The organism is Pseudovibrio sp. W64 (assembly GCF_001623145.1).
Classification (GTDB): domain Bacteria; phylum Pseudomonadota; class Alphaproteobacteria; order Rhizobiales; family Stappiaceae; genus Pseudovibrio.
Genome location: NZ_LMCI01000038.1, coordinates 314783 through 371036 on the forward strand (window position 1 = coordinate 314783; position 56254 = coordinate 371036).

Consider the following 56254-nt stretch of genomic DNA (forward strand, 5'->3'; position numbering starts at 1 on the left):
ACTCAATTTACCGCGGGGTGGAGCAGCCCGGTAGCTCGTCAGGCTCATAACCTGAAGGTCGTAGGTTCAAATCCTACCCCCGCAACCAAAGATACAAACCCGTTATCATCATGATGACGGGTTTTTTGTTGTCTAAATTTTGAAATAACGACAACTCCGGTTACCGCACCCTAGCCTTCATCTTTAAATGACTTGTCGCCGTAGATGAAGCGGGGGCCGCGGCCGTAGCTGGAGGCGGCGTCGCCGGCGTTGTACAGCTCGCATTTGTCTAGAGACAGGCAGCCGCACCCCATACAGCCTTCCAGCTGCGCTCTCAGGTTCTCCATGCGTGCAATGCGCTCATTCAGATGAATTTTGAACTGCTGGCTCAAGCGTTGCCACTCAGCTTTGTTTGGCGCGCGGCCTGGGGGAAGTGTCCCTAGTTGATCTGAGATCTCTTTGATGGTGAAGCCAAACTCCTGCGCGACTAACGCAAATGACAGACGGCGGATGTCTGCACGCATAAAGCGGCGCTGACCACCAGAGTTGCGGCTGGCAGTGACAATTCCCTTGGTCTCGTAGAAACGAATGGCGGAAGTGGTGAGGCCGGTACGGTCGGCTAATTCACCGATTGTCATGACATCTGAGTGCTGCATAAAATTCTCAAAAATAGTGCTTGACTTAAACTTAACTTGAACTCCTAAACAGGGTGTCATCAGAAGTCAAAAGAAAGGCTATTGCGATGACAAAGAGTTTTTTAGAGCACGTCAACATCACCGTTTCTGACCCAATTGCGACTGCGGGCCGTCTTTCAGATTGGTTTGGCTGGAGTGTGCGTTGGCAGGGTGCTGCCCGGGCAGGTGGAACAACCGTTCATGTTGGATCGGATGACAGCTATATCGCTGTTTATTCCCTTGGAAACACCAATGCCACTCAAGAAGACAACTACGTCACTCATGGCAGCTTGAACCACGTTGGCATGGTGGTTGATGATCTGGATGCGGTTGAGAAGAAAGTTCTGGCGGGCGGATACAAGACCCGAAACCATGCCGACTATGAGCCAGGTCGACGCTTCTACTTTGATGATGATGATGGCATCGAGTTTGAGGTCGTCAGCTACGCATAACTCAATGAGTTACGGTGCTAGAGCGTTTCCCCATTATGAGGAAACGCTTTTTTTGTTTTACCAGAGGTCCAGTCCCAGAAGCTTCTTGCCGAGATCGGTCAGTTCTGCCGTTTTAGCATTTTTCTTTTCCCAATCTCGCGGGTCGCCGGGAAAAGATGCTCTTTGTGGTGGCTCCCTGTTGCGCCATTGATGGATGCGGTCTTGTCTGAGACCTTCATTGGCTTGCTCAGATGGGAACATGGAGATGTATTGGGCGATGCGCACTTTGTCTTTTGAGTTGTTGGGGCGGATGCCATGGGCGAGGAGGGCGTTGAAAATCATCAGGTCGCCCGGCTCCATCTCAATATTCTCGATCTCAAAACCAGAGTAGTCTGGGTGTTTGGGGTCGCGGTCTTCTGGTTGGGTCTTGACCCATTCATCGAATTCTTCAAAGAGCTTCGGGATACATTGAAAGCCGCCGGTTTCTTCATCCTGTTTGACCAATGATAGAACGCCCTGAACGCTGATTGGTTGAGGGCGCAGGGATGTGTCTACGTCCCAATGGATGAACCCGGGTTTGCCGTCGCGGTTTTTCTTGGGCGGATTGAGGTTTGCGCGGTCGATGCTGACCCAGAGGTCCTCCCGGTCCCAGATGTCTACGAAAGCATCGTAGACGCGTTGTTGCATGCGGTTGTCCCACAGGTGCTGGTGATTATAGATTTCCAGCATACCCGCGTTGTTCAGCTCTTGCATTTTGTGAGCGCGGCGTTGTGGTGTGTACCAAGTTGACGGATCAGTGGGATCTTTCTCATCGAACTCCCAGAGTAGATCAACCAGTCTCTTTACATTTTCCTGCGGAACGGCCTGACGCACAATGACGTAGCCGCGGGTGATCCAGTGCTGCCAGTCTTCTTCTGATAAGACGCGCAGCGGTAGCGTCTTTTTGATGTCCTTCAACTGGGTGTCGGTTGCGGTTGAGCCCCAGTGATTGTCTGCAAGCAGTTCAGCGTCCATTTGGTCCTCCCAGATCCTTCAATGAACTTGTAAGTTTATTCACTCTGGTATGTGAGAGTTGTTCTAAACTAGCGGATACTGGTACTATTCTGGCGTCTTATTGGTTCAGAGGGTGAAATGCGGTCATATCTGGAGAAAGTGCCGGAGTCTGAAGACGGGTCATTCAAGGTGATGAACCGGCGTCTTCATGACGGCATTCCGTTCTCCTGGCATCACCATCCTGAATATGAGCTGACCCTGACGTTGAACTCTGAAGGGCAACGTTATGTGGGCGATCATGTGGGGGACTATGGGCACTCAGACCTTGTGCTGCTCGGACCTAACCTTCCGCATACGTGGGCGTCTAACAATCGGCCTGACGAGAGTGAACCGCATCAGGCATTGGTTATCTGGTTTGAGCCGGAGTGGATTGAGCGGATTACCAGCGAGATGTCAGAACTGGCTGGTGTTAAGAAGCTGTTTCAGCGGGCACTGGCGGGACTAAGCTTCAGTGATGCTGCGCGGCGGCGTGTGGTGCCCAAGATCAAGAGTTTCTTTGAGGAAGACCCGCTGGAGCGCTTGTTTATCGTTCTCAGGGTTTTGTCGGAACTCTCAGAGGATGAATATGCGATGCAGCTGGCGCATGATCCGGTGGTGCTTTCCAGTGCGGATGGTGGCAATGAGCGCATCGACAGGGTGTTGACGCTCATTCACTCCGAGTATGCGCGTGTGTTGACGTTGGAAGAACTAGCCGAGACTGCGGCGCTGAGTGTCTCCGGAGTGCACCGGTTGTTTCAGCGGCATACGGGACAGACGATCTCAGAGTACCTGAAGCGCATTCGGATTGGGGATGCGTGTGCGCAGCTTTCCGGCGGGGATGCGCCGGTCTCAATGATTGCTCATAATGTGGGGTATTCGGCGCTGGCCAACTTCAACAGGCAGTTTCGCGCGGTGAAAGGTATGACCCCGCGCGAATACCGTACCAGATTCAGAGGGTAGCAATACCGCTACATCACCGCGCCGATCTGCCATGGGACGAACTCGTAGTCGCCCAGTCCTTGCGCTTCTGATTTGCTGTGTTCGCCTGAGGCGACCTTGATCATCAGCTCGAAAAGCTCCGTGCCAACTTCTTCGACGGATCTGCCATCGGAGATGATGGAGCCTGCGTTGAAGTCCATGTCTTCTGGCATATGCTCAAAGAGTGGTGTGTTGCTGGCGACCTTAATTGTGGGAGATGGCTTGCTTCCGAATGCGGAGCCGCGGCCTGTTGTGAAGATGATTAGGTTACAGCCGCTGGCGATTTGGCCAGTGACGGAGGCAGGATCGTAGCCGGGACTGTCCATGAAGACGAAGCCTTTGGTTTCAATCGGCTCGCCGTATTTGTACACGCCTTCCAGAGCAGTGGTGCCGCCTTTGGCGACAGCTCCGAGGGACTTTTCTAGGATAGTTGTCAGGCCGCCGCGTTTGTTGCCCGGTGAGGGGTTGTTGTCCATAGTGCCATTGTTGCGGGCGGTGTAATCTTCCCACCAGCGGACCCGTTCCACGAGTTTCTCAGCGATCTTCTGGTTGGCGGCGCGGCTGGTGAGCAGGTGTTCTGCGCCGTAGATCTCAGAGGTCTCAGAAAGGACTGAGGTGCCGCCGTATTTGATGAGCAGGTCTGTCGCGTAGCCAAGAGCTGGGTTGGCTGTGACGCCAGACCAGCCATCAGAGCCGCCGCATTGCAGGCCGACCATGAGTCTGGAGAGTGGCGCTGGCTGGCGAGAGGCTTTGTTGACTTCCGGCAGCATGGCTTTGACTTTTTCTATGCCAGCTTCGATGGTTTTACGCAGGCCGCCCATGCCCTGAATGTTCATGAACTGGAAGGTTGGTGACTGCTTCAAGCCGTAGGCATCCAGCAGGAAGTCTATCTGGTTGACCTCACAGCCTAAGCCGACCAGCAGAACGCCGCCGACATTTGGATTTTTGGCATAGCCCCAGAGGACGCGTTGGAGGTTGGCAAAGCCTTCGTTGTCGCCTGCCATGCCGCAGCCTGTGCCGTGAGCGAAGGAGGCGACACCGTCTACATTTTCAAACTGCAACAGGTCTTCATCACTGAAAGCATCTGCGATGCGGTGAGCTGCGGTGGCGGAGCAATTTACGCTGGTGAGGACTGCTATGTAGTTGCGGGTGCCGACACTGCCATCTTCGCGGTGATAGCCAAGGAAGGTACGCTCTTCTGGGTGCTCGGCGTATTGCGTTGGTTTGTAGTCCTTGCAGAAGCTGTGGTGCACGCCGGGGTCGGAGAACTCCATGTTGTGCGAGTGCACATGAGCGCCTGCCTGAATGTCCGTTGTTGCGAAGCCGATGGTCTGGCCGAATTTGATCAGCGCTTGTCCCTGCTTGATGTTGTGTTCGGCGATTTTGTGGCCTGCGGAGATATTGTCGAGGACCTGAAGATTGCCTGCCTTATCACCCGGCTGCAAAGCTCTTGTGGCGATGATGACGTTGTCCGCTGGCTGAAGTTTGACGCTGGCTGGAATGGGTGCCGACATTTCAGAGAGTTTCCATTGTTTTGGTGAGATAGAACTTTGCAGCGGTGCCACCAAAGATGACCTCCCAGTCTGCCTGTGGCAGGTCAGCAGTGAGCTGCTCCACCATATCCACCCAGTTTTGATAGGTATTTGCGAGGAGAAGGACTGGCCAATCGCTGCCGAACATGACGCGCTCCGGACCAAAGCATTTCAAAATGTGAAAGGCGTAGGGCGCGATGTCTTCGATCTCTGCGTTCTCGGAGGCCTCAGTCAGGAGACCTGAGAGTTTGCAGCAGACCTTGGAGGTGCGTGCGATGTCGCTGACGTGTTGGGACCACGTCTCGATGGCCTTGTTGCGGATATCCGGTTTTGCGCCATGGTCGATGACTGCGCGCAGATCCGGATAGCGGCTGAGGAAGGTTTTAAGGTGCGGCAAGTGCCGGGGCTGGACCAGCAGGTCGAGTGTCAGGTTGTTGTCGATGAGGGCTTGAATGGCGGGGTGCAGATTGTCCTGCAGCATCCACTCGTCGTCTTCAATGTCCTGTATCATCGGACGAATGCCGACGAGCTTTGGGTTTTGGGAGAGTTCACTGATGACTTCTGGCGCGTTCGCTGCTTCCATGTCTACCCAGCCAACAACGCCGAGGATCCAGTCGTGTTCTGCGGCCAGCTCCAGCATGAAGAGGGTTTCTTCGACTGTGTCTGCAGCCTGAACGAGAATGGTTCCGTCCATCTTTGCCTGTGTGAGCAGGGGTTGGATGTCACTGGTGAGGAAGTCGCGGTACAGGACGTTCAGCTCTGGCGTGAGCCAGCTGTAATCGCCGCGGGAAAGCTTCCAGAAATGGTGGTGGGCATCGATCCTAAGCATGCTTCACCTCTTGTTCGAAGAAGAGATTGCCAGACGGGACTGGGGCTTCAGCGGGAAGAAGGTCTCGTTCTTTTAGTCTTGCCCAGAAGGCGTCGGGAATGTCGGCAGCGATCCATTTGAGGATATCTTCCAGCTCGCTGCGATTGCGCATGCCGGGAATAACGCTGGCGATTGTTGGGTGCGCGAGTGGGAAGTGCAGGGCAGCTGCTGCCAGATCAACAGAGAACTCCTGACAGCATTCTTTCAGCGCCGTCACATGGGCCAAAATTTCAGGCGGTGCGCTTCCGTAGTTCCAGGTGTTGCCGCCAACGAGGATGCCTGAGTTAAACGGGCCGCCGAGAATGATGGAGGTTTGAGCCTTTGTGCAGGCAGGCAGCAAATCCTTGAGAGGGGCTTGCTCCAGCAAGGTGTAACGGCCAGCAAGGAGGAAGGCGTCCCAGTGGGCTTGCTGCATCAGCTCCATGCAAATGGCGGTCTCGTTCACGCCAAGGCCCATTGCTGAAATAGCACCTGAGGACTTGAGCTCCTGAAGAGCCCTGATACCGCCTTGCAGGTCTTTCATATGGCGGCGGTTTTCTTCCAGGCCATGGGTCGCAGTGCCGATATCATGCACCAATAGGATATCAAGTCGGTCGAGACCGGTGCGGTGTAGACTGGCCTCGTAGGAGCGCATGATGCCGTCATACGAATAATCATAGGCCGGATGGAAGGGCAGAGGGTCTGGCCAGCCGAACTGGGCCGGATTGTCTGCCATGCCCGGTTTCAACAAGCGGCCAACCTTGGTGGAGAGGATGTAGTCGTGCTTGCGCACGGCATCTCCAATGACACGTTCGGAGCGGCCAAAGCCATAGTAAGGGGCGGTGTCAATGTAGGTGAGACCAACCTCTTTGGCGCGATCCAATGTGCTCATAGACTCTTTGCGAGGAGCTGTTGCAAACAGCCCACCAAATGCTGCGCCGCCGATTCCCAATGTCGGCAGTTGCAGATCTGTTCCCCCCAATTGTCGATGAGCCAGCTTCCCTCCCAAGCCCATAGTGATTTCCTTATGTTGGCACTGTGCCGTAAATGCTGGTGATGTCCTTCGCTACCTGAGCGTAGGCTTGTTGAACGTCTTCAATTCCCGGTGCTTTGAAATCGTCGATGCGCTCCATGAATGGACAGCTGAGTGCAGCGACTGCGTTTCCATCTGGTCCCAGAATTGGGAAGGCCAGATTTGTAACGCCGACTGTGCTGGCAGATGGCATGCGTACGAAACCTTGTTCCTGTACTTCATCCAGAATGTCACGGAATGCATCGAGGCTCATCTCCGGTTCTCCGAGTGCACGCTCATGCTGGTTGTACATGAGCTCTCGGATCTCCGGCTTCTGGAAGGCAGCGATTGCCCGTCCGGTGCCTGTGTTCCAGAGGCCGATGACCGAGCCGGTTTTGAGGACGAAGCTCCAGTTGCCCGGCGCTTCCACGCTGGCGACAACAACGATCTCTCCCTGATGCTCCATGCCGATGTGGCTGGACTGGTGAACGTCCTTGGCCGTTTTGCGCATCATGGGCACCGCCGCTTCCAACAACCGCGTGACGGGTGGGTGGCGATGCGACATGGAATACATTTTCAGGCTGAGCTGAAAGCGGTCGCCTTCTATGGAGCGCGATACATACTCGCGGCGCACCAGTGTGGTGAGCATGCGGTAGATCTCATTGGGGGACCGGTCGAGTGCTTTTGCGATCTCTGCCTGAGACAGGCCGGATGCGTACTGGGACAGCAGTTCCAGAATATCCAGTCCCTTCTCCAAAGCAGGAGCGCGGTATTTTTCAGCTTTGTCTTGCGATGTCTGTGTGTCTGCCATGATCAGCTCTGTTTGATGTGAGCATATTTTTTGACGCAAAATTCGACCTTGTCAATTTCTAATTTACATTTGAAAGAAGTTTTTATATTTAAGTTATGCCATTATGTGATTTGGCGAACTGACGGATTTTTGCGGTCTTTGGGAGAGGGCCAACGGGCCACTTGCCTTTTGTTTTGACGATAAGCGGTGCTTCCTCTCTAATAATCCGAGTTTCAGGTCCGTTTGGCCGAGCCTAAATTTTGAGAGATTCAGTCCGGGGGAGGACACATGGGACGATTGACTGGCAAGACAGCCCTTATCACCGCTGCAGGGCAGGGAATTGGCCGTTCTACGGTGGAAGCCTATGCTGCTGAAGGCGCAAAGGTTTTTGCAACAGACATTAACGAAGCTGCGCTTACAGAGTTGAATGCGATTGAGGGTGTGACCGGCCTGAGGCTGGATGTGACCAATGCAGATGATGTGCGTGACACTCTGGAAGTTACAGGGCCGTTGGACATTCTGTTCAACTGTGCGGGTTTCGTGCACAACGGTACGATTCTCGACTGTGATGAAGATGCGTGGGACTTCTCTTTCAATCTGAATGTGAAGGCCATGTACCGCCTTTGCCGTGCTGCGATTCCTGGCATGCTGGAAAAAGGTGGTGGTTCCATCATCAACATGTCGTCTGTGGCGTCGTCGTTGAAGGGTGTGCCAAACCGGTTTGTTTATTGCTCCTCCAAAGCAGCAGTGATTGGCCTGACCAAGGCAGTTGCAGCGGATTTTGTGACCAAAGGTGTTCGCTGTAATGCGATTTGTCCGGGAACTGTCGACAGTCCGTCTCTGCATGACCGGTTGAAGGCCACAGGCAATTACGAGCAGGCAATGAAAGATTTTATTGCGCGTCAACCTATGGGACGCATTGGCAAGCCAGAAGAGATTGCTGCGCTGGCTGTATACCTTGGTAGTGATGATAGCGCGTTTACAACAGGTCAGACGCACGCCATTGATGGCGGTTGGTCAGTATAAGAAAATGGGTAGGATATGAAGCTTCTTAGATATGGTGAGCTGAACGCTGAAAAACCGGGTGTTCTGGATGCGGATGGCAACATTCGTGATCTTTCTGGTGTGGTTGGTGACATTGCTGGAGATACGCTCAGCGCGGAAGGTCTTGCAAAAATTGCGGCGCTGGACCTGACCAGCCTGCCAGTGGTGGAAGGTAATCCGCGCATTGGTGCCTGTGTCGGCAATGTGGGCAAGTTCATCTGTATTGGCCTTAACTATTCCGACCATGCTGCTGAAGCGGGCATGGAAGTGCCAAAAGAGCCTGTGACCTTCTTCAAGGCGACCTCAGCTATTTGTGGCCCGAATGATGACATCGAAATTCCGCGTGGGTCTGTGAAAACAGACTGGGAAGTGGAGCTGGGTGTGGTGATTGGTAAACACACCAAGTATGTGAGCGAAAAGGGCGCGCTGGATCATGTGGCCGGATATTGCGTGGTCAACGATCTGTCTGAGCGTGATTTCCAGCTGCACCGCAGTGGCCAGTGGGTGAAGGGTAAGTCTGCTGACACCTTTGGTCCGATTGGCCCGTGGCTTGTGACCCGTGATGAGGTGGAAGACCCGCAGAACCTTTCCATGTATCTGGAAGTGAACGGCCATCGCTATCAGAACGGTTCTACCAAAACCATGGTGTTTGATGTGGCGAAGGTGATTTCGCATCTGTCTCAGTTCATGAGCTTGCAGCCTGGTGATGTGATCTCCACTGGCACGCCTCCGGGTGTTGGCATGGGGCAGAAGCCAGAGACCTACCTGAAGCCGGGCGACAAGATGGAGCTGGGCATTGAAGGTCTTGGTGTTCAAAAACAGGTTACTTACGCTGCTGATTGAGGAGCGTGAGCTTGCTAAGCTCTGACGCCTTCACTAAGCTTTAAAGAGCTCTCCGCTGCTGATCGTGGTGGAGAGTTTTTTTATGCGTTTTCAGGGGGAGAAAACTTTCATGACCAGCGTTTCAGAGCCAATCACATATTGCAGTTATGAAAGCCCGGTTGGGTCTTTGCTGATTGGTGGAGAAGCTGGTGGGCTGGAGTTTCTTCATTTTCCTGAAAGTGCACGCAGGCGGTTTGTTGAAGACGGCTGGGTGGAAGATGCCACGCCTTATGCGGACTTGATTGCGCAGCTTGAGGCTTACTTTGCAGGGGAGCTAAAAGAGTTCTCTTTGAACTGGAAGCTGATTGGCACTGACTTTCAAAAGAGCGTTTGGGAGCAACTTGCGGCAATCCCGTTTGGGGAAACTCGCAGTTACGGCGATGTTGCGAAAGCGCTAGGCAATCCGGGTGCGAGCCGTGCTGTGGGGCTGGCGAACAATGCAAACCCATTGCCGATTGTTATTCCATGCCATCGGGTGATTGGGGCGAATGGTGCTCTAGTTGGATTTGGTGGCGGGCTGGATACAAAAGTCTGGTTGCTGGATCACGAGGGTATTCCGCACGGAGCCGGTGCGAGCAAAGACCAGATGGCATTCCAGTTCTAAAACGGAACCCGCTTTAGAACCGGAGCGCAATGCAGATCAATCAAATGTAAGCTGGAACTTGTTGTTCAGGATAAATGGCGCGCGGAAATCTTCGTTGATGAAGTAGTAGATGCCCTGCTCTTTATCATGGGTGATGTTGAAGCAGCCATATTCTTCTTTGCTCCAAAGACCGGTCCAGCTGGAGCAATACTGATTGTTCTCGATCTTGTAGCGCGCTTCGGATGGTTTTGCGTCGCCTTCTTTGATCCAGAGGGTGAGACCAGACTCGGAGAAGTACTGGCGTGTTTCAGCGGCAAAGTGGATGCCTTTGATGGTTGAGCCGGTCAATAACTCAGTAATTTGAGTGTTGTTCAAAGTCACTTCACCAGCCAGTGCAGGCGTTGCGCATGCGGCAATAGCAAGGCCTAAAATCACTTTCTTCATATTGCTTCTTTCCAGAGATAAATTGAGATGATGGTCAGCTGTTTATCTGCCATTCAGGACTGAATTTGCGTTTCAGTACAGGTACCGATTTGGTTAGGCAGGTTTAGATATGCTTCCTGATCGCTGGTTTTTATCAGCGCAGGTTTTTTTCTCAAATCACCTTTTTTTGCTTAAAATTTGCAGGTTTTAAATGGAAAAGGGCGCCCGATTGAGCGCCCTCTTTTTTGCTGATCCTGTTGTATTCAGGATGGTGTTGTTTCGGTTTCATCAAACTGGATGCGCACGATCCTGTCTGTTCCGGATTCTCCGCCCCATGCTTCGCCTTTACGTCCTGCCATCTGGCGAACGTCGGCATCTGCTTTGTTGCTTGGGAAGCTGGTGAACTCTTCTGTATCCGGATCAAAATGGACGATGGCGTCGGCATCGAAATCTGTGAGCCAGACCTTATCGTTCTCATCGACATAGACCGAGTAGGGCAGTGGATCATTGCCGGGGAGACGCCATGCGCGCCATGTGTCTGCCTTCGGGTCGTATTCGCTGACCTGACCGGAGAGCCACTCACTGACCCAGAGCTTGCCTTCTGAGTTAGACCAGACGCGGCGGGCGCCTTGCTCTTTTGTTGGAGGCGTCACGATGCGCGCGCGTCCGTTGGTTCTGTCAATGTTGGCGATGTGGCTGCCGGCGAGGGAGGCGTACCAGACATCACCTTGCGGCGTGACGGTGATGCCATAAGGGCCGGGGCCTTGAGGGCTTGGCCAGACTTCGATTTCCTGTGTGACGGGGTCAACGCGGCCATAGACGCCGTTTTGTCCGGTAAACCAGTAGATGCCGTCGTGGTCGAAGATGCCTGTGTTGAGGTTTGCGTCTGCGAACTCGGCAGGTAGCGGAATGAGGGTGACGGCGTCTGTTGCCGGATCAACACGTGCGATGGCGTTTTGTCCGCCTTCGGTGACCCACATTGCGTTATCGGGGCCAAGCACAACGCCGTGTGGGGCTGCATTTTCGCCCAGTGAAACCGGGTGGAGTTCTCCGTTGTCAGGATCAAGACGTGTGAGTGTGCCATCTGCCTGTCCGCAGTACCAAACCATGCCATCGGAATCGAAGCCAATGTCTCTGGAGCGGGCGCCTGGACGGGCGTCAAAATACGTGACTTTTGCGTTTTTGACAGAGTTTGTTTTTTCGCCTTCAGCGAAAACAGGTCCAGCAACGATACCCATATAATAGGCGCTGGAAATTGTTAGGGCAGATGCTCCGAGAAACTCTCGTCTGTTCATCCTACCTCTCCCTTATGCCGTCTCCTTGGTGGAGACAATCGACTTGCCTTAATGCAAGGGAAAGGCGTGTCTATGGCAAACTACCTATACACCCTCAAGCATTTTAAGTGAGGTTAAGGAACGGTCAGCGAAGCGGAGAAAATTGTTCGGATCATCGTGTTCGAGAATGTAGATTTTGGTTCGGGTTTTTTCCTGCAAGGCCGTCAGAATGTGGCCCCATGGGACGGTGCCGAAGCCGACATCTGCCCAGCCATCTTCATCTGTGCCTTCGCCATCTGGAGCGATGTCTTTGATATGGACTGCGGTGATGCGGGTGCCGTGGGCTTCGATCCAGTCCAGCGGGTCCAGACCTGCTTTGATGATCCATGCGGCATCGACCTCCCATTCCACGGTGGGAGCTTCTGAGATGATCAATTCCATAGGAATGGTGCCGTCCGGGAGTGGCTTGAACTCGAAGTCGTGGTTGTGCCAGCCGAAGTGGAAGCCTTTATGCTTGAGCGTGTTGGCCATGTGCTCCAAACGGTGGGCGAAGATCGTCCATTCTCTCTTGGTTGTTGGTCGTTGTTCTGGTGTGAGGTAAGGAGCGAAGATAGTGTGCATGCCGAGAAGGACTGCGATCTTGATACACTGATCAAGGTTCTCTTCCAGATCCTTGAGATCGAAGTGGCCGGAGGGCATGTCGAGATCATATTGATCGAGGAGATCCCGCACTGTCTGAGCAGCTTCGAATGTGGGATAGAGTTCCTCGAAGCCTTCTACCTGTGTGTAGCCGAGGAGGGCTGTTTCCTGAAACACCTCTTTCCAGGGTTGGAAGTTTCGTGCGCTGTAAAGCTGTAGGCAAAAGTCCATGATACAGTTCCCCTCCCAGAGCGACCAAAGCTAGCTGGCCCGGTTTTATTGCTCTGCACGACAATAGAGTTGCATCTACCTGTAGAGCAAGAGGGCTTGCGAAAGAGGGCAAGGAGAGGGGAGCCTCTCCGAAAGCGGTTGTCAGAATCGATGTTTGAGCAAGGTGGTTTCATGAATTGACCACACCCGGTGGAGAACATCTGAATAGGGAATTTAGGTTCGAATTATTTCGCCGCGAAAATATTAGCTAGCTTAATAAATTAGAGTTTGCGTCAACAGCGCAGTCTTTTCAACGTGTTATTGGTTCAGGCTGTCAGATGCAAGAATGACAGATCTTCAACATTTTCTGCCGCACTGGGTGCGTTCTCATCCTAATGGATAACAGCTGAGAGTTTCGTTTTGTCAATTTTCGAATTGACGCTTAAGTGGTTTCGCTTATATTTCGAAATTACGCGAATATGCGCGTAATCGACTGTAAACGAAAATTGACGTGTTGGTTAGGACGTAGTTTAATTTTGATCTCTAATGGCACTTTGTAGGGACGGAGCTGCGTAAGAAAGCAGAACTTGAAGGTGTTCGAGGAGGCTCGTGAAAAATTGACAGATGCGTAGCGTTGCTAAAACGGCGCAGTTCTTTAAAAGGCTGGGACCTTTACTAAGAGATTCAGCTCGACCACCGAGTTGTTTTTTGGAATTACAGTCAGGAATATGAAGGTACCGCAGTGCAAGCAGCGCGTATCGCAGGAAGCAGTCGGGTCGCTTTCTGTTCCGGGAGGGCAACATGCTTGAATTAAGGGGCGTCAGCAAGACTGTTGACGGTATGGACCATATTCGCGACGTGTCTTTGCGTCTTGAAAGTGGTTCATTGAACGTATTGTTGGGACCAACACTGTCAGGCAAGACAACGCTTATGCGTTTGATGGCAGGGCTGGACACGCCAACTGCAGGGCAAGTGCTCGTAAATGGACAGGATGTGACCGGTGTTTCCGTGCGCAAGCGCGACGTCGCGATGGTCTATCAGCAGTTCATCAACTACCCGGCTCTCACGGTTTATGAAAACATCGCCAGCCCGCTGCGCGTTGCGGGAGTAAAAGGGGCTGATGTTGACAAGCAAGTGCGCAAAGCTGCGGACTTGATGAAGCTCACACCTTATCTGGACAGAACACCGCTGAACCTTTCTGGTGGTCAGCAGCAGCGTACTGCGATTGCGCGTGCGCTGGTCAAAGGGGCGCATCTGGTGCTGATGGATGAGCCATTGGCGAACCTGGATTACAAACTGCGCGAAGAATTGCGCGACGAGCTGCCGAAGATCTTCTCTGAAAGCGGTGCTGTGTTTGTTTATGCGACAACAGAACCGACAGAAGCTTTGTTGCTGGGCGGGCGTACAGCCACCTTGCATGAGGGGCAGGTTTCGCAGTTTGGTGATACCATTGACGTTTACCGCAATCCTCAGGACATCGTTACCGCGCAGACTTTCTCTGATCCGCCGCTGAACCTGCTGGGCCTGACGAAGAGCGGGGGTGAGTTCCGCACGTCAAATGGCACGGTTATTCCGGCATCAGAAGAAGAGAAGCGTCTTCCTGATGGACATTACAAAGCAGGTTTCCGGCCACATCACCTTTACCTGCAGCGCCCAAGTGAAGATGCTGTTTGTCTTCCTGCGGTTGTTGATGTTTCCGAGATTACCGGTTCTGAGAGCTACATTCATCTGACATGCCTGAACCACCGCTGGGTGGCGCTGGAACATGGCATTCATAACGTAGACGTGGATGCCAAGATCGACGTGTTTGTGGATGCCAAGAACTTCATGATTTTTGATGATGAGGGCCGCTCTGTTGCGTCTCTCATGCATGAACCGGCTTAAGGAGGCGAGCATGGCACGTATTGATCTCGACCACATTCGCCACTCTTATTTGCCGAACCCAACAAGCCCGAGCGATTACGCTTTGAAGGAAGTTAATCTGACCTTTGAAGATGGCGGTGCTTATGCGCTTCTTGGGTCTTCCGGCTGTGGCAAGACAACACTTTTGAACATCATCTCCGGTTTGCTGACACCGTCTGAGGGTGAGCTGCTGTTTGATGGCAAGCCTGTGACGGAGCTTTCTACCGAAGCGCGTAACATTGCGCAGGTGTTCCAGTTTCCGGTCGTTTACGACACCATGTCTGTTTACGACAATCTGGCGTTTCCGCTTCGCAACCGCGGTGTTCCGGCAGCTGAAGTTGATCAGAAGGTCAACGAGATTCTACGGATCATTGATCTGGAGAGCAAGGCAAAGCGCAAGGCGCAGGGCCTGACGGCGGATGAGAAGCAGAAGATCTCGCTGGGCCGCGGTCTGGTGCGCTCTGATACCAACGCGATCCTGTTTGACGAACCGCTTACCGTAATTGATCCGCACATGAAGTGGGTTCTGCGCTCGCAGTTGAAGCATCTGCACAAGCAGTTTGGTTTCACCATGGTTTATGTGACCCACGACCAGACCGAGGCTTTGACCTTCGCGGATAAGGTTGTGGTGATGTATGGCGGCGAAGTTGTGCAGATTGGAACGCCGGATGAGCTGTTCCGCAAACCTCAGCACACCTTTGTTGGCTACTTCATCGGGTCTCCGGGCATGAACATTCTGCCGTGTGAGGTGGATGGAACCATGGCGCGAGTAGGCGGGCACAGTGTGCCGCTGCCATGTGGTCTCGACCCGAAGAAAGTCGCTCAGAAAACCGAGGTTGGTATCCGTCCTGAGTTTGTGAAACTCGGCGGTGCCGGAGAAGGTTTGCCGTTGAAAGTCAACGCTGTTGAAGACATCGGCCGCTACCGCATTCTGCGTGGTGAGATGGAAGGTGTTGCGCTGAACGCCATTGTTGGCGAAGGCATGAGCATTCCGGAAAGTCCGACAGCTCTCTTCGATCCAACACAGACGAACCTTTATGCCGACAGCTGGCTCGTAAGCGAGGGGGCCTGATCCATGGAAAAGACCGTAAACAACAAAGCCTGGTTCATGGTTTTACCGGTTCTTTTGCTGGTGGCCTTTACCGCTGTTATTCCATTGATGACTGTGGTGAACTATGCGTTTCAGGACAGCTTTGGAAACAATCAGTTTTTCTGGGTTGGGATTGAATGGTTTCAGGAACTGCTCAGCTCCGAGCGCTTTCATGACGCCTTGGTCCGCAACCTGATTTTCTCCTTCTCCATTCTTGCTATCGAGATCCCGCTGGGTATCGGCATTGCGCTTTGTATGCCTAAAAAAGGCTGGGGTGTTCCGGTTTGTCTGGTGTTGATGGCGCTGCCATTGCTCGTGCCGTGGAACGTGGTTGGTACCATCTGGCAGGTGTTTGGCCGTGCGGACATTGGTCTGCTGGGTTACTTCCTGAACTCTCTTGGCATCAACTACAACTACACGCAGGACCCTGTTGCTGCATGGGCCACCGTGATTGTTATGGATGTGTGGCACTGGACCAGCCTTGTTGTGCTGCTGTGCTATGCGGGGCTTGTTTCTATTCCAGAGGCTTACTATCAGGCCGCGCGTATTGATGGGGCGTCCCGCTGGGCTGTGTTCCGTTACATCCAGCTGCCAAAGATGCACAGTGTGTTGCTGATTGCGGTTCTGCTGCGCTTCATGGACAGCTTCATGATTTACACCGAGCCGTTTGTTGTTACAGGTGGCGGACCGGGTAACTCCACAACCTTCCTGAGTATTGATCTTGTGAAGATGGCGATTGGTCAGTTTGACCTTGGACCAGCTGCTGCAATGTCACTCGTCTACTTCCTCATCATCCTGCTGTTCTCATGGGTGTTCTACACCGCGATGAACAACATTGGGACTGAGAAGAAACACTACGCAGGCGAGGAGTAAGCACCATGTCGACAACAACTGGAACTGCAGTCATTGATGGTGGTGTTGCTGCTGGTGGACAGGCTCCACGCAGCCGGACCCGCGCAAAGGCACAGAGAACCGGAAGCCGCTATGCTTTCCTCGTTCCAACTTTGTACATCACGTTTTTGATGCTGCCGATCTACTGGCTCTTCAACATGAGCCTGAAGACCAACCAGGAAATTCTGAGCAAGTTCACCTTGTGGCCGGATGAGCCGACGCTCGCCAACTACATGGTGATCTTCACGGACCCAAGCTGGTACAACGGTTACATCAACTCCATCACCTATGTGGCGCTCAATACGGTTATCTCCGTAGCGGTTGCGTTGCCAGCGGCCTATGCGTTTTCGCGCTATAAGTTTCTGGGTGACAAACATCTGTTCTTCTGGCTGCTGACAAACCGTATGGCTCCGCCAGCGGTGTTTGCGCTGCCTTTCTTCCAGCTCTATTCCGCCTTCGGTCTGATCGACACGCACCTTGCAGTGGCTCTGGCGCACTGTCTGTTCAACGTGCCGCTGGCTGTGTGGATTTTGGAAGGCTTTATGTCTGGTGTCCCGAAAGAGATTGACGAGACTGCTTACATCGATGGCTATTCCTTCCCGAAATTCTTCGGCAAGATCTTCATGCCTTTGATTGCAAGCGGTATCGGTGTGGCAGCGTTCTTCTGCTTCATGTTCTCTTGGGTGGAACTGCTGATTGCCCGCACGCTGACGACCACTGCGGCTAAACCGATTGCGGCCACGATGACCCGTACGGTTTCAGCTTCCGGCATGGATTGGGGTGTACTTGCGGCGGCGGGGATTCTGACAATTATTCCGGGTGCGCTGGTGATCTACTTCGTACGTAACTACATCGCTAAGGGCTTTGCCCTGGGTCGCGTTTAACAGGGAGGCGATTATGGATTTTTCTTGGATGGCCTGGACGTCGCCGACTGCGATTTTCTTCATCACCATTGGCCTGCTGATCTCCAGCATGGCGGTTTGGGAGTGGTTTGTGCCGGGGGGAACACCACGGCATGGGATTTTGAAATTTGAGACGACACGCGGCGACCGCTTGTTTGTTTCGCTGCTGGGCAGTGCGTTTATCTGCCTGTTTTGGCTTGGGTTTGTTAGTGCAAACCTTTGGTGGGCTCTGTTGGTCTGTGTGGCATACGCGTTTTGCGTGTTCCGCTGGGTTTAGGATTGAGCTTTTTTCTCTGCACTGATGTTTAGGGGAACTTTCAGTGCAATCAATTATAATCGGGAGGAATATATATGAGACGTCAGCTTTTAGCGTCCGTTGGCTTTGCAGCCATGATTTGCGCATCCAGCTCTGCTTTTGCAGACATGGAAGCCGCGAAGAAGTGGGTGAGCGACGAATTCCAGCCTTCTACTCTTTCTCAGGAAGAGCAGATGAAGGAAATGGACTGGTTCATCAAAGCAGCTGAGCCTTTCAAAGGTATGGAAATCAAAGTGGTTTCCGAAACCATTGCGACCCACGAATACGAAGCGAAGGTTCTTGCAAAAGCATTTACCGAAATCACCGGCATTAAAGTTACTCACGACCTGATCGGTGAAGGTGATGTTGTTGAGAAGCTTCAGACCCAGATGCAGTCTGGCGAGAACATCTATGATGCTTACGTCAACGATTCCGACCTGATCGGTACGCACGCTCGCTACAAGCAGGTTCGTAACCTGACTGACTGGATGGCTGGCACTGGTAAAGCGGTTACGCTGCCAACTCTGGATGTTGAAGACTTCATCGGTCGCTCATTCACAACTGGCCCTGATGGCAAGCTGTACCAGCTGCCAACACAGCAGTTCGCGAACCTTTACTGGTTCCGCTATGACTGGTTCACAAACCCAGACATCAAAGCTCAGTTTAAAGCGAAATACGGCTATGAGCTGGGTGTTCCGGTTAACTGGTCTGCTTATGAGGACATCGCTGAGTTCTTCACCAACGACGTGAAAGAAATCAACGGCGAAAAAGTCTATGGTCACATGGACTACGGTAAGAAAGATCCATCCCTGGGTTGGCGCTTTACCGATGCATGGCTCTCCATGGCAGGTGCTGGCGACAAGGGTATTCCAAACGGTTTGCCAGTTGACGAGTGGGGCATTCGCGTAAACGGTTGTTCCCCTGCTGGTTCTTCCGTTGAGCGCGGTGGTGCAACCGATGGTCCTGCAGCGGTTTACTCCATCACCAAATACATCGAGTGGCTGAAGAAGTACGCTCCGGCTGAAGCACCAGGCATGGTGTTCTCTGAAGCTGGTCCGGTTCCGGCACAGGGTTCTGTTGCTCAACAGATCTTCTGGTACACCGCGTTCACCGCAGACATGGTGAAAGAGGGTATTCCAGTTGTGAATGCAGACGGCACTCCTAAGTGGCGTATGGCTCCTTCTCCGAAGGGTGCTTACTGGGAAGAAGGCATGAAGCTGGGTTATCAGGACGCTGGTTCCTGGACTCTGATGAAGTCTACCCCGGAAGATCGTGCAAAAGCTGCATGGCTCTACGCTCAGTTCACCGTTGCAAAGACAACTTCTTTGAAGAAGTCTCACGTTGGTCTGACCTTCGTACGTGACAGTGACGTTCGTGATGCGTCCTTCACCGAGCGTGCACCTAATCTGGGTGGTCTGGTAGAATTCTACCGTTCCCCAGCTCGTGTACAGTGGACTCCAACCGGTACCAACGTTCCTGACTATCCAAAGCTGGCTCAGCTGTGGTGGCAGAACATTGGTGATGCATCCTCAGGCGCGAAAACTCCTCAGGAAGCTATGACCGCTCTTGCAGCTGCTCAGGACAAAGTTCTGAAGCGTCTTGAGCGTGCTGGTGTTCAGGGCGAGTGTGGTCCTAAGCTCAACGAAGTTAAGGATCGCGATTTCTGGCTGAACCAGCCAGGCGCACCAAAAGCCAAACTGGCTAACGAAAAACCAACTCCGGTTACCGTTGACTACGACGAGCTGATCAAGAGCTGGGCAGATGCTTCCAAGTAAGCGTCGCTTCTAAAGTGTCCATCATCGCGAACAGAGTTCGTTTTCGATGATGCGCTTCCAAGACTAAACGAGAAACCCGGTGTCGTAAGGCGCCGGGTTTTTTGTTTGATGAGGGGGAGTATTAGATAACTAGCCTACCGTTTGCCTTTTGCCATCAGCACATTGCAATTTATGTCCCACGTTTTTCGTTAGAGGTGCCAACACTCCGCTTTTGCAATTTTTGACTTGCTTGTGCTAATCTCTGCCCATGAAGAAAAGTAGCAATATCAAACGCTCAGCAGAGAGTGGCCGGTTTGCCGTAGCACCGCTTGGCAAAAGCAAAGCTTCAAAGTTTGCGCAAGTTGAAGGTATGACTTTGACTGCACGCTCTAGAAGTACAATTACTCTTCATGAAAGCAAAGGATTAAAGGGGGATGCATTGCGTTCAGCAATTTCTGGTAGCTTTACTAAGAAATTTCGTTGATGAGCCGTTATAATGCAATAGAAGATCCGCTATGCTATCCAGGCACGCATGTTCTTAAAAACAAACTAGATTTGACCGACCAAAGTGAGCTGGACCAGTTCGAGCAACTTATGTTCCTGACACGCTCTGAGGAATCTTTACCAGATGGTGAATTGGACTATGAGCACTATAAGGCAATCCATCATCATTTTTTCCAAGACGTTTATGATTGGGCAGGGAAGCCAAGAGATATTCGGACAGGAAAAGGCGATAGTTGGTTTTGCTATCCTGAGTTTATTGAGCAGGAAATGGTCAAGCTTTTCGCTCAACTGGCAGCTGAAAGCCACCTCACGGGGATTGATGACCCGATAACATTTGCAAAGCGTGCAGCTTATTATATTGCAGAAATAAATGCCGTTCATCCCTTTCGAGAGGGAAATGGACGTTGTCAGCTAACCTTACTGAGCATTCTCTTTGAAATTTCAGGTTTTCCGATGGACGTGGAGCAAATTCAAGCTGATCAGTTCATGGCAGCTATGGTTGCTAGTTTTCACGGCAACAATGGACCGCTTATCCAAGCAATTATGGCACTGATGGCGTAGATATATTCTTCTCGCTTCCTGGGAGACACCATACCAGTTTCGTTTTTTAGCGATGTGCTGCGTTTGAATGCTTCACCCTTAAAATCCAAGCGAGACATCCTGAAAAGGTATGCCGAGATGTCGCTATGAAGGGGGATTGTATTATCTGAAGTACTTGTTTCGTCCATTGGTTGCGGCATGGTAGGTAGATTTTGCGATGTCTTGGTCAGATTGAAGGGGCTGCTGCTGTGAAGTGTCTAAGGATTTACGCAACGCCGGATGGGGAGTCGCATTTTGGTGAGGTTGAGATACCGACGCAGAAAGTGTCGGTGCATCCCGAAGCAACTCCGTTTGATGTGAGTGCCAGTTATCCGGCTTCGCGCGTCCGTTTCTCTCACATTCCAGCAGGTATGAGACAGGTGGAATGGCATAGTGTGCCTGATCGGATTTTGACTGTGAGGCTTGATGGGTCCGTTGAGTATGAAACCAGTGACGGGGAAGTTCGAACAGTCGGCGCTGGGGAGTTCGTGCTTATTGAGGACACGCATGGCAAGGGTCACCTTTCGCGGCATTCAGCTGAGGCTCAGACTGTGCTTTGGATCTCCTTGCCGAAGGGGTTGGACGAGCAGTCGTAGATGGTGAGGGTAACCAAGCCTTTCTCTTGTAATTCCGCATACTAGAATTGTATTTTACAACTGGAATTCCTGCTGTGCCCTGCTAAACTACGTGGAATTGCGAGTGATAGTGCGGCGCGGGAGTGCGCTTTGCCTCAGGGAGTTTCGAGTGTCTTCTTCATTTAAGTCATCAGGTCAGGTTTCCTATGAATTGCGCGGTGATGTTGCGGTTATGACCGTGAGCAATGCGCCGGTGAATGCGTTGTCTCTGGCGATCCGGCAGGGTCTGGTTAAGCGTATCAAGCAGTTTGAAGAAGACGATGCGGCGAAGGCTGCGGTGATTGCTGGCGCTGGCAAGGTGTTCATCGCCGGGGCGGACATTCGTGAGTTCAAGCGTCCGGCCACTGAGCCACATCTGCCTGATGTGATTGATGGTATTGAAGCCTGCTCCAAGCCTGTGATTGCGGCCATTCATGGTGTTGCGCTGGGCGGCGGGCTTGAGGTTGCGCTGGGCTGTCATTTCCGCGTTGGGGTGAAGGGTGCCAAGGTTGGTTTGCCGGAAGTGCATCTGGGTATCATTCCGGGCGCTGGCGGCACGCAGCGCTTGCCGCGTTTGGCGGGCTACGAGAAAGCGCTGGAGATGATCCCGAGTGGTGCGCAGCTTGGTGCTGATGCTGCCAAAGCAGCTGGTATTCTGGATGAGGTGAGCGAAGAGGCTGATGCGGTTGCTGCTGGCCTCGCGTTTGCGCGGTCTGTGATTGATAACAGAACGCCGTTGCGCCGTTGCTCTGAGCTGGTTGCGCCTGCTGTTGATCCGCAGGTGTTTGCGGATGCTAAGGCTGCGGTTGCCAAGCGGGCTCGTGGTCAGAAATCACCGGTGGTGTGTGTTGAAGCCATTGAGGTTGCCAGCCAGACCAGCTTTGCAGATGGCATGGCGAAAGAGCGTGAGATGTTTATGGAGCTGAAGAACTCGGCTCAACACCGCGCTTTGTCACATGCGTTCTTTGCGGATCGGGCTCTTGGCAAGCTTCCTGAAATTGAAGGCATTGCTCCACGCGAGTTGAAATCTATCGGCGTGATCGGCGGTGGTACTATGGGCGCTGGCATAGCGACCGGTGCTCTGATGAACGGGCTTTCTGTTACCCTGATTGAGCGGGATGATGAGGCTCTCAGTCGTGCGAAAGCGACGATTGCCAAGAATACTGGTGGTGCTGTTAAGAAGGGCAAGCTTTCAGCAGAGCAGGAACAGCGGATCTTTACTGAAGCCTTATCTTTGAGCACGGATTATGCCTCGCTCTCTGATGTGGATCTGGTCGTTGAGGCGGTGTTTGAAGACATCACTGTGAAGGAGCAGGTGTTCCAGAAGCTGGACGAGGTTTGTAAGGACGGTGCTGTTCTGGCGACCAACACCTCTTATCTGGATGTGAATGCCATTGCTGCAGTGACCAAGCGTCCGCAGGATGTGATTGGCCTGCACTTCTTCTCTCCGGCCCACATTATGAAACTGCTGGAAGTCGTGGTTGCGGACAAGACGGCTCCAGATGTGATTGCGACTGGTTTCCAGCTTGGCAAGATCATGCGTAAGATTGCTGTTCGGGCTGGCGTTTGTGATGGCTTTATCGGCAACCGCATTCTTGCGACTTATCGTGCAGCTGCTGATGCCGTTGTGGTGGATGGATCATCGCCGTTTGAGGTGGACGAGGTGATGCTGGAGTTCGGCTTCCCGATGGGGCCGTATGCGGTGGCTGATCTGGCAGGTCTGGATATCGGTTGGGCAACCCGTAAGCGGAAAGCACCAACCCGTGATCCACGTGAGCGCTATTTCACTTTTGCAGACCGCATGTGTGAGCAAGGCTGGTTTGGGCAGAAAACCAGCAAGGGCTATTACGTTTATGAGGAAGGTGCGCGGAAAGGCACGCCAAACCCTGCTGTTCTCGAGATTTTGACAGAGGAACGCAAAGAAAAACATATCAACGCACAAAACCTTTCAAAAGAGCAGATCCTTGATCGGTACATCGCAGCCATGGTGAATGAGGCTGCAAAGGTGGTTGAGGAAGGCATTGCCTTGCGGCCGCTGGACGTGGATATGACGCTGATCTACGGCTATGGCTTCCCGCGTTGGCGTGGTGGCCCAATGCAGTATGCAGATGAGATTGGACTTGAGAAAATCCTCAACAATATCAAGGTGTATGCGCAGGAGGATGCTTACTTCTGGCAGCCTGCAAAGCTGCTTGAGAAACTGGTTGCCTCTGGCAAAACATTTGCTGATCTGAATGCTGAGCGGGGGAATAACCCGGCAGCGAAAAAGCACGAGAACGCTTGATTCTCTTCAGTTGCATCGCCATCTTCTAGTGGTGTACCCTTTGGGTAGCTCGAAAACAGCACACATAGCAACGGTGCTGTTTTGGATGTTTATTTGCGTATCCTGAACCGAAAACCGGCGCCGGTTTTGGAAGATATGCCCGTTGGAGATGGTGATGCTGAATTTTCTGGAATATATAACCGGGCGGGTGATTGCGATTTTGTTCGCGATGGCTTTACTGGCATTTATCCTCCTCATTATCGGATTTGCCTCCGGCCTGATGCTGGCCGTTATTGCCATCACTATCCCCATTGTGATCCTGAAGATCCTGTTCGGCAAGAACAAGCCCAAGATCACTTATCACTATGAGCGCAAGGATTAAGAGATCGGGAAGTTTTTGACCTCGTTCTCGCCCCAGGTTTCCATTGCCTGAAGGACCGGCTGCAGGGATCTGCCCTTTTCTGAAAGGGAGTATTCAACATGCGGCGGTACAACTTCCATAACTTTACGGTCGACAATTCCATCCTCTTCCAGAGAGCGGAGTTGTGCTGTCAATAAGCGTTGAGAAACACCGGGCAGTCTGCGTTTCAGCTCGTTGAAACGGCAGGGTGCAGGCAGAAGCTCGTATATTATCAATGGCTTCCATTTACCGCTCAAAACAGTCAGGGTACGGCGCACAGGGCAGGTTTCATAGCCGATGAATGCTCTGCTGGCTGTGTCTTTGCTGTCATCGCTCATGGTGGGCAGTACCCTTTTATATACTAGCTGCTAAAATAGTGCGTACTAGACGTTCTGCTTCTTTGCTTTCATATGGGGTTTGCCTAATGAAAACAAGGGAAACACACCGATGAACAAAGTGAAGCTTGCTGTAGCTGCTGCAGCTCTTGCCCTTTCAACCGCAGTTGCTGGTGCCACTGAAGCGACTGATCTTTTGAGCAAATTCTATGAGGTTGCGGACAGTCGCCCGTTTGATGCGGATAAACTGGCAGCTTTTTATGCCGATGACATGGTGGACCATAATGGTCGTGAGGGACAAAACGCCAAGCAGTTTGCGGTGGGGACCTATACAGCCCTGGCAGCAGGCGCACCGGACTCCCGCCATGAGCTTGGTATGGTTGAGCCAATCGGTGATGACAAAGTTCTGATCTACTGGCGTTACAAAGGCACCAACACTGATGGGCTGTTTGGTGCTGAAGCTAATGGCAATGCCTTTGATATTGCCGGTTTTGAGGTTTATCGCGTTGAGAACGGCAAGATCCACGAGTTCTGGCATATTGAGGAACTTAGTTCGCTGAGCGCCCAGCTTGCTACGAAGAACTAAGCGATAAGGCCCGGGAGTTTCCCCGGGCTTTCTTTTTAGGAGGCGTCTACGCGGCTGGGAAAAAGTCTGTTTGCTGGCTTGATCTTGCAGTAATTACCCGTTTTGTTAGGTGCAGCTTTAGGGGCGGGAAGAGATCGTCTGCCTTATTAGATTGTTGATTTAGTTTTTGAATTTGCATTGAGGAATACGTTTGTGAAGCTGCAAGAAGGAACAATAATTCTGCCCGGTGACCGCGCCCTTGCATGGAGTGAATGGGGTGATGCTGATGGGCGGCCTGTGATTTTGTGTCAGGGCGCAGGAATGGCCTCTGCCATTCCGTTTGGAGAGCAAACCGCAAAGGATCTGGGTCTGCGTGTTCTCTCAGTTGATCGTCCGGGATTGGGTAAGTCCGAGCTAGATCCTGAGAAAAACTTTGAAAGCTGGGCAGAGGATATCAAAGAACTGCTTGATTTTGTGAAGGCCGATCAGGCGTTTGCGATTGGCTTTTCGCAGGGGGCGCCTTTTGCATTGGCACTGGCAGCTTCTGGTCTTGTTGATAGGGTTGCGGTTGTGTCCGGTCAGGATGAGCTGGCCTCCCCCGGTATGTTTGCCAAGCTTCCTGATGAGTTGAAGGGCATGGTTTCTTTAGCTTGCGATGATCCGGACCGTCTTGAGGCTGACATTGCAGGCATGGCGACGGCAGATTGGCTGTGGCAGATGATTGAGGGGATGAGCGGGGAAGAGGACCGTGCGTTTTATGCCTCAGCATCGTTTGCACCTCTTTATCGTGATGCGCTCGCCTCGGGCTTTGCTCAGGGAGCGGCCGGCTATGCCCGTGATACGCGGCTTGCGATGGGGCGCTGGTCGTTCAGCGTTGAGAACATCAAGCAGGACGTGCAGTTATGGTATGGCCTCAAGGATACGAGCCCGGTGCATTCGCCTGACTTTGGCAGCACCCTTGCCACGCGCCTGAACTGTTCTGAGCTGCATCAGATTGCAGAGGAGGGGAGTGCGATCCTCTGGACTCAAGCTGATGCTATCTTGAGCAGGCTGGCAAAATGTAAAGGCTAAGCAATAAGCCCGGCCAAGAGTTTTGCTGGGCTTTATGCGCTTATGCTGATCGCTTCTGTAAAGCTGTAGGTTCAGACCGGAATAAATATCTGCCGCACATCAGAGCTTCTGGCCACTGGTGCATCGTCTGTGTGGAGTGTCTGGTATCTATGGGCATCTTCTGAGTAGGCCTTTCCCGCGCCGTGATAACCGGCAACTTCCGGGCTTTCAAAGCCAGCACTCTTGAGTTCATTCGCTAAGGACTGCGCAAAAGGGAAAACTTTGGTCCCGTCGAGTTCTGGATCCTCTGGTGCATCTATGAAGCCAGGTTCGGAAGAAAGTTTCAGTTCTTCCGGATCAAATGACTCTGGCGCGGTTGCATCTGCGCTGTAGCAGCTTTCGACGCGTATATCGGTGAATGATTTATCCAGACCGCCTTTTGAGAGTTGCTCAGCCAGCCCTTTTGAGGAAACTGTTTCATAGCCTTCCTCACTGGCGCTTCGTTTGCTGGAGATTTCGTTAGAGCCGTTAGCGCCGTGGCCGAGTACGTAGATTTTGTTCTCACCGTTTTTTAGCGTGCCCAGAATGCCGGTTTTCTCATTGCTGATAATGTTTGCCTGCTGCAGAACATCTGCTTCAAAGGAATAGTTTTGTGCCAGCTTCAGCATGTCTGTGTAGGCATCTGATGATACAAAGTCCAGAAGCTCAAATCCCTCAAGGTTCAGCTCCGAGATGACTGCATTTGCCTTTTCGCGAATGTCACTGGCCTGAGCCTGGTTCTTTTCTACCAGCTGCTGCTTGAGCGTTTCCAGTTTGGTTTTAGCAGCATCATTTGCCACGATAATATGGCGTGGTTCCTTACCAGCCGTGTTGCGGGCTTGATTGGTGCCTGCTGCGAAAACTAAGACATCCTCAGATGCGAAGGGTGCGTAGTAGAAGCCTGTTTTGTGTTCCGGTTCTGCCTTTAAGGCGGAATCATTCAAGCTTGAGGATTGTGTGTTTTTAGTATTAACTTGCGCGAGGCTTGCGTTGTTTTCAATTTGAACAGTTGTTTGTGTTGTGTTTACATTGGATATGGGCATGAGGCCACCGTTTTTATTGAGAATCAATAGTAATTGGTGGTTGTATTGTTGTGATTTAGTTTGGTTGATGGCTGTATTGTTTGATACAGCACGCATAGATTGTTTGTAGGTAGTAATATCTACTGGCTCTGAGTAGGTTCGTCGGCTTTGCGTTGTTGCCTTGAGACAGCACAAAGCCCGGCAGATTGCTCGACCGGGCTTTGTTGTCTCCTAAATTTCAATCGGCTAGTTCAGCTGAGTTGCATCACCCATGGAGAAGAACAGAGTTTCGCCGTTTGCATCGTCCACGCCATCATTGTCGGTGGAGATGAGGATGCGACCATCTTTGGTGATTGCCAGACCTTCAACCTTGTCCGGTGTCCAGCCGTTGGTTGCGGACATGGCTGGGAGAAGATCGAGAGTGACCTTCTTGGTCAGCACTGGCAGCTCAGCGCCATGCGGGGCAGGGGTGATGCCTTCCAGAGAGATCACAGTAACTTGCTTGATGGCTGCTTCCTTGCCGCCTTTGTTGTCACGCTCTACGACTGCGAACTTGCCGTTGCCAAGAGATGTGATTTCGGAAAGACCGACCCAGCCACCGGCTGCGCTGCGTGGTGCGTCCAGCGGGTAGTGTACAAAGCCCCAGCTCTCATCAGCAGGGTTGTAGATGCCAATCTTGGTCATGCCCTTTGGATCGTCGTTCCACTCACGCTGTACAGCAACGGCCACGAGAGTTTTGCCGTTCATCACAAACTCAGTTACGCCTTCCAGAGAGAAGCGTTTTGCCTGTGCGATGAGGCTCTCTGGTAGTTTGATCTCTTTTTCGATGATGCCATGCGCAGAGGCTTGAAGCAGGAAGTGCTCCATTTCCTTCTTCGCGTTGCCTTCTGATGCCAACCAGAAGCCGCCGTCTTTGCGCAGGGCGATGCCTTCGAGGTCGTACTTCTTGGCGGTGCCGCCGGTCAGATCCATGTGGCCTGTGATTTCAACGGGCTGTTTGGAAACATCCAGCGTGAAGATGCGGGCGTTGTCGTAGAAGCTGTCTGAGACGGCATAGAGTTTGTTGGCATCGGTTTTGTCTGCGACCATGCCGGAGATCGCGCCCCAGCCAATGGGTGCGTTGGTTTCCGGGTCGATGTTGGAAACCAGCTGCGGGTACTCAGCAGAGGTCGCGCCAAACTCATAGAGACCGACATGGGCGCGGACTTTGTCCTCTACGTTGTCCTTCTCGTTGGCAACAACGAAGAGATTGCGGGATGGGATCGCCAGCAGGCCTTCCGGACCGATGTGCGTTGGCAGGAACTGAACGAATTCTGGTTTGGTGCCGGTGTCGCGGTACACTGCTACGAAGTTTCCGCGTTCGGAGTTCACGAAAATCAGGGTCTCGCCGCTGAACTTACCAACGGTTACACCCTCTGGCTCAGTGCCCTTCTTGTGCGCACGCTTGGCCGGGTAATGCCCGTGTGACATGCCCAGATGTTCCATCTGGTTGCCACTGTCAAACTCGATGGTGCCGTCTTTGTTCCAGATGGTGAACCCACGAGACCCGCCTTTGTAATCCCCCTCATTTGCCGTCACAAAGCGATTATCATCAATCCAGGCCACAGCATCCGGTTCACGGGGAATATCTACCTTTGAGCCAGACGCATCAGAGGCACGAGCTTTCCTGACCGGCACGTTTTGTGCTGTCGCGGTACCAGCGGAAAAGTGGTTGGTGATCTTGCCGGAAGCGAGGTCAACGATTGCCAGGTGGTTGTTTTCCTGAAGGGTAACAACGGCTTGGTTGTTGCCGTTGATGGAAACAAACTCTGGTTCCGGATCATCTCCGCCTTCAGCTGCAAGGCCTGTCATTTCCACGATACGCACGGCATCGCAGTTTTTCGGCATGCCGTTTTGGTCCAGATCGAAGATGGTGAGGAAACCTGCAGGCATCTGCGGCAGAGCACCATCCTTCAGGTCTTCGTCACGCTCGTTCTCAATGGCGATCGTAAGGAACTTGCCGTCTTTGGATACTGCAACGGAGTCTGGCTGGCCTTTGACATCGCACTTCGCAACAATCTGTTTTGTTGCGGTGTTGATAACGGCCACATAGCCAGAAGGTGCGGTGTAGCTCTTAGAGGTATTGACGCCTGCGAACGTGTAATCACCTGAAATTGCAACAGAAGTCGGCTCGCCGCCTAGAGCTGTGCGGCCTGCTGGCTTTGGCTGTGCGGGATTGGTTGCATCAAGAAAGACGATTGCTTCCTGAGGGCCATCGGTGAAAGCAAGGGTTTTGCCGTCTTCAGATGCAGCAATGATTTCTGCGACGGTTTCGGATTTGCGGTCTACGCCTTCCGCCAGTGTTTCGTAAACCGGCATGGTCGCGATGCGTTTAAAGAACTTTGCTTCAGATGCATTTGCAGTAGAAAGGCCAGCTGCCCACATAGTAACGGAAATGCCGCCCAAGAGTGAAGTGCGAAGAACGCGCATGAAAAATCCCCTGTCAGAATAGTTTTGCGGTTAAGTGCTTTCTGGTTAGGGGCACCGCATGGCAGGCCTATGAATGTTTGTTGAAGCTTTGATGACTAAGGTACATCAACGACTAAGGCGTTGCGGGTTCGATGCCGTCGATGGCGTCTATGAAGGGCTTTTTGGGCTTTAGGGCGAAGCCTTTGTCGTGCATCTGGGCGGATTTTATGCGATCGAGACGGAAGGTGCGGACGGCGCTGCGAAGGTGATCCCAAGCCATAATGTACCAAACCGGGTAACTCAGAAAAAGGTAGTGTGGCTCGATGGTTCGGTGAGAAAGGTTGCCGTTCTGATCGCTATATTGGATATGGATGCACTTGCTCATCAAGAAGGCTTCGTTGACAGGGCTTATTGCTTCGCTGTCAAATTCTTCAAAAGATCCATAGACATGAAGAGAAGCCGTTTCGCCAATCCAGATGCGGGACTTCAATGTGTCGACACGGGAGCGGAGCTCTGGAGAGAAGGATGCGATCAACTTGCGGCGGATCGGTTTGAGGTTGGCCAGCAGCAGAGGGGAACGCATGTTCTCTGCGATGGCGAGGCTGATGAGGAGGTCGATCGCTTCCTTGTATTCCAGCTTGAGGCGGCCGACACCCCAGCGGGATTGAAGGCGGATGCCGCCTCCGCGACCTTTATCTGCCTCAATGGGTAAACCTCGCTCGCGGAGCAGTTCCAGATCCCGGAACAAAGTTCTTTGGGAAATGCCGAGCTCTTTTGCCAGATCATGCGTTGTCGGACACTCGCCAGACTTGAGCAGTGCTTCAATCTGCTCAAGTCTATCAAGGCGCTTTAGGGCTGTTGCTCTGGTTGCTCGGCTTGTTTCATTGCTCATTAAAGAAATGTGTCATTAAATGACATATATGTCCATACAAACAGGTCATCCGAATATTGAAGGAAAATAATGATGACCAACCAAGTGATTGAGTTTGCACCCTTTCATCTTGCTGAGGGCAAGAGTGAAAGTGATCTTGTTGCTGCTTCTGAGCGGTTTCAGGCGGAGTTTTTGAATGAGCATAAAGGGTTTATTCGCCGTTCATTGGTGAAGCATGAAGATGGTGCTTATGCTGATATTGTTGTTTGGGCGGATAGCAGTGCAAGCGAAAAGGCTTTTGCCGCCGCTGGTCAACATGAAGCCGGACAGGCGTATTTTTCTTTGATTGATATGAGCCGTGAACATCAGCCGCGCAAAGCTGGTGCAATGGAATTCTTTAGTGTGGTGGGTACTTATGGCTGAGCCTTTTAAAGAGGTTTTCAATCAAGCATCTATTGAACGGATGGCCTCTGCTTTGGCAGGGGTTCATCCCTCATTTCTTGCTTCTGGTTTCACAGCTGAAGCGCTGGATGGTTTGAGTGAACTGGAGCTGAAAGAGCGTTCGCTCCATCTGGCGCGTTGCTTGCGCCGTTATCTCCCTGAGGATTATAGCGAAGCGCTGCGGATTATGATGACGACGCTCTCGGCTCCGTTGGCTATGGAGGATGAGCCAGTCTGGGAGAATGATGGAAGCGGGCTTTCTGGCTTCGTCACAATGCCATTTTCCGATTACGTGCTGCTTTATGGCCTAGAGAAGTTTGAGCTCTCGATGGCTGCTATGAAAGAGATGACGCGTCGCTTTTCAGCTGAGTTTGCTATTCGTCCGTTTATTGAACGCTATGAAGAGGAGGCAATGACGCTTCTTGCTGAGTGGGCTGAGGATGAATGTGCGCATGTGCGGCGGCTTGTTTCTGAGGGAACACGGCCAAGGTTGCCATGGGGACAGCGATTGAAGGGCTTTATTGAAGCCCCAGATAAGTGCCTGCCATTGTTGGAGAAGCTTAAAGATGATGAGACTGAGTATGTGCGCCGGTCTGTTGCAAATCATCTGAATGACATTTCCAAGGATCACCCTGATTTAACTGCAGAGGTTTGTGGACGCTGGCTCGAGCAACCAACCGAGCGTAGATTGCGGTTGGTGCGGCATGCGTTGCGGAGCAATGTGAAGGCGGCCCATCTGCCGAGCCTTGCTGTGCTTGGGTATGATGCAGAACATACGCGTGTGGTGCGTAGTATGTTGGATACTGATCGGGTGGTCTATGGGTCAGGACTGACCTTTTCTGCGGAGATAAGCAATGCCTCTGAGAAGGCAGTTCCGTTTATGCTGGACTTTGTCATCTACCATCGTAAAGCGAACGGGACACAGGCCCCAAAGGTGTTCAAGTGGCGGAGAGGCGAGTTGAGCGCTGGGCAGACGCTTCGTGTTTCAGGCAAACACAGCATTCGGCCAATCACAACACGTCGGTATTACGAGGGAGAGCATCGGCTGGCAGTGTTGCTGAACGGAGTTGAGACGCCGATTGGGTCCTTTGAATTGGTTGGTGTTGAAGAGGTGGTTGCTTAACTGCCGAATGAGCAGGCCTTGACACCGTGCGACAATAGATTATCTAAAATGACAATCTATTGTTTGTGTGTTGAGGGCATCATGCGTTTAGAAGGACATCTTGGACTTTCTACCCTTGTGAAGACATTTCCTTATCGGATTTGTCTTACATGGGCAGGTGTTCTTGTAGAGAATTTTTTGATGGCACTGATCCCGTTGCTCATCGGATTTGCCATTGATGACCTGCTTCAAGGGGTGTTCGACAATGTCATTATAATGGGTGGTGTTCTTGTTGGGCTGACGGTGATCGCGGTTGCACGCCGGATTTATGATACCCGCGCCTATGGCACAATCCGGCTCCATTTAGGGGCGGAACTGGATCAGAGGCATCAGAATAAGCCGGTTTCGAAACGAGCAGCGCGGCTGAACATGAGCAGAGAGCTGGTGGACTATCTGGAAGGGGAAGTACCTGAAGTACTTTCAGCTGTTATCCAGATTATTGTCGCTCTGGTGGTGCTTGCTGGCTTCCATTTGTGGCTGTCAGCGTCGGCGTTTACTGTCGTCGTTCTGATGCTGCTTACTTACTCGGCGTTTAACAACCGGTTTTATTTGCTCAATTCCGCCCTGAATGCAGAGACAGAGAACCAGGTGCATGTGCTTGAGAGAGGAAGCCGGCGTGGTGTCTGGAGACATCTGCGTGCGCTAAGGATGCATGAAGTTCGTCTTTCTGACACGGAGGCCATTGTTTATGGCGTGATTTTCCTGTTTCAGATTGCGTTTATTGTGATCAATCTGATCCTGGCGGCTGGGCTACCCGACATTAGTACAGGCATGATCTTTTCTATCGTGGCTTACTCGTGGGAGTTCGTGGAGGCGGCCATCATGCTGCCTATGACGATGCAAAGCCTGACACGCCTGAATGAGATCACTACGCGAATAAACAATGTAGAAGAAGAGTAAGCTGAGGCAAGAAGAGCTGGCGCGATGACCAGCCCTTACAATCGTGTGATCAGATCAACGATGGTTTGACAGGCGCGGACGTGCGCCATTTGCTATTTTGCGCAGGCCTTTGAAGTCCAGAACGGCAATCTTGTGCTTGCCGATGAGCTTTACAGCGCCTTCCTTCTCCAAGCTCTTCAGAACACGGCTTACAGTCTCAGCGCGCAGGCCAAGATAGTCAGCAATGGATTGCCTGGAGATTGGCAGAGTGAACTCTTCCACAAAGCGTGGAATGCTCATGCGGTTGCGTAGCTCAAAGATAAAGGAGGCCATGCGCTCTGTTGGGGTTTTTTTGCCCAGATCAGAGGAATGGTCGAACTGCTGGTGCATGATGTCCGTCGCGCGGCGCCAGTAGATGCGGCGCAGGTTGGAATCCAGCAGCAGCAATTCTTCGAAGACATTGCGTGGAACCAGCTTCACTAAAGTTGGTGCAAGCGCGACCACTTCACCAGACGCGTGACGGTCTGCACGGTTCATGTCCAGATACTCACCCGGGAAGCGAAGCGTGAGTAGGGATCGGCGTCCGTCACTTAAGTGGCTCTCAACGGCGATCACACCATTGAGAACTGCGAAAACAACAGGTTCCGGAAAGTCTTCTGGCGCCAGTTGATCACCTTCGTTCAGCTCGATGGTTCTGGCGGCACGTAATTCTGCTTTTTCGAAATGATGATGCATCGGGCGACAGAGGCATTCCTCGCCCTTAAAACCGCAGGATTCCTGAACACATTCAAACGAAAGATGGTCAGGTGATGACGCTATCTTTGGAGGGGTTGTCCCCGACATGCGTTAAGCTCCCCGCTTATTACGTGATTTGGCGTAAAGTCCCCTGTAGTCAAGGACATTGATATAAATCAATATTCTAAGGATTACTTTTATTCAACATTTTGTTACCGGATGAGCGTGAAAAAATATCATTCTTTAGAACTCCTAAATCCAACTACTGATTGCAATCAATGAAAACAGTTCAGCTCCATGCAGAAATACTGCGTATTCGGGGATCGATGCTGCCTGACAACGAATCTTGTTAGTATCATCCCAGCCAAACTGGGGGTAACAATGCGCCTTCTCGTCAGTATGTCGATTGCTTTGATGACAAGCACTGCGGCATTCGCAACAGATTTAGGGCCTGTTGCAAAGATAGAGCAGAAACCTGCTCTTGTAGAACTGGGAAAACGCTTATTTTATGATAGCCGTTTGTCTGGTGACACCAACCTTAGCTGTTCAACATGTCATGATCCAGCTAAGGGGTTCACAGACGGCGAAAAGCTTTCTACTGCATATACAGGTACAGAAGGTTTCCGTAATACGCCAACACTGGCGAATGTCGGACACCGGGCAGCCTGGATGCATGATGGCCGTTTAGGTACAAACCTGAACGATGTCTCTCGTGGTATGATCACAGAGACCTACATCATGAACATGGATATGCGCATCATGCAGGAACGCATGAAGCAAGATCCTGTTTACGTTGAAATGTTTAAAGCTGCGGGTAAGGGTGAACCATCTAACGGTGGTGCTCGCGGTGCTTTAGAAGCATTCCTTAAATCCATTACATCTCAAGGTTCCGCGTTTGACCGTGGTGAGCTGACCGTTTCTGAACGACGCGGTTATGAACTCTTTATGGGCAAAGCAGGGTGTTCTTCCTGTCACACGGGCAACCGCTTCACAGATGATCAACCACACAATATCGGTGTTCCTAACAACCCTGATATCTGGTCTGATCCACTGCGTCACATCACCTATGTGACTTACGCGAAGTTCATGGGCGTTAACAACTACATGAACCTGCGTGAAGACCAGGGTGCATTCATCCGGGATCATAAAGAAGAGAACAAACGTTCCTTCCTGACCCCAACTCTTCGTGAGCTGACATACACTGCGCCTTACATGCACAACGGCATGCTGGCGACACTTGAAGACGTCGTAGAATTCTACAACCAGGGTGGCGGTGATGATGTCAACAAAGACTCACGTCTGAAGCCTCTCAATCTGAAGAACAGCGAAAAGGCCAATCTGGTCGCGTTCCTGAAGACCTTGTCTGGCGACAGCTTCGATACTCCTGAATATGTTTGGACAGCCGACGACTACTCTTACGAGTTGATCGAAGACTGGAAAAACAAGAAGAACTAGGGGGCTGCTAAAATGACAACATTCAAAAAAACCATTAGTGTGATTGCACTTGCTGGTGTTTCCATTGTTGCAGTTGCAGCTGGTGTTCAAGCGGCTGAAAAACGCCCGGCAGAACTGGCTCCTTTGGGTGAGCCTCCTTCTCCACCAGATAACCCAATGACACCTGAAAAGGTTGAGCTGGGTAAGCTCCTGTTCTTCGATCCACGTCTGTCCGGTAACGGTGCGATGCCATGTTCGGCATGTCATTTACCAGAGCTTGGCTGGGATTTCCCTGACAAGATCTCTCTGGGCTATCCGGGTACAGTTCACTGGCGTAACTCACCAACGATCGTGAACACTGCATACTACGGTAACCTGTTCTGGACTGGTGTTTCCAAATCCTTGGAAGCAGAAGCCCGTACAGCTGCTCGTGGTGGTGTTGCCGGTAACGGTGAAGACGACATGATGGAAGCGCGCCTTGCGTTTATTCCTGAGTATCGTGAGCGCTTCAACGATGTGTTCGGTACTGAATACCCTCTGATGCGTGACGCTTATATGGCGATTGCTGCATTTGAGCGGTCAATCGTTCAGCGTGATACTCCGTTTGATCTGTACATGCTCGGTGATGATGATGCTCTGAGTGATCAGCAGAAGCGCGGTATGGAACTGTTCACCGGTAAGGCTGGTTGTTCTACCTGTCATGATGGTGCTTTGATCTCCAACCAGAAGTACTACAACCTCGGCGTTCCAGCTTATGACGGTTGGGAAGACGATGAGCTTGCGCAAATCACCTTCCGCTTCGAGCTTTTTGCAAAAGGCTCCACGGAAGAGAAATACCGCAAGTGGAAGGACGATCCGGGCCTTTACTTTGTGACCAAGCAGAATGCTGACCTCGGCAAATTCCGTGTGCCTTCTCTGCGTTACACCAAGTACACCGCTCCTTACATGCACAACGGCATGCTGGAAACTCTGGAAGACGTCGTAGAATTCTACAACCAGGGTGGTGGCACTAATGATTGGGCTGCAACGAAAACCGACCTGATTAAGCCTCTCGGTCTGACCGACAAAGAGAAAGCTGATCTGGTGGCCTTCGTTGAAAGCTTCACTGGCGAGCGTCTTCTCATGGAAACACCTGATCTTCCTGAGTATGAACCGCTTCCGGCTGTAACGAATTAAGAGGAGATGGAGATGACACATCAACCTAAGTCCGTCTCTCCTGAGATGATTGAGGTCGTGAACGGCCCTGAGGAAATTGCAAAAACTGGCAAGCGTTGTGTAATGACACGCCGTCAGTTCCTGCTGACTTCCGGTATTTCTACCTTCACCGTTATGGTGGCTCTCAAGTCTGGTCCTTCCTCTGCGAAGGTGCCTGCGATGGTCTCCACTTATGAGCGCAAGTTCATTTGTAAGCTTTCTGAGCTGAAAGAAGACGAACCGCTCGACTTTAACTATCCGGACGAAGGCGCTTATTGCGAGTCCATGATTGTTAAGTTGGGCAAGGAAGCTGGTGGCGGTATTGGCTCTGACAAGGACATTGTAGCGTTCAACTATACCTGTACTCACCAGGGTGGTCCGCTGCAGGGTACCTATCAAAAAGGTGATAAGGCTCTGGGTCCATGCCCACTGCATCTGACCACCTTTGACCTAACCCGTCACGGTATCTTCATCTCCGGCCAGGCTTACCAGAGCTTGCCTCAGGTTCTTCTCGAGCTGGACGGCGACGATGTCTACGCTGTTGGTATGTTCGGGCTGATCTATGGCCGCTACGACAATCTCAAAGGGTGAGGAGTAAATCATGTCAACTCCCTACTACATTCCTGGAACAAACATTCCGCTGCCTCCGGTAGATGCTGATGTTCTTTCCACTGCTTGTGATTATTGCATCGTAGCGTGTGGTTATAAGATCTATCGCTGGCCTGTTAAGGCTGGAAAAGTAGGTGGTGAAAAAGCCGCTGAAAACGCCTTTGGCGTCGACTTCCCGGTTGATCCGCTGGGCCCATGGGTTGCTCCAAACCAATACAACGTTGTGCTGCACAAGGGCGAACCTCACCATGTGATCATCATTCCGGATAAAGATACCAAGCATGTAAACATCAATGGTAACTCTTCTATCCGTGGTGGTGCGCTGGCGAAGAAGGTTTACAACCCTCAGACCCCAACTCGCGATCGTCTGAAGTCACCTATGATCCGCATGTTTGGCACGTTGATGCCGGTCACCTGGGATCTGGCTCTGGAAATTGCTGCGGAAGTTGGTAAGCACGTTATCAAGAAGCACGGCGAGAACGCTTTCTGCGTGAAAACATTCTCCTACGGCTACATGGAAAACACCTACGCGATTTCCAAGTATGCTCTGCGCTCTGTTAGCACTGCGAACTTCACATTCCACGACACTCCATCTGATGTGACGTCCACTCCGGGCTTCCGTGATGCTGGTTTCGACAACTTCGGTCCTTCTTATCAGGACTGGAAAGATGCCGAGACTCTGATGATCTGCGGTACCGACCCATACGAGTCCAAGACCATTTTGTTTACTGACTGGATTATGCCAGCCATCCAGAACGGTCAAAAGACAATCTTCATGATCCCGCGCCGTACTGCTGGTGTGGCTTATGCGGAGAAGAATGGTGGTCTGTGGCTCGACATCCAGCCAGGTACTGACCTTCTCGTTGTGAACGCGATTGCTCGTGTGATCATCGAAAACGGTTGGCAGGACGCTGAATGGATCCGCGATTGGGTCAACAACAAGTGGGAGAGCTCCTCAGGCTTCGGTCAGGGTACTCGTAACACTCCATGGCAGTGGCGTACGACCTGGGGCAAATTCCAGACCAAAGGCTACGATGACTTCGTTAAGTGGCTGATGGCTCAGGATGAGTTTGAACCAACAGCTGCTGCTGAGACTGCTCAGATCGATGTAGAGAAAATCTACAAGGCTGCTGAGTGGATGGCTAAGCCTCGTGATGATGGATCCCGTCCTAAGACCTCCATTATGATCGAGAAAGGCTTCTACTGGTCCAACAACACCGGTAACACCAATGCGATTTCGTCTCTTGGTATTATCACGGGTTGTGGCGGTCGTCCGGGGCAGGTCATTGGCCGTGCTGGTGGTCACCAGCGTGGTGGTTTGAAGGGTGGGTCTTACCCACGCAACAAGTCTCCTGAGAAACTGCCAGGCCGTCGTCGTCGCGCAATGGATACCGACCGGTATCTGATGAGTGGTCACACCCGCTTTGCTCACGTGATTGGCAACACCTGGATTCAGTCCATGTGTGGTTCCCAGTCTCTTGCTGCAAAGTTTGAAGAGCTGACTGTTCAGAACCCAAATCAGGTGCGCTCTTACGACAAGCAGACCATTATCGACACTCTGAAAAAGCGTGTAGATAGCGGTGGTATGGTTGTTGTGAACCAGGACATCTACCTCGTAGATCCAATTGGTGCACGTTTCGCAGACATCGTCTTCCCAGCTGCTGGTTGGGGCGAAGATACATTCACCCGTGCAAACGGTGAGCGTCGTCTGCGTCTGTATCCAAAATTCTACGATGCACCGGGTGAAGCGAAACCTGACTGGTGGATTGTTGCGAACCTCGCGAAGAAAATGGGCTTCAAAGGCTACGATTGGAAAGACTCCAACGAAGTGCTTGAAGAAGCAGCCCGCTTCTCACGTGGCAGCCGTAAAGACTTCTTTATGCTGAAGGTTGCTGCTCAGAAGGAAGGCAAAACTCTTCACGAGAAGTTTGCTGAGTTCGGTACTGACGGTATTCAGGGCCCAGTTGTGATGCTTGAAGACGGAACCCTTCAGGGTACCCAACGCTTGCATGACACAACCCGTGAACTGTCAGCGACTGGTCCAACCGGTTCCAACCGCTACAACAAGAAGCTCACTCACTTCAACTCTCAAACTGGTAAGTGCAACATCCAGAAGAGCCCATGGAGCCTGTTCTCCGATTATTGGGCATGGATGAAGCCGAAGGATGATGAGCTTTGGGTGACTTCCGGTCGTATCAACGAGCGTTGGCAGTCTGGTTATGATGACCGCCGTCGTCCTTACATCGTGCAGCGCTGGCCTGAAAACTGGGTTGAAATCCACCCAGATGATGCGAAAGAGCGCGGTATCGAGAACGGTGACTACGTGATGCTCTTCTCTGACCGTATTCCGGTTCAGACAGATACCACAGTGGGTATTGAAGGCGATGACTTCACCTTTACCAAACTGATGGATGAAGGCCATATCGAGCTGACTGAAGGCGCTATTACTGCGGTAGCTATTGTTACCCCAGCGCTGAAGAAGGGCATGCTTTACATGGACTTCCTGCACACTGCACAGCCAGCAAATGCTCTGTCTGGCCGCGTGGTGGACTGGATCAGCGGTAACTACAACTACAAGATGGGTGTTGGTCGCATCAAGAAGATCGGCACGAGCCCATATAAGGATAGTTTCCGGTCTATGTCTTTCGCACGTCGCGATATTGCATAGGAAATCAGGAGCTGGCGGGGCTATCCCGCCAGTTCTTTTTCCGCTTGTGCCAAGGGGCTCGCGCATTTGAGCCTTTTTGCAGAAGTGGGCCTTAAGTCAGTTTGTTTTCAACCTGCTTTAAGTTTTTGTTTTGCGTATTCTTGCCCGAACACCGGAGTCCACTACTCGGGAATACGCTTGAGGAGAAAAGCCAATCATGACGGTTTCCATCAGGCATTTAGATCAGGATTTTGCAGTGGAGCAGACCGAAGCTACTGATAAGCTCGTGAAAATCTTGTGTGAGTTGCTTGCAAACGGCGAAGAGCGCGAAAAGTGTCTGTCCGCTCAAATTCTTGGAAAATTTGGCACTTCGACTGCTCATGCTGCGCTTGCTGAAGCGCTGCGAGATGAAGATGAAGACGTCCGCAGTGATGCGGTTGAAGCTCTGATCAGCGCAGGCAAAGGCCTGGATGCTGATGTTCTGCTGTGGAGCTTGCAGAACGATCCAGTGTTGGAAGTGAAGCTTTCTGCCATTGACGGACTTGCAATTGTTGGCGGTACAGTTGCGGAAGAATGGCTGACAAAGCTAGCTAAAGACCGTTGCGAAGATGATGTTGCGTGGGACGGTTACGGTGCTGAATGGGATGAGTGGCTGGATGTGCAGCGCAAGTCCATTCTGGCGCTGGGTACGTTGAAATGTGAAGCATCTGCTGCTGCTTTGTTGGAAGCTGCCCGCGATCCATTTGGTCAGGAAGTTTGGCCGGAAGTGACCATGGCGCTTTCTGAGATGGGCGTTGCCGGGTTGCTTGAACTGGCCTCACTGGCGACAGATGCATCTGCTCGTGTGCGTGAACATACGGCGCGTGCGCTCTCCTCTGCGAAGGATGAGCGGGTTGGTGAGATCCTGCGTGTGCTGTTTGCAGATGCTGATCCTGATGTGCGGGTTGCTGCGGCTGAAGTGCTGATGGCTCGTGGTGAGGAAGCGGATCTGGCTGTATTGCTGGCTGATAGTGAACCGCAAATGCGTCGTCTGGCACTGAAAGCATCTGGTAAACTCTCCTACTCAAAGCTTGAAAAGGTTGCTTTTGAAGACGAGGAGGAGACCCTGCGTATTATGGCGCTTGGGCGGATGGCTTCTTCTGAAATCACCAAGCCGGATGCGCTAATCGAGCGGATTGAACGCTCTTTGCGTAGTGCTAGTGATGCTTTTGTTGCCGCGCTTGTACCTGTCCTTGCGAAGGTTGAGAGTGAAGCTGCGACGGCTCTGTTGAGTGAGATTGCTGTCCACCGTCAGGAGGAAGCAGTGTTGAAAGCGTTTATCGTGCTTCACGGCGAGAAGCCGAGCGTTGATGGACTTGCTGTTTTGCAAGAACAGGTGACAAGCGCAGAACAGGAAATCCGTCTTGCTGCCCTGAACTCTCTGGCCAAGCTGGCTGAAGGTGAAGGTGATTTTGCGGACAATGCTGCTGTACAGCTGGTTTGGGCGGTTTCTGGCAAGCTGATGCCTGAAGCGCATGATCAGGATATTCTCGACGGCGCAAAAGAAAAAGATCCGTCTGATCTGGGTAGCAATGGCAAGGGTGACGGCAAGCAGCCGCGCATTCAGATTGATCGTGAAGGCAATGTGATTGAGCCTCAGGCGCCAAATGAAGTGGTCGCTGAGGAAGAGGTTGTTGCCGAAGAGCCTTCCGCTGAAGAGCTGGTTGCTAAGGTCACTGCTGGTGCTGATCCAGTGGTTGCTGAAGACGTGCCAGAGGGCGCTATTGAGCGTGTGGAAGACCTGCCTGACAATGTTGTTGCCTTCCCGGGCTCAACACTCGGTGCGATCCTGAACACTGAAGACGAGATTGAGAAGCTGGCTGAAGAGCCTGTCGATCTTGGCAAGAAAGATATGCACTTCCTCGAGCTTGCGAATGAGCTGATTGAGAAGAAGCGCGTTGTGCCGGGTCGTCCGGATGATCCTGCTTTGGATATTCGCTTGCTGGCCTTGCGCATATGTGGTGATGCGAAGCGGCCTGAACTGATTGATGCGCTGGTGTCTGCTTTGTCTGATCGTCAGATGCAGGTTCGGTTCGCGGCTAGTCAGAGCCTCGTTCATCTGGTTGAGAATGGGCTTGAGCTTTCTGAGGAAGCCATCGAGCGTATCCTTGCTTTGCCGCCAGAGAATGATGTGGCTGTGCGTGCAATGCGTGTTGAGCTGCTTGGCACCTCCTCAAATCCAGAAGCTGAGAAGGTTGTGACGGCAGCTCTGAAGGACAAAACTGACGCTGTCTCTGCGTCCGCACTGAAAGTTTTGGCCGGAAAACCTGACACTAACATTGATGTGCGTAGCTATCTCAAAAGCCCGCGTCGCCGCCTGCGAGTGACTGCGCTGGAGCTTGTGAGTGCAAACTCAGATACCAGTAATCTGGATGAGATTTTCGAAGCTGCGCAGATGGAAAATGGCGTTCTTATTCCCGGAGCCGCAACGTGTTTGCGTTGCTATGCTCAGGAGAACGTTCTTGGTGCTATGGAGCAGTGGCTGGATGGAGATCTTTCCCGCAAGCTGGCGGCTCTTGAAGTGCTGAACAAATACGTGGCTTGAGGTTTCTGCTCTCAAATGAGGCGAAACCAAATCTCGAGATGGGCATCGGTATTTATCTGGTGCGGAATACGTTGTAAGGAAACCTGCTGGCGTTTGCTGGCAGGTTTTCTTTTTTTGGAGGGGGCATCATGCGATCCAAGACACTTTCTACCGGTTACAAGATGCCAATGCTGGGCCTTGGTACGGTGAACTTTGGAGAGGGTAAGACCTATCCTGCACTTCGTGCGGCGTTGACTGCTGGGTATCGCCACATCGATTGTGCGATGATGTACGACAATGAAGCTGAGATTGGGCAGGCGATTGCTGATGCCATGAAGGAAGAGGGCATCAAGCGCAGCGAACTCTTCATCACCTCCAAGCTATGGAACAGCTTTCATAAGCCTGAAGATGTGAGAGGCGCGCTGGAAAAGACTCTAGCGGACCTTCAGCTGAACTACCTTGATCTTTACCTCATGCACTGGCCTGTGGCGCTGAAGACGGGCGTGAAGAAGCCTACCAGCTCGGAAGACTATTATTCGCTTGAAGATGTGCCGCTGATGGATACATGGCGGGCGCTGGAAGAGTGCTTTGATGATGGTCTAGCGAACACGATCGGTGTTTCCAACTTCAGCACGCAAAAGCTGGAAGATTTGATTATGGAAGCGCGGGTTGTTCCGGCTGTTAATCAGGTGGAGTTGCATCCTTTCCTTCAGCAGAATGATCTTCGCTCTTACAGCCTGCACAACAACATTGCGCTGACTGCATACTCTCCGCTTGGACGTGGTGTTCCAGCGGATCTGACGGATGCGCAGAAGCAGGATGTTGTTCTTGCTCACCCTGTCATTGAAGAGATTGCTGGGAAGCATGGAGCGACGACATCTCAGGTGGTGCTGAAATGGGCGATCCAGAACGATGTTATCGTTGTGCCAAAGTCAGGTAATCCTGAACGTCTGGCACAAAATCTGGCAGCGCTCGAGTGCGATCTTGATGAGCATGACATGTCTCGCATCGCGCATCTGGACAAGAACCATCGCTTTATTCCAGGCGATGAGTACTTCTTGTCCGGCAGCCCGTACACCTGGGAAAACCTTTGGGACGAGCCGCGTCCTGAATAAGGGGTCTTAGACCTTAAAACTGGAGGAGTCGCGTACCAATAAATGCGGCTCTACCCGTTCTGTGGTGGTTGGTGTCGGTTCTCCATCCAGACGTTTGATGAGTAAGTTGGCAACGTCCTTTCCGATGGTGCGCGGGTAGCTTTCAACCGAGGTCAGTGCTGGAGTCCATGCTTCACCTTCTGGCAGGTTGTCGAAGCCAACTACGGCCAGGTCTTCACCGATGTTCCGACCTGCTTTCTTGAGTTCTGCAGCTGCGCCCACTGAGACTAGATCATTGTGGCAGAGCAGGGCGGTGAACTCAGCCTTGTTTGAGACAAGTTGCTGCGCTTTTATGCGTCCGCATTCACGATCAAAGCCGCATACTTCAACATGGATGTCAGATTCAGGAATGCCCGCTGCTTTTAAGGCGTCGTAGAAGCCGCGTTTGCGTTCTCGGCCCGGCATGGTTTCCTGCAGACCTGCAATCATTGCGAACTTGCGATGGCCTTGCTCAAGCAGATGCTTTGTGGCCAGCTGGGCAGCCTGATAATTGTTTGAGCCAATGTAGTCCATCGCCAGACCTTCAATTTCCCGGCAGAAGGTGACCACGGGAATTCTGCGCGTGTTGGCGATCTCGAAGTCACTTCTTTTCGTGCCTGCGCTCGGGCTGATTGCTATGCCTGCGACGCCGTGGCCGATGACTTCTTCAAGCATGGTTTGCTGGCGCTTGGTGTCTTCGCCGACATTGGCGATAACGGGCAGGTAGCCGTGCTCTGAGAGAGCTGCTTCCAGTGACGTGCAGAACTCAGCGTAAAATGGAATTGAAATATCCGGCACGAGAACGCCGACCAGCCGCGAACGGCCAGACCGGAGTTTGGCGGCGTTGTAATCTCTGACAAACCCCAGCTCTTGCATAGCTTTCTTTACGCGAGCTTTGGTTTCATCGGTCATTCGACCTGTGTCATTTATGGTATTCGAGACAGTCGCGACGGATACTCCCGCTGCTTTCGCAATATCGGACACAGTAACTTTGGATTTTTTTAAAGGCATGAATTTGCTTTATTTATAAAGTAAGTTGAATTATCAGGTGACAATAACACCTGAATCGTATGCGTGTGAGCTATATTTTTGTTTTTTCTATGTAAATGTTATTTGGGTTACGTATAGGTTAGAAAATTAGCCGGTTAAATACTTCTCCATTTTTCCTGTAAGATGAAATATTTTCAATCACTTGGCGCCCCATTTCTCGTCTGGTTTCGAGTGTGGCACTCGCAAGGTGAGGGGTCAGGGTTGTGTAGGGGGACGCGATCAGCTCATTGGGAACATTAGGCTCATCCGGAAATACATCCAAGGCTGCGGCCCCGAGTGTTCTGTTCTCAAGTGCAGTGATCAAATGTTGAGTGTTTACCAATGAACCACGGGCGATATTGATCAAAAGCCCGCTCGGGCCCAGAGCTTCTAATATATTAATATCTATAATATTTTTTGTGTCCGGGCTGCCAGATGCAGCAATGACAAGCACGTCGGATTCGCTTGCCAGTTCCAACGGAGAGGACCGGCATTGTTTATCTTGTTTCGGGTCTGCGTTGCGATCACAGTACAAAATTTGCATGCCAAATGTGCCGCCTAAAATTTTGGCGGCTTTTCTGCCAATGCGGCCATATCCAAAGATGCCGAGTGTTTTACCTCGCAGGCTGTAGCCGATGCCCAATTTGCCGTTGAGCCAGTCGCCATTGCGGATAAAGCGGTCTCCCTCTGCAATTCGGCGAGAGGATGCCAGAGCAAGGGCCACGACATGATCGGCCACGGCTTCGGTCAAGGCGTCTGGTGTGGTTGTGATGATGATGTTTTTATCGCGGGCCTGTTTCAGGTCAACTTTATCGTAACCTGCGCCATAGACCGCAATAAGCTCAAGGTTGGGCATTTCTGCCATCAGCTCACTGGAGAGGCCAACATCACCCTTGGTTGCGACGATGCGGATGTTCGGCAAGGTTCGAGCTCTCAGCTCTTCGTCTTGTTGAAGTTCCCAATAACGAGCAAGCGGGGCGCATTTTTCCAGCTCCTCGTTGATTTCATTGGGCGCATAAGGGCTTAGTTGAAGAACATCGATCATAAGACAGTCATCTGAAGATTACTTGAGCATCAAAGTCAAGAATGCATCAAGTTGCAGACGTTCGCCAGTGGGAAGTTTTGACTGCCCCACAGATGCCTGCGTTTCAACGTGTCAGGAAACCCGCCGAACTCATGTGAACGTGAAAATCAGATAGAGAATGCCTACCAGAATACTCGTTACAGCGACGGTGCCACAGAAGTCAGTTGCCGCACACTGAACAGTCTTAAAAGGAAGTCGACGCATAATAACACCCCCAACCTTGGAGAGACCCACAATCCCTCTCAGATATATTAGGAAGATGCGCTGTAAATAAGTAGACTACATAATGTCGCAGTCTGGTTAGAGAACATGGTTGTCTGCTTATGGAGTTGCCTTTAGAATTCTTCTATCTAACTGATTTTGCTATTTATTTCTTTTGGTTTGAGAGGCCAGGCGTCAAAGGGTCCGGTTTAGGGTGGCAAGCTTGTTAGCTTAGGGCGGCTGTTGTAAATTAATAAACTTCCAAGGCTGCAAACAGCTTAAAAAACAAGAATAATTGGAGTGTGAGTGGTGGCCCGTCCAGCAAACCTCTCGAATGCGGTTTACGACAAGATGAAAGATGCTGTCGACTCCGGAGAATTTCCGGAAGGTCTTAAGCTTCCGACAGAAAATGCGCTGTGCGAGCGGTATGGCGTCTCACGTCCTGTTGTACGCGGTGCGATGGAGCGCCTGCGTAAGGAGGGGTACATCAAGACTGTGCGTGGCTCTGGCAGCTTTGTCATCAAGGAGCACGTCACTCCAACGCCTTTTGCGCCCACACTCGGAGAATTTGCGATTTCCGGCATTGGTGACGTTATTCAATGCCAGGAAACCCGTATGGCCTTTGAAGGCGAGATGGCGGCGTTGGCTGCTGAGCGCTGGACTGATGAAGAGATGGCAGAGTTGGATGCTGCGTTGGCGCAGATCCACAGCGATGGGCTGGACTCTGTCGGCACCATTGATGGTGACATGCGTTTTCATTCTGCGGTGGTGAAAGCTGCCAAGAATGAATATGCAGCAGCTGTTTACGAAGTTATGAAGCCGCAAATCCTTGTTGGTATGAACATGAGCAAAGGGCTGTACCCGTTACTACCTGAGTTTGCACGTCGGCACGGGATCGAAGAGCATAAGGCTATTCTGGACGCGATCAGAGCGCGCGATGTTGAAGGTGCACGCCGTGAGATGCGAAACCACATCGGCTTCTTTGGGGACCAATTTAAATAGAAAAGGCTCGCCCCATTTGTTGCGAGCCCTCCCATAATCAATAAATCAAATGCTGCGGGCCTGCATGAAGGATTCGACCTGATCGCGAGTCGGGATTGGGGCGACTGCGCCATAGCCTTGCGTTGTGAGTGCTGCGGCTGCGTTGGCGTATTTGAGACTGTCTTCCAGCGACTTGCCAGCCACCACATTGGTGAAGAAAGAGCCGGAGAAGCAGTCACCAGCACCAGTGGCATCAATGGCTTCTACCGGATTGCCTGTAACGCGTTTTCTCTCAAAGGCTGTTGCGTACATTGCGCCCTCTTTGCCCAACTTGAGAATGACGTTCTTTGATCCCAGATTGAGGTAGAAGTCGCAGATTTTGTCCGGATCGGAGAGGCCGGTCAGTACTTCAGCTTCATCGACGCTTGGCATGATGAAGTCAACGAGGCGGGCGGTTTCATGAATGATGCCGCGAGCGCGGTTCAGATCCCAGAGCTTCAGGCGCAGGTTGGTGTCAAAGGAAGTAAGTGTGTCACCTTCTTTGGCGATCTCGATGCCTTTGAAAACACTGTCGCATGAGCTGGTGGAAATGGCCTGCGTGATGGCTGTGACGTGGAAGAGTTTGGCCGCACGAATGGCATCTGCCGGCAGTTGATCTGGTGTGACCTGCGAGGCTGCGGAGCCTTTGCGGGCGAAACTGAAATGATGGCCTTGCTCGTCGTGGGAGATGAAATAGATGCCTGTCGGAGCAATCGGACTGCGCTCGACAAGGTGCGTTTTAACGCCTTCTTTCTCCCATAGATCAATGAACTTGTTGCCGAAGACATCATCGCCCAGATGGGTCAGGATGGCGACGTTTGCACCCTGACGTGCCGCACAACATGCGAAGTTGGAGGCGTCGCCCCCGAAGCCTGACAGGTAATCCGGTCCTTCTCCGCTATACTCTTTAACCTGATTGAACTCGAACAATGGCTCCCCAAAGCTGATGATTTCTGCGGTCATTTTGTCCTCATTGTTCAAAGTGTATCAGGCAGCATGCGTCACTATTGGCCAGTCCTTTCAGTTCCCTGCGAGCGGAGCGATTGCTATGATGCAGGAAAGATTCTGACGCTGGGAGTTTTGTGGCAGCTAATTGGTAGACCATTTTCCGATATTTCAGGGTATTTTGCAATTAGCTGCTTACACTTATTTTCTTTGATTTTATTGAAATTCTTGATGAACTAAATTTGGAAAATCATTCAAGTTATAAAAGGAAAGGGCATCGGTGGTGGAATTGGTCAGCCAATTGCGAGTGAGCGCTTTCCTGATTTTGGCTGGGAAAGCGGCTGGTAGCGTTGTTTGCTGATTAACTATGAAATAGGACTGGTAACACTTGAATGCTCTACGATTTGTGCCAGAGGTTGGAATGTTTCAGAAAATCAATATTGGGTCTTTGCCAAAGGGGCAGCGGAATACAATTTGTGATGTTCCGGGTGTCAAAATCGGACATGTGACGCTGACCGACGGTGATTGTCAGACTGGCGTGACCGCGATTACCACGCATGGTGAGAATGCATTTAACCTGAGAACGCGCGCGGCTTCTCATGTGTTTAATGGGTTTGGCAAGAGTGTTGGGCTGGTACAGGTTGAAGAGCTGGGAGAGCTGGAGACGCCGATCCTATTGACGAACACGCTAAGCGTTGGTGCGGTTAGCGAAGGTTTGATCCAGCATACGCTGGCAGAAACGCCGGATATTGATTTTGTGATGGGCACGATCAATCCAGTGGTGTTTGAGTGTAATGACGCTTTCCTGAATAAGATCAGTGCGTTGTATGTGCGTCCGCAGCATGCTCAAGAAGCCATTAGTGCAGTTTCGGAAGAGTTTGAGCAAGGTGCGGTTGGTGCTGGGCGCGGCATGTCCTGCTATGGTCTGAAGGGAGGTGTTGGGAGTGCTTCTCGTCAGGTGAAGCTTGGCAATAAAGAGTACCATCTGGGTGCTCTGGTGCTTTCCAATATGGGACGGATGCCAGACTTTACATTGGCTGGACAACATATTGGCCCGCAGATTGAAGAAAAGCTGGCACGTGATGAGGGCGGACCTGAAAAAGGGTCTATCATCATGATCATCGGAACGGACTTACCGCTCAGCGAACGCCAGTTGAAGCGGGTTGCCAAGAGAACTTCTGTAGGACTTGCACGAACTGGTTCATTTCTTGGTCATGGAAGTGGCGATATAGCTTTAGCATTCACAACTGCGGATCCAGTGGACACAAAGAGCAGAAAACGCACGCATTCGGTGGAACAAGTGGATGAGCGGCGAATTGACAGGGTGTTTAGAGCGACTGCAGAAGTTACAGAGGAAGCTATCGTCAATTCAATGTTGAATGCAGAACGAGTAACGGGCCGTGATGGCAATACGCGCTATGCATTGGGAGATTTTGGCGAGTTAATGGGGGAAGCAAATGAATAAGCAGGAAATCAAGCTCCTTGATGAAGCTTTTGCCTTGCCAGAAAATACCAGGTGGTCCTCATTTGGAGAGGGCCATGCCAATGAAACCTGGTTGGGAGAAATAGACGGGGAGGAGCCTGTTGTTCTTCGTCGTCACAATCCAAATAGAACTGAAGAGCAGATCCTTTCAGAATTCAAATGTCTGGATTTGCTGCACGATATAATCGGATATGAGGTTCCGAAGGCGCTTTATGGCGTTAATCAGGAGCGTTTGACCGAGGTTGAGGGTGCTTACTATTCTGTCTTTGAGTTGATCGAAGGTGAGACGCCACCACTGGATAAGATTGAGACCTGCAGCCAGAGTGGTCAGGCCTTGGCAAATCTGCACATCAAGCTTTGGGAGGAGCGAGATGCGTTTCGATTTGCGGAGGAGGAACGTCCGGGTGTTAGCAAAGAGACGTTGAAATCAGGAGCTGCCTTGTTGGCCGCGCTTTCTGAGTTGGAAGCTTCCAAGAACATCGATGCCAAGTATCTGAGCTCTGCTTATTGGGCAGATATGGAGACGGGGCTTGATGAAGCGCTGGGTAAACTTGGAAACCTGAATGAGACAAAGCACCTGATCCATGGTGATTTTGGACCGCCCAACACGCTCATCAGCGAGAATTCTGGCGAGTTGGTCGGTGTGCTTGACTGGGATGAATGCCGGTGGGACCTGCCAGTATATGATGTTGCTGGCGTTTATCCATTCCTGTGCGAGATCGATAAATCTCTTGGTGAGGCGTTTGTTGATGCTTATTTCACAGGATTGAAAGGCTCATCTCATCCGCTTGCAAGGCGCGAAAGCGAAATACGGGCGCTTATGGCAGCTGTACAATATGTGGCTACCTACAAAGAGTTTGAGCTGATGGTTGAAAACCACCTTGATGAACCTGAGTATCTGGCGCAGCTGCTTGAGCAGCTGGCCTGATCTTTAGGCGGTTTCTCTCACGGCGATATGCTCTACCCGTGAGAGAAGCTTGGCCCTGCCTCTGACCATTTAATGTTGTTTTTGTCCAGATAGTTCAGTGCCTTACGGATATCCAGAAAGAGTTGGTCGACTGCGTCATGAGAGACGCCATGGCGTACCATGATGCGCTGGACGACTGTATCGTGCATGTCTGCCGGTAGCGGGTAGGAGGCGATTTGCCATCCGCTCATGCGCACCCGTTCTGAAAGATCGTAGAGCGAGTAGTGGGCCTTTTGCGGGTGTTTGAGGCGATAGCACACACAGGGCAGGGCGCCATTGCCGTCATACAGAATGTCGAGTTCCGGTAGCCCCGCCAGCTTTTCGGCGAGATACTGAGCGTTCTCAGCGCAAGCTGACTGGATGCCTCTGTAGCCTACCCAGCCTAGTCTCATGAAGTTGTAATACTGGATGACGATCTGACCACCGGGGCGGGAGAAGTTCAGCGCGAAGGTGGGCATGTTGCCACCCAGATAATCAACGTTGAACACCAGATCAGACGGCAGCTCTTTCTGATCGCGCCAGATCACCCAACCAACGCCTAAGGGAGCGAGACCGAACTTGTGGCCGGATGCGTTGATGGACTTCACGCGATCGAGGCGGAAATCCCACAGCAGTTCCGGATGTAGGAAGGGGGCGACGAAGCCGCCGGATGCGGCGTCTACGTGAACCGGAATGTCCAAACCTGTCTGGTCCTGGATTTTGTCCAACTCTTTGCAAATTTCGCTTACTGGTTCATAGACACCGGTGAAGGTGACACCAAGGGTTGGAACGACGCAGATGGTGTTTTCATCCACGTAGTCCTTCAACTGTTCAGGCCTCATATGGAGAGACCCTTCGCTGAGAGGGATTTGGCGGAGCTCCACGTCAAAGTACTTGGCAAATTTGTGCCAGCAAACCTGAACCGGACCACACACTATGTTGGGTTTGTCGTAGGATTTGCCTTCTTTCTTGCGTCGATCTCTCCATGCCCATTTGAGGGCGAGGCCGCCCAGCATAGCGGCTTCAGAAGAGCCTGTGGTTGAGCAGCCGATTGTTTCTTCCGCTTCCGGGGAGTTCCAGAGGCTGGCGATGATATGAACACAGCGGGCTTCAATCTCTGCCGTTTGCGGATACTCATCCTTATCGATCATGTTCTTGTCGATGCAATCGGCCATGAGTTTGTGAACTTCGTCTTCCACCCATGTGGTGCAGAAAGTGGCGAGGTTCTGCCGTGCATTGCCGTCCAGATAGAGCTCGTCGCGGACAAGGTTGTAGGCCTCTTCCGGGCTCATTCCGGTTTCTGGAATGTGCTCTTTGGCAAGTCCTTCAACTGCGCGGGCCGTGGCGTAAATGTCTGGACTTTCGCTGGCACTTGTCTTCCACAATGGCATGAGGTTGCTCCGAAAATGATTTGCTGATGCAACCCTAGCGTCAGTGCCTGAAGGCCACGTAAGTTTCACAGGTTCAATTTGGAGTGTCCTGTTGACCTTTTTAAGAAAACGAGGGCGTTTCAGGTCAGCTTCGTTTATTACTCATTCTGGTTTGAGAAAGTTATTACAGGTGGTCTGGAATGGATTGGTCTCCGCAACAAGATGATGCACTTACTGAAGTGGCGCGCTGGTCCCGTTCGCACGGGCCGCAGGTGTTTCGCTTGTTCGGGTATGCCGGTACCGGTAAGACCACTCTGGCTCGCCATCTGGCTGAAGGGCTGGATGGAGAGGTGGCCTTTGGCGCCTTCACCGGTAAGGCCGCGCATGTGCTGCGCCAAAAGGGCTGTGCAGATGCTTCGACCATCCATTCGTTGATCTACCGTCCAAAGGGCACCAAGAAGGATGATGAGGACGAGGATGAGAGCCCTCAGTTCGCCATCAACCGCGACAGCCCAGCTGCGAAAGTGGACCTGATCATCATTGATGAGTGCTCCATGGTGGATGAGGAACTCGGGCGCGATCTGCTTTCCTTTGGCAAAAAGGTGCTGGTGCTGGGTGATCCTGCACAGCTGCCACCGGTGCGAGGTGGAGGTTATTTCACCGAGACCGAGCCGGATATCATGCTCACCGAGGTTCATCGTCAGGCGAAAGACAACCCGATTGTGCGCATGTCCATGGATATTCGTGATGGGCAAGAGCTGGATTTTGGCCAATATGGCGACAGTTCTGTGATCTCCCGTCGGGACATCGACAAAGAACGGATCCTTGCCTCTGATCAGGTTCTGGTGGGAACCAACAAGACGCGCAGGCTTTATAACGGCCGGATTCGAGACCTTAAGGGTATCACGACACAGATGCCGTCCGTTGGTGACAAACTGGTGTGCCTGCGTAACGACAAGACCAAAGGTTTGCTGAATGGTGGCCTCTGGGAAGTCTCCCGCCTGCGTCCGCCACGCGGTAACACGCTGCGCTTTGACGTTACATCAGAGGATGACATCTCCAAGAAGGCGATTAGGGTGAAGGTGCTGCCTGCGATGTTCGAGGAAGGCAGCGAACAGCTCCCCTACGCCATCCGCCGCCGTGCCGACGAGTTCGACTACGGCTACGCCCTGACCGTGCACAAATCGCAGGGTTCTCAGTGGGATGATGTGGTGTTGTTTGACGAGAGCTGGGCGTTTCGTGAGCACAAAACGCGCTGGCTGTATACGGCAGTGACCCGTGCGGCGCAGAAGATTACGGTGGTGCGGTAACCACCCTTTGCCGTCAAAGTGCCTTGCTAAACGGGAAAGCTATTTCATGACAACCAACAAACGCATCGTTCTTTCAAGCGACCACTCAGGCATTCAGCTTCGGCAAGTTGCGGCGGCTCATATCGCTGCGAAGGGGTGGGAAGTTGTCGATATTGGGCCGACAACGCCTGAAAGCACGCCTTATCCAAAGCATGGTGAAGCGGCTGCACAACTTGTTGCTTCTGGTGATTGCAGGTTCGGGATTGTGTTGTGCGGTACCGGCCAAGGGATCATGATGGCGGCGAATAAGGTTAAAGGCATCCGGTGCGGGGTTTGTAGCGACACATTCTCTGCTCGCATGATCCGCGAGCACAACAATGCCAACATGCTTTCTATGGGTGTCCGCGTGATTGGCGAAGGAGTTGCACTCGATATCGTGGATGCATTCCTTTCCGCTCAGTTTGAGGGTGGGCGACATGCGATGCGAGTGGAGATGATTGAAGCGTTGGAAGTTTAGCACTGATTGAGTGACCGAAGAGAGGGACGTTAATTTAAATAAAACTACATCTCCTTTCCCTGTTCATATTCCCTTCTCGCACCTAGTTTTGCCCGCATTGGGGACCTAGGGTGGGCATCTGTTTTTAATAAGCCTGCGAGATTTGAATGTCTGATCTGACGTCTGTTGCTTCTTCCTCTCCTGCCAAAGCGGGTAAGCTTTCTGCTGATATTGCTTTGCGGATTTCTCAGCGTATTTCGGGTGAAATTGGCTGTGCGCCGGGGCAGGTGAATTCTGCGGTGCAGTTGTTGGATGAAGGGTCTACGGTTCCGTTTATTGCGCGTTACCGTAAAGAGGCGACAGGTGGATTGGATGATACGCAGCTGCGTACGTTGGAAGAGCGCCTGATTTATATGCGTGAGATGGAAGATCGCCGCAAAGCGATTGTTAAATCCATTGAAGAGCAGGGCAAGCTCACCGACGAGCTGGCAAAGCAGATTGCTGGTGCAGACAACAAAGCCACTCTGGAAGACCTTTACCTCCCTTACAAAAAGAAGCGCCGCACCAAAGCGCAGATCGCCCGTGAGGCTGGTATTGAGCCGCTGGCAGATTTGCTACTGAGCGACCCGAACAAGACGCCCGAGAGCGAAGCAGGCAGCTTTGTTGATGCAGAGAAGGGGTTTGCGGACACCAAGGCGGTGCTGGATGGCGCGCGTCAGATCCTGATGGAGCGTTTTTCCGAGAACGCTCAGCTGGTCGGCAAACTGCGTTACTATGTGGCGCGTCAGGGTGCTGTGAAGGCAGAAGTTGTTGCTGGCAAAGAGCAGGAAGGCGCAAAGTTCTCGGACTACTTTGGTTATTCTGAGAATTGGAAGAGTATTCCGAGCCACCGGGCACTGGCGCTTTTGCGTGGTCGCAATGAAGGCATTCTGGCGTTGGACCTGAAGGTGGATGAGGATGATGTTTCCGCTGTGAAGCCGGTTGAGCAGATGATTGCTGATGCGGCGGGCATCGTGAACAATGGCCGTCCTGCTGATAAGTGGCTTTCTGATGTGTGTCGCTGGACGTGGAAGGTGAAGATTGGCCTTCATGTTGAGCTGGACCTGATGAGCGAGCTGCGCGACAAGGCAGAAGAAGAAGCGATCAAGGTTTTTGCCCGTAACCTGAAGGACTTGTTGTTGGCTGCGCCCGCTGGGCCGCGTGCGACGCTGGGGCTTGATCCGGGTATTCGGACTGGCGTGAAGGTGGCTGTTGTTGATGCGACTGGCAAGCTGATTGATACCGCCACGATCTACCCGTTCCAGCCACGCAATGACATTCAGGGGTCACTTGCCACTTTGCGGGCATTGGTTGCCAAGCATGGCGTGAGCCTGATTGCGATTGGTAACGGGACTGCTAGCCGCGAGACGGATCGTTTGGCGGCGGACTTGTTGAAGGATATTCCGGCAGAACATCGCCCAACCAAGGTGATGGTGAATGAGGCTGGGGCTTCGGTTTATTCCGCCTCGGCTTTGGCTGCCAAGGAAATGCCGGATGTGGATGTGTCTTTGCGCGGAGCGGCTTCTATTGGTCGCCGTTTGCAGGACCCACTCGCGGAACTGGTGAAGATTGAGCCGAAGTCCATTGGTGTCGGGCAGTATCAGCATGATGTGAACCAGACCAAGCTGGCCCGCTCGCTGGATGGAGTGGTTGAGGATGCGGTGAACGCGGTTGGGGTTGACCTCAACACGGCATCTGCTCCGCTGTTGGCGCATATCTCCGGCCTGACAGAGGGCCTTGCGAAGGCGGTGGTTGAGTATCGTGATACGGTTGGCACCTTTAAAAACCGCAGGCAGCTGTTGAAGGTTGCGCGGCTTGGGCCGAAAGCGTTTGAGCAGTGTGCTGGCTTCCTGCGGATTGCGGACGGTGAAAATCCGCTGGATGCGTCCTCTGTTCACCCGGAAGCGTATCCACTTGCGCAGAAGATTATCAAAGCATGTGGTCGCGATATTCGTGAGATCATGGGCTCCAACCTGCTGAGCAATCTGGACCCAAAAGAGTTTACGGACGAGAAGTTTGGTCTGCCGACTGTAAAGGACATTTTTGCAGAGCTGGAAAAGCCGGGGCGTGATCCACGTCCTGAGTTTAAGACCGCCTCCTTCCAGGACGGTGTTGAGACCATGCAGGACTTGAAGCCGGGTATGATGCTGGAAGGAACGGTGACCAACGTGACCAACTTTGGTGCCTTTGTTGATATCGGCGTGCATCAGGACGGGTTGGTGCATGTGTCTCAGCTCGCAGACCGGTTCGTGGATGATCCGCATACGGTTGTGAAGGCGGGCGATATTGTGAAGGTGCGTGTTGTTGAGGTGGACGTTGCCCGCAAACGCATCGGCCTGACCATGCGCAAGGACAGTGCAGATGCTCGTGAGAATGTGCGGGAACGACAGGCTGACCGGGGTGGCAACCGCAACCAGGGTGGAGGTCGTCCGGGCGGCGGTAATCGTCCAAATGGCGGCAACCGTGGTGGCGGACCTCGCGGGGGTGATCGTGGTGGCAGTAAGCCAGCTGATACGAGCGGTGGTAGCAACAATGCCATGGCAGCGGCTCTGGCAGCGGCGTTTAACAAGCCTAAACGGTAAGTCTGCTTCCAATCAGTTTTTCAGGGAGTCCGCTGGTTTTGCTGGCGGGCTCTTTTTTTGTTAGGAGCTCTGTATTTTAAATAATTTTTATTTTTATGCCTGATCTATCAGGGTTGTAGAATTGACAAAGCTTTTTAAAATCATGATGTTGTAGTAATTATATTTTTCCTATCGGTGTCTCTTCAAGTTAATGTAATCGATCTCTGTGCTGAATCTCACAGTTAGAATTTCTCTTGTTGTTACTATTGGTTTTGAGATGTGCTTTCTATCTTGGGTTGTGTAACGGGAGAATTTAGTGCCGTCCTTTGCCTCGCTTGTTCATTGTCTTCGTTCAAATACTACTGAGACGCCTGATGCTGTTAACTTCACAACTGTAAAGAAAGCGCAGAAGTATCTAGGGGATTTTCAGGGGAAGGAGGTTCGCGTTTCCGCGCAGACCTTTGAGGACCTGAAGGTTGCACAAAAAGTTATCTGGCAGACCAAGCAGTTGCTTCCATTTGGTGCAGGTAATTTGACGCCGGAGGTGTTTGCTTCGCGTGGTGAGAGTTATCTGCGTGCCAACTATGGGCTGGCGAAAGCTCCGCAGCATGGTGGGTTGGCTGAAAGCTCAGTCCGTGTGCAGGCCGGCAACTGTTCCGGGCACGCCGAGGTTAGTTATAAGCTTCTGGCGGCATCAGAAACAGACCGTCCAGTGGCTCGTGTTTCCTCTTCAATGGTTGATCATGCGTTTTGCATGATTGGTGATCCCAGAGACCCTACGCAAGAGGCTGTTGTTGTTGATGCATGGCCGACGTTTCCGGGGGCCTTTCGTCTTGAGGACGGGAAACAGAGTATCATGGGTGAAGCGCCAACCGTGGTGTCGTGGACGCGTGCCGGGCCAAAGCCTGCTCTATCTCTGGATATTGAGGGGCTAAAGCCAGTGCCCTTTGAGGAAATTCAGGGCTTCTTTAAGTCGCTGGACGTTCCCAGTGCTCCGGGCAAGAAGCTTGAGCGTTTTATTGTTGAGCAGAATTCCAGGTCTCAATTTATGTTTTCAAGCCTCAGCACTACGGAAAATCCTGCGACTACCTACGTGACTGATTGGACTACAGAGACTGTGCAAGCGGATGAGATTCCCGC

52 protein-coding genes and 1 tRNA gene (1 of these 53 only partly in view) are annotated in these 56254 nt (G+C 52.1%); 35 read left to right on the top strand and 18 right to left on the bottom strand.

Going from position 1 to position 56254, the window contains the following annotated elements; all coding sequences use genetic code 11:
• Positions 1 to 11: 11 nt before the first annotated feature.
• Positions 12 to 88: transfer RNA gene (locus PsW64_RS17975), tRNA-Met, on the top strand.
• A gap of 82 nt (positions 89 to 170) precedes the next feature.
• On the opposite strand, the gene soxR is transcribed toward PsW64_RS17975, so the two are convergent.
• Entirely contained in the window at positions 171 to 635 is a 465-nt protein-coding gene (gene soxR / locus PsW64_RS17980) for a redox-sensitive transcriptional activator SoxR (protein ID WP_063304457.1), read from the bottom strand.
• An 86-nt stretch (positions 636 to 721) separates the two neighbouring features.
• On the opposite strand from soxR, the gene PsW64_RS17985 reads away from it, so the two are divergent.
• Complete coding sequence (locus PsW64_RS17985; protein ID WP_063304458.1) at positions 722 to 1105, top strand: VOC family protein; 384 nt, start codon at positions 722 to 724, stop codon at positions 1103 to 1105.
• Between the two features lie 57 nt (positions 1106 to 1162).
• Here the strand turns inward: PsW64_RS17985 and PsW64_RS17990 are convergent, their stop codons facing one another.
• Positions 1163 to 2098, bottom strand: coding sequence for a phytanoyl-CoA dioxygenase family protein (locus PsW64_RS17990; RefSeq protein WP_063304459.1), 936 nt, complete (start codon positions 2096 to 2098; stop codon positions 1163 to 1165).
• A 117-nt stretch (positions 2099 to 2215) separates the two neighbouring features.
• Between PsW64_RS17990 and PsW64_RS17995 the strand changes: the two genes are divergently transcribed.
• Positions 2216 to 3076 carry a helix-turn-helix domain-containing protein gene (locus PsW64_RS17995; protein ID WP_063304460.1) on the top strand — a complete coding sequence of 287 codons (861 nt, stop codon included), beginning with the start codon at positions 2216 to 2218 and terminating at the stop codon, positions 3074 to 3076.
• Positions 3077 to 3084: 8 nt separating this feature from the next.
• On the opposite strand, the gene PsW64_RS18000 is transcribed toward PsW64_RS17995, so the two are convergent.
• The 4 genes from PsW64_RS18000 to PsW64_RS18015 are packed head-to-tail and all read right to left on the bottom strand — an operon-like array spanning position 3085 to position 7296.
• The gene (locus tag PsW64_RS18000) at positions 3085 to 4608 is read right to left on the bottom strand and encodes a UxaA family hydrolase (RefSeq protein WP_063304461.1); all 1524 of its coding nucleotides are present in this window, start codon (positions 4606 to 4608) and stop codon (positions 3085 to 3087) included.
• Position 4609: 1 nt separating this feature from the next.
• Positions 4610 to 5455 carry an amidohydrolase family protein gene (locus PsW64_RS18005; RefSeq protein ID WP_063304462.1) on the bottom strand — a complete coding sequence of 282 codons (846 nt, stop codon included), beginning with the start codon at positions 5453 to 5455 and terminating at the stop codon, positions 4610 to 4612.
• On the bottom strand, positions 5448 to 6488 hold the full coding sequence (locus PsW64_RS18010; protein WP_063304463.1) for an aldo/keto reductase: 1041 nt from the start codon (positions 6486 to 6488) through the stop codon (positions 5448 to 5450). Before PsW64_RS18010 ends, PsW64_RS18005 begins: the two co-directional genes overlap by 8 nt.
• Positions 6489 to 6498: 10 nt before the next feature.
• A complete protein-coding gene (locus PsW64_RS18015; RefSeq protein WP_063304464.1) occupies positions 6499 to 7296 on the bottom strand; it encodes an IclR family transcriptional regulator in 798 nt (265 codons plus the stop codon).
• Between the two features lie 267 nt (positions 7297 to 7563).
• Between PsW64_RS18015 and PsW64_RS18020 the strand changes: the two genes are divergently transcribed.
• The 3 genes from PsW64_RS18020 to PsW64_RS18030 all read left to right on the top strand — a co-directional run bounded on the left by PsW64_RS18020 (position 7564) and on the right by PsW64_RS18030 (position 9805).
• Positions 7564 to 8301 (top strand): SDR family oxidoreductase, encoded by a 738-nt coding sequence (locus PsW64_RS18020; protein WP_063304465.1) that lies wholly within the window; start codon positions 7564 to 7566, stop codon positions 8299 to 8301.
• 15 nt (positions 8302 to 8316) lie between these two features.
• On the top strand, positions 8317 to 9162 hold the full coding sequence (locus PsW64_RS18025) for a fumarylacetoacetate hydrolase family protein (protein WP_063304466.1): 846 nt from the start codon (positions 8317 to 8319) through the stop codon (positions 9160 to 9162).
• Between the two features lie 109 nt (positions 9163 to 9271).
• Entirely contained in the window at positions 9272 to 9805 is a 534-nt protein-coding gene (locus PsW64_RS18030) for a methylated-DNA--[protein]-cysteine S-methyltransferase (protein ID WP_063291511.1), read from the top strand.
• 36 nt (positions 9806 to 9841) lie between these two features.
• Here the strand turns inward: PsW64_RS18030 and PsW64_RS18035 are convergent, their stop codons facing one another.
• From PsW64_RS18035 to PsW64_RS18045, 3 genes are all read right to left on the bottom strand, one after another.
• Positions 9842 to 10228: a hypothetical protein gene (locus PsW64_RS18035; RefSeq protein ID WP_057465485.1), complete on the bottom strand. Its 387-nt coding sequence runs from the start codon at positions 10226 to 10228 to the stop codon at positions 9842 to 9844.
• A gap of 242 nt (positions 10229 to 10470) precedes the next feature.
• Positions 10471 to 11502 carry a Vgb family protein gene (locus PsW64_RS18040; RefSeq protein WP_063291451.1) on the bottom strand — a complete coding sequence of 344 codons (1032 nt, stop codon included), beginning with the start codon at positions 11500 to 11502 and terminating at the stop codon, positions 10471 to 10473.
• A gap of 84 nt (positions 11503 to 11586) precedes the next feature.
• Positions 11587 to 12351, bottom strand: coding sequence for a sugar phosphate isomerase/epimerase family protein (locus PsW64_RS18045; RefSeq protein WP_063304467.1), 765 nt, complete (start codon positions 12349 to 12351; stop codon positions 11587 to 11589).
• A gap of 780 nt (positions 12352 to 13131) precedes the next feature.
• Here PsW64_RS18045 and PsW64_RS18050 point away from each other — a divergent pair.
• The 11 genes from PsW64_RS18050 (at position 13132) to PsW64_RS18095 (ending at position 23506) form a co-directional block, all read left to right on the top strand.
• On the top strand, positions 13132 to 14214 hold the full coding sequence (locus PsW64_RS18050) for an ABC transporter ATP-binding protein (RefSeq protein ID WP_063298744.1): 1083 nt from the start codon (positions 13132 to 13134) through the stop codon (positions 14212 to 14214).
• A 10-nt stretch (positions 14215 to 14224) separates the two neighbouring features.
• On the top strand, positions 14225 to 15304 hold the full coding sequence (locus PsW64_RS18055) for an ABC transporter ATP-binding protein (protein WP_063304968.1): 1080 nt from the start codon (positions 14225 to 14227) through the stop codon (positions 15302 to 15304).
• 3 nt (positions 15305 to 15307) lie between these two features.
• Positions 15308 to 16195, top strand: coding sequence for a carbohydrate ABC transporter permease (locus tag PsW64_RS18060; RefSeq protein WP_057465481.1), 888 nt, complete (start codon positions 15308 to 15310; stop codon positions 16193 to 16195).
• Positions 16196 to 16200: 5 nt separating this feature from the next.
• Positions 16201 to 17097 carry a carbohydrate ABC transporter permease gene (locus PsW64_RS18065; RefSeq protein WP_063291454.1) on the top strand — a complete coding sequence of 299 codons (897 nt, stop codon included), beginning with the start codon at positions 16201 to 16203 and terminating at the stop codon, positions 17095 to 17097.
• A 13-nt stretch (positions 17098 to 17110) separates the two neighbouring features.
• On the top strand, positions 17111 to 17392 hold the full coding sequence (locus PsW64_RS18070) for a DUF2160 domain-containing protein (protein ID WP_057465479.1): 282 nt from the start codon (positions 17111 to 17113) through the stop codon (positions 17390 to 17392).
• Between the two features lie 74 nt (positions 17393 to 17466).
• The gene (locus tag PsW64_RS18075; protein ID WP_063290499.1) at positions 17467 to 19185 is read left to right on the top strand and encodes an ABC transporter substrate-binding protein; all 1719 of its coding nucleotides are present in this window, start codon (positions 17467 to 17469) and stop codon (positions 19183 to 19185) included.
• A gap of 247 nt (positions 19186 to 19432) precedes the next feature.
• Positions 19433 to 19648, top strand: a complete 216-nt coding sequence (locus tag PsW64_RS27805) for a hypothetical protein (RefSeq protein WP_206599565.1) — start codon at positions 19433 to 19435, stop codon at positions 19646 to 19648.
• On the top strand, positions 19648 to 20229 hold the full coding sequence (locus PsW64_RS18080; protein WP_063304468.1) for a Fic/DOC family protein: 582 nt from the start codon (positions 19648 to 19650) through the stop codon (positions 20227 to 20229). The genes PsW64_RS27805 and PsW64_RS18080 overlap by 1 nt, the downstream gene beginning before the upstream one ends.
• 227 nt (positions 20230 to 20456) lie before the next feature.
• The gene (locus tag PsW64_RS18085) at positions 20457 to 20843 is read left to right on the top strand and encodes a hypothetical protein (protein ID WP_063304469.1); all 387 of its coding nucleotides are present in this window, start codon (positions 20457 to 20459) and stop codon (positions 20841 to 20843) included.
• 148 nt (positions 20844 to 20991) lie between these two features.
• Positions 20992 to 23145, top strand: a complete 2154-nt coding sequence (locus PsW64_RS18090) for a 3-hydroxyacyl-CoA dehydrogenase NAD-binding domain-containing protein (RefSeq protein ID WP_063304470.1) — start codon at positions 20992 to 20994, stop codon at positions 23143 to 23145.
• Between the two features lie 154 nt (positions 23146 to 23299).
• Entirely contained in the window at positions 23300 to 23506 is a 207-nt protein-coding gene (locus tag PsW64_RS18095) for a hypothetical protein (protein WP_152986835.1), read from the top strand.
• On the opposite strand, the gene PsW64_RS18100 is transcribed toward PsW64_RS18095, so the two are convergent.
• The gene (locus PsW64_RS18100; RefSeq protein ID WP_063290496.1) at positions 23503 to 23862 is read right to left on the bottom strand and encodes a winged helix-turn-helix transcriptional regulator; all 360 of its coding nucleotides are present in this window, start codon (positions 23860 to 23862) and stop codon (positions 23503 to 23505) included. The genes PsW64_RS18095 and PsW64_RS18100 overlap by 4 nt on opposite strands.
• Positions 23863 to 23971: 109 nt before the next feature.
• Between PsW64_RS18100 and PsW64_RS18105 the strand changes: the two genes are divergently transcribed.
• Positions 23972 to 24445, top strand: coding sequence for an ester cyclase (locus tag PsW64_RS18105; protein ID WP_063290495.1), 474 nt, complete (start codon positions 23972 to 23974; stop codon positions 24443 to 24445).
• A 192-nt stretch (positions 24446 to 24637) separates the two neighbouring features.
• A complete protein-coding gene (locus tag PsW64_RS18110; RefSeq protein WP_063304471.1) occupies positions 24638 to 25495 on the top strand; it encodes an alpha/beta fold hydrolase in 858 nt (285 codons plus the stop codon).
• 71 nt (positions 25496 to 25566) lie between these two features.
• Here PsW64_RS18110 and PsW64_RS18115 read toward each other — a convergent pair whose 3' ends face one another.
• The 3 genes from PsW64_RS18115 to PsW64_RS18125 all read right to left on the bottom strand — a co-directional run bounded on the left by PsW64_RS18115 (position 25567) and on the right by PsW64_RS18125 (position 29875).
• Positions 25567 to 26556, bottom strand: a complete 990-nt coding sequence (locus PsW64_RS18115) for a hypothetical protein (protein ID WP_208980870.1) — start codon at positions 26554 to 26556, stop codon at positions 25567 to 25569.
• A 225-nt stretch (positions 26557 to 26781) separates the two neighbouring features.
• A complete protein-coding gene (locus tag PsW64_RS18120) occupies positions 26782 to 28959 on the bottom strand; it encodes an esterase-like activity of phytase family protein (RefSeq protein WP_208980937.1) in 2178 nt (725 codons plus the stop codon).
• A gap of 157 nt (positions 28960 to 29116) precedes the next feature.
• Entirely contained in the window at positions 29117 to 29875 is a 759-nt protein-coding gene (locus PsW64_RS18125) for a helix-turn-helix transcriptional regulator (protein WP_063304473.1), read from the bottom strand.
• A gap of 69 nt (positions 29876 to 29944) precedes the next feature.
• On the opposite strand from PsW64_RS18125, the gene PsW64_RS18130 reads away from it, so the two are divergent.
• From PsW64_RS18130 to PsW64_RS18140, 3 genes are all read left to right on the top strand, one after another.
• Positions 29945 to 30277: a hypothetical protein gene (locus tag PsW64_RS18130; protein ID WP_063304474.1), complete on the top strand. Its 333-nt coding sequence runs from the start codon at positions 29945 to 29947 to the stop codon at positions 30275 to 30277.
• Entirely contained in the window at positions 30270 to 31418 is a 1149-nt protein-coding gene (locus tag PsW64_RS18135; RefSeq protein ID WP_063304475.1) for a DNA alkylation repair protein, read from the top strand. The genes PsW64_RS18130 and PsW64_RS18135 overlap by 8 nt, the downstream gene beginning before the upstream one ends.
• 81 nt (positions 31419 to 31499) lie before the next feature.
• The gene (locus tag PsW64_RS18140) at positions 31500 to 32357 is read left to right on the top strand and encodes an ABC transporter six-transmembrane domain-containing protein (RefSeq protein WP_063291464.1); all 858 of its coding nucleotides are present in this window, start codon (positions 31500 to 31502) and stop codon (positions 32355 to 32357) included.
• A 54-nt stretch (positions 32358 to 32411) separates the two neighbouring features.
• Here the strand turns inward: PsW64_RS18140 and PsW64_RS18145 are convergent, their stop codons facing one another.
• Complete coding sequence (locus tag PsW64_RS18145) at positions 32412 to 33179, bottom strand: Crp/Fnr family transcriptional regulator (protein ID WP_208980871.1); 768 nt, start codon at positions 33177 to 33179, stop codon at positions 32412 to 32414.
• Between the two features lie 273 nt (positions 33180 to 33452).
• On the opposite strand from PsW64_RS18145, the gene PsW64_RS18150 reads away from it, so the two are divergent.
• The 6 genes from PsW64_RS18150 to PsW64_RS18175 all read left to right on the top strand — a co-directional run bounded on the left by PsW64_RS18150 (position 33453) and on the right by PsW64_RS18175 (position 42633).
• Positions 33453 to 34526: a cytochrome-c peroxidase gene (locus tag PsW64_RS18150; protein WP_063290486.1), complete on the top strand. Its 1074-nt coding sequence runs from the start codon at positions 33453 to 33455 to the stop codon at positions 34524 to 34526.
• 12 nt (positions 34527 to 34538) lie between these two features.
• Complete coding sequence (locus PsW64_RS18155) at positions 34539 to 35681, top strand: cytochrome-c peroxidase (protein WP_063290485.1); 1143 nt, start codon at positions 34539 to 34541, stop codon at positions 35679 to 35681.
• 12 nt (positions 35682 to 35693) lie between these two features.
• The gene (locus PsW64_RS18160) at positions 35694 to 36290 is read left to right on the top strand and encodes an arsenate reductase (azurin) small subunit (RefSeq protein ID WP_193757822.1); all 597 of its coding nucleotides are present in this window, start codon (positions 35694 to 35696) and stop codon (positions 36288 to 36290) included.
• A gap of 10 nt (positions 36291 to 36300) precedes the next feature.
• Positions 36301 to 38976 carry an arsenate reductase (azurin) large subunit gene (locus PsW64_RS18165; RefSeq protein ID WP_063290484.1) on the top strand — a complete coding sequence of 892 codons (2676 nt, stop codon included), beginning with the start codon at positions 36301 to 36303 and terminating at the stop codon, positions 38974 to 38976.
• Positions 38977 to 39172: 196 nt separating this feature from the next.
• Positions 39173 to 41539 (top strand): HEAT repeat domain-containing protein, encoded by a 2367-nt coding sequence (locus PsW64_RS18170; RefSeq protein WP_063304476.1) that lies wholly within the window; start codon positions 39173 to 39175, stop codon positions 41537 to 41539.
• 128 nt (positions 41540 to 41667) lie between these two features.
• On the top strand, positions 41668 to 42633 hold the full coding sequence (locus tag PsW64_RS18175; RefSeq protein ID WP_063304477.1) for an aldo/keto reductase: 966 nt from the start codon (positions 41668 to 41670) through the stop codon (positions 42631 to 42633).
• Positions 42634 to 42639: 6 nt separating this feature from the next.
• Here PsW64_RS18175 and PsW64_RS18180 read toward each other — a convergent pair whose 3' ends face one another.
• Positions 42640 to 43662 (bottom strand): LacI family DNA-binding transcriptional regulator, encoded by a 1023-nt coding sequence (locus PsW64_RS18180; RefSeq protein ID WP_082831158.1) that lies wholly within the window; start codon positions 43660 to 43662, stop codon positions 42640 to 42642.
• 118 nt (positions 43663 to 43780) lie between these two features.
• Positions 43781 to 44725, bottom strand: a complete 945-nt coding sequence (locus tag PsW64_RS18185) for a 2-hydroxyacid dehydrogenase (protein WP_063304478.1) — start codon at positions 44723 to 44725, stop codon at positions 43781 to 43783.
• Between the two features lie 549 nt (positions 44726 to 45274).
• Between PsW64_RS18185 and PsW64_RS18190 the strand changes: the two genes are divergently transcribed.
• On the top strand, positions 45275 to 45967 hold the full coding sequence (locus PsW64_RS18190; protein WP_057465458.1) for a FadR/GntR family transcriptional regulator: 693 nt from the start codon (positions 45275 to 45277) through the stop codon (positions 45965 to 45967).
• 45 nt (positions 45968 to 46012) lie between these two features.
• Here the strand turns inward: PsW64_RS18190 and PsW64_RS18195 are convergent, their stop codons facing one another.
• A complete protein-coding gene (locus tag PsW64_RS18195; protein ID WP_063304479.1) occupies positions 46013 to 46948 on the bottom strand; it encodes a sugar kinase in 936 nt (311 codons plus the stop codon).
• 403 nt (positions 46949 to 47351) lie between these two features.
• Here PsW64_RS18195 and PsW64_RS18200 point away from each other — a divergent pair, with 403 nt between their 5' ends.
• Positions 47352 to 48395: a DmpA family aminopeptidase gene (locus tag PsW64_RS18200; RefSeq protein WP_063304480.1), complete on the top strand. Its 1044-nt coding sequence runs from the start codon at positions 47352 to 47354 to the stop codon at positions 48393 to 48395.
• Positions 48388 to 49341 carry a phosphotransferase enzyme family protein gene (locus PsW64_RS18205; RefSeq protein WP_063304481.1) on the top strand — a complete coding sequence of 318 codons (954 nt, stop codon included), beginning with the start codon at positions 48388 to 48390 and terminating at the stop codon, positions 49339 to 49341. Before PsW64_RS18200 ends, PsW64_RS18205 begins: the two co-directional genes overlap by 8 nt.
• 32 nt (positions 49342 to 49373) lie before the next feature.
• On the opposite strand, the gene PsW64_RS18210 is transcribed toward PsW64_RS18205, so the two are convergent.
• Positions 49374 to 50750 carry a glutamate decarboxylase gene (locus PsW64_RS18210; protein ID WP_063304482.1) on the bottom strand — a complete coding sequence of 459 codons (1377 nt, stop codon included), beginning with the start codon at positions 50748 to 50750 and terminating at the stop codon, positions 49374 to 49376.
• Positions 50751 to 50929: 179 nt separating this feature from the next.
• Between PsW64_RS18210 and PsW64_RS18215 the strand changes: the two genes are divergently transcribed.
• The 4 genes from PsW64_RS18215 to PsW64_RS18230 form a co-directional block, all read left to right on the top strand.
• Complete coding sequence (locus tag PsW64_RS18215) at positions 50930 to 52039, top strand: ATP-dependent DNA helicase (protein WP_057465454.1); 1110 nt, start codon at positions 50930 to 50932, stop codon at positions 52037 to 52039.
• Between the two features lie 46 nt (positions 52040 to 52085).
• Positions 52086 to 52535, top strand: coding sequence for a ribose 5-phosphate isomerase B (gene rpiB / locus PsW64_RS18220; protein WP_063299714.1), 450 nt, complete (start codon positions 52086 to 52088; stop codon positions 52533 to 52535).
• 146 nt (positions 52536 to 52681) lie between these two features.
• Entirely contained in the window at positions 52682 to 55135 is a 2454-nt protein-coding gene (locus PsW64_RS18225) for a Tex family protein (RefSeq protein WP_063304483.1), read from the top strand.
• 295 nt (positions 55136 to 55430) lie between these two features.
• Positions 55431 to 56254: the 5' portion of a hypothetical protein gene (locus PsW64_RS18230; protein WP_063304484.1), read on the top strand. Its footprint extends 58 nt past the window's final position; 824 of the gene's 882 nt are visible here — the first part of the coding sequence; the start codon lies at positions 55431 to 55433; its stop codon lies beyond the right edge, outside the window.

Excerpts from the sequence above, each read along its gene's own strand:
- soxR (WP_063304457.1), bottom strand. The coding sequence starts at position 635 with ATGCAGCACTCAGATGTCATGACAATCGGTGAATTAGCCGACCGTACC.
- PsW64_RS17985 (WP_063304458.1), top strand. The coding sequence starts at position 722 with ATGACAAAGAGTTTTTTAGAGCACGTCAACATCACCGTTTCTGACCCA.
- PsW64_RS17990 (WP_063304459.1), bottom strand. The coding sequence starts at position 2,098 with ATGGACGCTGAACTGCTTGCAGACAATCACTGGGGCTCAACCGCAACC.
- PsW64_RS17995 (WP_063304460.1), top strand. The coding sequence starts at position 2,216 with ATGCGGTCATATCTGGAGAAAGTGCCGGAGTCTGAAGACGGGTCATTC.
- PsW64_RS18000 (WP_063304461.1), bottom strand. The coding sequence starts at position 4,608 with ATGTCGGCACCCATTCCAGCCAGCGTCAAACTTCAGCCAGCGGACAAC.
- PsW64_RS18005 (WP_063304462.1), bottom strand. The coding sequence starts at position 5,455 with ATGCTTAGGATCGATGCCCACCACCATTTCTGGAAGCTTTCCCGCGGC.
- PsW64_RS18010 (WP_063304463.1), bottom strand. The coding sequence starts at position 6,488 with ATGGGCTTGGGAGGGAAGCTGGCTCATCGACAATTGGGGGGAACAGAT.
- PsW64_RS18015 (WP_063304464.1), bottom strand. The coding sequence starts at position 7,296 with ATGGCAGACACACAGACATCGCAAGACAAAGCTGAAAAATACCGCGCT.
- PsW64_RS18020 (WP_063304465.1), top strand. The coding sequence starts at position 7,564 with ATGGGACGATTGACTGGCAAGACAGCCCTTATCACCGCTGCAGGGCAG.
- PsW64_RS18025 (WP_063304466.1), top strand. The coding sequence starts at position 8,317 with ATGAAGCTTCTTAGATATGGTGAGCTGAACGCTGAAAAACCGGGTGTT.
- PsW64_RS18030 (WP_063291511.1), top strand. The coding sequence starts at position 9,272 with ATGACCAGCGTTTCAGAGCCAATCACATATTGCAGTTATGAAAGCCCG.
- PsW64_RS18035 (WP_057465485.1), bottom strand. The coding sequence starts at position 10,228 with ATGAAGAAAGTGATTTTAGGCCTTGCTATTGCCGCATGCGCAACGCCT.
- PsW64_RS18040 (WP_063291451.1), bottom strand. The coding sequence starts at position 11,502 with ATGAACAGACGAGAGTTTCTCGGAGCATCTGCCCTAACAATTTCCAGC.
- PsW64_RS18045 (WP_063304467.1), bottom strand. The coding sequence starts at position 12,351 with ATGGACTTTTGCCTACAGCTTTACAGCGCACGAAACTTCCAACCCTGG.
- PsW64_RS18050 (WP_063298744.1), top strand. The coding sequence starts at position 13,132 with ATGCTTGAATTAAGGGGCGTCAGCAAGACTGTTGACGGTATGGACCAT.
- PsW64_RS18055 (WP_063304968.1), top strand. The coding sequence starts at position 14,225 with ATGGCACGTATTGATCTCGACCACATTCGCCACTCTTATTTGCCGAAC.
- PsW64_RS18060 (WP_057465481.1), top strand. The coding sequence starts at position 15,308 with ATGGAAAAGACCGTAAACAACAAAGCCTGGTTCATGGTTTTACCGGTT.
- PsW64_RS18065 (WP_063291454.1), top strand. The coding sequence starts at position 16,201 with ATGTCGACAACAACTGGAACTGCAGTCATTGATGGTGGTGTTGCTGCT.
- PsW64_RS18070 (WP_057465479.1), top strand. The coding sequence starts at position 17,111 with ATGGATTTTTCTTGGATGGCCTGGACGTCGCCGACTGCGATTTTCTTC.
- PsW64_RS18075 (WP_063290499.1), top strand. The coding sequence starts at position 17,467 with ATGAGACGTCAGCTTTTAGCGTCCGTTGGCTTTGCAGCCATGATTTGC.
- PsW64_RS27805 (WP_206599565.1), top strand. The coding sequence starts at position 19,433 with ATGAAGAAAAGTAGCAATATCAAACGCTCAGCAGAGAGTGGCCGGTTT.
- PsW64_RS18080 (WP_063304468.1), top strand. The coding sequence starts at position 19,648 with ATGAGCCGTTATAATGCAATAGAAGATCCGCTATGCTATCCAGGCACG.
- PsW64_RS18095 (WP_152986835.1), top strand. The coding sequence starts at position 23,300 with ATGCTGAATTTTCTGGAATATATAACCGGGCGGGTGATTGCGATTTTG.
- PsW64_RS18100 (WP_063290496.1), bottom strand. The coding sequence starts at position 23,862 with ATGAGCGATGACAGCAAAGACACAGCCAGCAGAGCATTCATCGGCTAT.
- PsW64_RS18105 (WP_063290495.1), top strand. The coding sequence starts at position 23,972 with ATGAACAAAGTGAAGCTTGCTGTAGCTGCTGCAGCTCTTGCCCTTTCA.
- PsW64_RS18115 (WP_208980870.1), bottom strand. The coding sequence starts at position 26,556 with ATGCCCATATCCAATGTAAACACAACACAAACAACTGTTCAAATTGAA.
- PsW64_RS18120 (WP_208980937.1), bottom strand. The coding sequence starts at position 28,959 with ATGTGGGCAGCTGGCCTTTCTACTGCAAATGCATCTGAAGCAAAGTTC.
- PsW64_RS18125 (WP_063304473.1), bottom strand. The coding sequence starts at position 29,875 with ATGAGCAATGAAACAAGCCGAGCAACCAGAGCAACAGCCCTAAAGCGC.
- PsW64_RS18130 (WP_063304474.1), top strand. The coding sequence starts at position 29,945 with ATGATGACCAACCAAGTGATTGAGTTTGCACCCTTTCATCTTGCTGAG.
- PsW64_RS18135 (WP_063304475.1), top strand. The coding sequence starts at position 30,270 with ATGGCTGAGCCTTTTAAAGAGGTTTTCAATCAAGCATCTATTGAACGG.
- PsW64_RS18140 (WP_063291464.1), top strand. The coding sequence starts at position 31,500 with ATGCGTTTAGAAGGACATCTTGGACTTTCTACCCTTGTGAAGACATTT.
- PsW64_RS18145 (WP_208980871.1), bottom strand. The coding sequence starts at position 33,179 with ATGTCGGGGACAACCCCTCCAAAGATAGCGTCATCACCTGACCATCTT.
- PsW64_RS18150 (WP_063290486.1), top strand. The coding sequence starts at position 33,453 with ATGCGCCTTCTCGTCAGTATGTCGATTGCTTTGATGACAAGCACTGCG.
- PsW64_RS18155 (WP_063290485.1), top strand. The coding sequence starts at position 34,539 with ATGACAACATTCAAAAAAACCATTAGTGTGATTGCACTTGCTGGTGTT.
- PsW64_RS18160 (WP_193757822.1), top strand. The coding sequence starts at position 35,694 with ATGACACATCAACCTAAGTCCGTCTCTCCTGAGATGATTGAGGTCGTG.
- PsW64_RS18165 (WP_063290484.1), top strand. The coding sequence starts at position 36,301 with ATGTCAACTCCCTACTACATTCCTGGAACAAACATTCCGCTGCCTCCG.
- PsW64_RS18170 (WP_063304476.1), top strand. The coding sequence starts at position 39,173 with ATGACGGTTTCCATCAGGCATTTAGATCAGGATTTTGCAGTGGAGCAG.
- PsW64_RS18175 (WP_063304477.1), top strand. The coding sequence starts at position 41,668 with ATGCGATCCAAGACACTTTCTACCGGTTACAAGATGCCAATGCTGGGC.
- PsW64_RS18180 (WP_082831158.1), bottom strand. The coding sequence starts at position 43,662 with ATGCCTTTAAAAAAATCCAAAGTTACTGTGTCCGATATTGCGAAAGCA.
- PsW64_RS18185 (WP_063304478.1), bottom strand. The coding sequence starts at position 44,725 with ATGATCGATGTTCTTCAACTAAGCCCTTATGCGCCCAATGAAATCAAC.
- PsW64_RS18195 (WP_063304479.1), bottom strand. The coding sequence starts at position 46,948 with ATGACCGCAGAAATCATCAGCTTTGGGGAGCCATTGTTCGAGTTCAAT.
- PsW64_RS18200 (WP_063304480.1), top strand. The coding sequence starts at position 47,352 with ATGTTTCAGAAAATCAATATTGGGTCTTTGCCAAAGGGGCAGCGGAAT.
- PsW64_RS18205 (WP_063304481.1), top strand. The coding sequence starts at position 48,388 with ATGAATAAGCAGGAAATCAAGCTCCTTGATGAAGCTTTTGCCTTGCCA.
- PsW64_RS18210 (WP_063304482.1), bottom strand. The coding sequence starts at position 50,750 with ATGCCATTGTGGAAGACAAGTGCCAGCGAAAGTCCAGACATTTACGCC.
- PsW64_RS18215 (WP_057465454.1), top strand. The coding sequence starts at position 50,930 with ATGGATTGGTCTCCGCAACAAGATGATGCACTTACTGAAGTGGCGCGC.
- rpiB (WP_063299714.1), top strand. The coding sequence starts at position 52,086 with ATGACAACCAACAAACGCATCGTTCTTTCAAGCGACCACTCAGGCATT.
- PsW64_RS18225 (WP_063304483.1), top strand. The coding sequence starts at position 52,682 with ATGTCTGATCTGACGTCTGTTGCTTCTTCCTCTCCTGCCAAAGCGGGT.